This window comes from Streptomonospora mangrovi (assembly GCF_027604915.1).
Lineage (GTDB): Bacteria > Actinomycetota > Actinomycetes > Streptosporangiales > Streptosporangiaceae > Streptomonospora > Streptomonospora mangrovi.
Genome location: NZ_JAJAQC010000003.1, coordinates 115,344 through 170,901 on the forward strand (window position 1 = coordinate 115,344; position 55,558 = coordinate 170,901).

53 protein-coding genes and 2 tRNA genes (2 of these 55 only partly in view) are annotated in these 55,558 nt (G+C 74.7%); 36 read left to right on the forward strand and 19 right to left on the reverse strand.

Annotation, left to right across the window (positions count from 1 at the left end; translation table 11 throughout):
* Nucleotides 1-265 carry the beginning of a SanA/YdcF family protein gene (locus tag LG943_RS02025; RefSeq protein WP_270070402.1) on the reverse strand. The gene continues 410 nt to the left of window position 1, outside the view, so 265 of the gene's 675 nt are visible here — the first part of the coding sequence; the start codon lies at nucleotides 263-265; its stop codon lies beyond the left edge, outside the window.
* A gap of 103 nt (nucleotides 266-368) precedes the next feature.
* Between LG943_RS02025 and LG943_RS02030 the strand changes: the two genes are divergently transcribed.
* Nucleotides 369-1,946, forward strand: coding sequence for a DUF885 family protein (locus LG943_RS02030; RefSeq protein ID WP_270070403.1), 1,578 nt, complete (start codon nucleotides 369-371; stop codon nucleotides 1,944-1,946).
* A gap of 40 nt (nucleotides 1,947-1,986) precedes the next feature.
* Here the strand turns inward: LG943_RS02030 and LG943_RS02035 are convergent, their stop codons facing one another.
* Nucleotides 1,987-3,039 carry a MurR/RpiR family transcriptional regulator gene (locus LG943_RS02035; protein ID WP_270070404.1) on the reverse strand — a complete coding sequence of 351 codons (1,053 nt, stop codon included), beginning with the start codon at nucleotides 3,037-3,039 and terminating at the stop codon, nucleotides 1,987-1,989.
* A 1,406-nt stretch (nucleotides 3,040-4,445) separates the two neighbouring features.
* A complete protein-coding gene (locus tag LG943_RS02040) occupies nucleotides 4,446-5,216 on the reverse strand; it encodes a transposase (protein WP_270070405.1) in 771 nt (256 codons plus the stop codon).
* Nucleotides 5,217-5,267: 51 nt separating this feature from the next.
* Between LG943_RS02040 and LG943_RS02045 the strand changes: the two genes are divergently transcribed.
* From LG943_RS02045 to LG943_RS02140, 20 genes are all read left to right on the forward strand, one after another.
* Nucleotides 5,268-5,831, forward strand: coding sequence for a GNAT family N-acetyltransferase (locus LG943_RS02045; protein ID WP_270070406.1), 564 nt, complete (start codon nucleotides 5,268-5,270; stop codon nucleotides 5,829-5,831).
* Nucleotides 5,832-5,911: 80 nt separating this feature from the next.
* Complete coding sequence (locus LG943_RS02050) at nucleotides 5,912-6,925, forward strand: N-acetylglucosamine kinase (RefSeq protein ID WP_270070407.1); 1,014 nt, start codon at nucleotides 5,912-5,914, stop codon at nucleotides 6,923-6,925.
* A 275-nt stretch (nucleotides 6,926-7,200) separates the two neighbouring features.
* Nucleotides 7,201-7,389 carry a hypothetical protein gene (locus LG943_RS02055; RefSeq protein ID WP_270070408.1) on the forward strand — a complete coding sequence of 63 codons (189 nt, stop codon included), beginning with the start codon at nucleotides 7,201-7,203 and terminating at the stop codon, nucleotides 7,387-7,389.
* Between the two features lie 169 nt (nucleotides 7,390-7,558).
* A tRNA-Lys gene (locus tag LG943_RS02060) sits at nucleotides 7,559-7,631 on the forward strand.
* Nucleotides 7,632-7,710: 79 nt separating this feature from the next.
* Nucleotides 7,711-8,151 (forward strand): VOC family protein, encoded by a 441-nt coding sequence (locus LG943_RS02065; protein WP_270070409.1) that lies wholly within the window; start codon nucleotides 7,711-7,713, stop codon nucleotides 8,149-8,151.
* 160 nt (nucleotides 8,152-8,311) lie between these two features.
* Nucleotides 8,312-8,821: a GbsR/MarR family transcriptional regulator gene (locus tag LG943_RS02070; protein ID WP_270070410.1), complete on the forward strand. Its 510-nt coding sequence runs from the start codon at nucleotides 8,312-8,314 to the stop codon at nucleotides 8,819-8,821.
* A 10-nt stretch (nucleotides 8,822-8,831) separates the two neighbouring features.
* Nucleotides 8,832-9,749 (forward strand): ABC transporter ATP-binding protein, encoded by a 918-nt coding sequence (locus LG943_RS02075; RefSeq protein WP_270070411.1) that lies wholly within the window; start codon nucleotides 8,832-8,834, stop codon nucleotides 9,747-9,749.
* Nucleotides 9,746-10,486 carry a fluoroquinolone export ABC transporter permease subunit gene (locus tag LG943_RS02080; RefSeq protein ID WP_270070412.1) on the forward strand — a complete coding sequence of 247 codons (741 nt, stop codon included), beginning with the start codon at nucleotides 9,746-9,748 and terminating at the stop codon, nucleotides 10,484-10,486. Before LG943_RS02075 ends, LG943_RS02080 begins: the two co-directional genes overlap by 4 nt.
* A gap of 1 nt (nucleotide 10,487) precedes the next feature.
* Entirely contained in the window at nucleotides 10,488-11,222 is a 735-nt protein-coding gene (locus LG943_RS02085; protein ID WP_270070413.1) for a hypothetical protein, read from the forward strand.
* Between the two features lie 430 nt (nucleotides 11,223-11,652).
* The gene (locus LG943_RS02090) at nucleotides 11,653-12,762 is read left to right on the forward strand and encodes a Gfo/Idh/MocA family protein (protein WP_270070414.1); all 1,110 of its coding nucleotides are present in this window, start codon (nucleotides 11,653-11,655) and stop codon (nucleotides 12,760-12,762) included.
* Between the two features lie 136 nt (nucleotides 12,763-12,898).
* Entirely contained in the window at nucleotides 12,899-13,906 is a 1,008-nt protein-coding gene (locus LG943_RS02095; RefSeq protein ID WP_270070415.1) for an ABC transporter permease, read from the forward strand.
* Complete coding sequence (locus tag LG943_RS02100) at nucleotides 13,903-15,084, forward strand: ABC transporter permease (RefSeq protein ID WP_270070416.1); 1,182 nt, start codon at nucleotides 13,903-13,905, stop codon at nucleotides 15,082-15,084. Before LG943_RS02095 ends, LG943_RS02100 begins: the two co-directional genes overlap by 4 nt.
* A 10-nt stretch (nucleotides 15,085-15,094) precedes the next feature.
* Nucleotides 15,095-16,222, forward strand: a complete 1,128-nt coding sequence (locus LG943_RS02105; protein ID WP_270070417.1) for an ABC transporter ATP-binding protein — start codon at nucleotides 15,095-15,097, stop codon at nucleotides 16,220-16,222.
* On the forward strand, nucleotides 16,212-17,348 hold the full coding sequence (locus LG943_RS02110) for an ABC transporter ATP-binding protein (protein WP_270070418.1): 1,137 nt from the start codon (nucleotides 16,212-16,214) through the stop codon (nucleotides 17,346-17,348). The genes LG943_RS02105 and LG943_RS02110 overlap by 11 nt, the downstream gene beginning before the upstream one ends.
* 63 nt (nucleotides 17,349-17,411) lie before the next feature.
* A complete protein-coding gene (locus tag LG943_RS02115) occupies nucleotides 17,412-19,379 on the forward strand; it encodes an ABC transporter substrate-binding protein (RefSeq protein ID WP_270070419.1) in 1,968 nt (655 codons plus the stop codon).
* Between the two features lie 153 nt (nucleotides 19,380-19,532).
* Complete coding sequence (locus LG943_RS02120) at nucleotides 19,533-20,558, forward strand: DUF6807 domain-containing protein (RefSeq protein ID WP_270070420.1); 1,026 nt, start codon at nucleotides 19,533-19,535, stop codon at nucleotides 20,556-20,558.
* 68 nt (nucleotides 20,559-20,626) lie between these two features.
* Entirely contained in the window at nucleotides 20,627-21,391 is a 765-nt protein-coding gene (locus LG943_RS02125) for a cupin domain-containing protein (protein WP_270070546.1), read from the forward strand.
* Between the two features lie 1,113 nt (nucleotides 21,392-22,504).
* Complete coding sequence (locus tag LG943_RS02130; protein ID WP_270070421.1) at nucleotides 22,505-25,732, forward strand: AfsR/SARP family transcriptional regulator; 3,228 nt, start codon at nucleotides 22,505-22,507, stop codon at nucleotides 25,730-25,732.
* A 78-nt stretch (nucleotides 25,733-25,810) separates the two neighbouring features.
* A tRNA-Lys gene (locus tag LG943_RS02135) sits at nucleotides 25,811-25,886 on the forward strand.
* Between the two features lie 724 nt (nucleotides 25,887-26,610).
* Nucleotides 26,611-26,832: a hypothetical protein gene (locus LG943_RS02140; RefSeq protein ID WP_270070422.1), complete on the forward strand. Its 222-nt coding sequence runs from the start codon at nucleotides 26,611-26,613 to the stop codon at nucleotides 26,830-26,832.
* A gap of 109 nt (nucleotides 26,833-26,941) precedes the next feature.
* Here LG943_RS02140 and LG943_RS02145 read toward each other — a convergent pair whose 3' ends face one another.
* Both LG943_RS02145 and LG943_RS02150 read right to left on the reverse strand, forming a co-directional pair.
* Entirely contained in the window at nucleotides 26,942-28,132 is a 1,191-nt protein-coding gene (locus LG943_RS02145; RefSeq protein WP_270070423.1) for a sensor histidine kinase, read from the reverse strand.
* Between the two features lie 82 nt (nucleotides 28,133-28,214).
* Complete coding sequence (locus tag LG943_RS02150; RefSeq protein WP_270070424.1) at nucleotides 28,215-28,868, reverse strand: response regulator transcription factor; 654 nt, start codon at nucleotides 28,866-28,868, stop codon at nucleotides 28,215-28,217.
* Between the two features lie 147 nt (nucleotides 28,869-29,015).
* On the opposite strand from LG943_RS02150, the gene LG943_RS02155 reads away from it, so the two are divergent.
* The 3 genes from LG943_RS02155 to LG943_RS02165 all read left to right on the forward strand — a co-directional run bounded on the left by LG943_RS02155 (nucleotide 29,016) and on the right by LG943_RS02165 (nucleotide 33,033).
* Complete coding sequence (locus LG943_RS02155; RefSeq protein ID WP_270070425.1) at nucleotides 29,016-29,936, forward strand: CPBP family intramembrane glutamic endopeptidase; 921 nt, start codon at nucleotides 29,016-29,018, stop codon at nucleotides 29,934-29,936.
* A 661-nt stretch (nucleotides 29,937-30,597) separates the two neighbouring features.
* Nucleotides 30,598-31,950 (forward strand): WD40 repeat domain-containing protein, encoded by a 1,353-nt coding sequence (locus LG943_RS02160; protein WP_270070426.1) that lies wholly within the window; start codon nucleotides 30,598-30,600, stop codon nucleotides 31,948-31,950.
* An 87-nt stretch (nucleotides 31,951-32,037) separates the two neighbouring features.
* Nucleotides 32,038-33,033, forward strand: a complete 996-nt coding sequence (locus tag LG943_RS02165; RefSeq protein WP_270070427.1) for a LysR family transcriptional regulator — start codon at nucleotides 32,038-32,040, stop codon at nucleotides 33,031-33,033.
* Here LG943_RS02165 and LG943_RS02170 read toward each other — a convergent pair.
* From LG943_RS02170 to LG943_RS02180, 3 genes are all read right to left on the reverse strand, one after another.
* Nucleotides 32,982-33,725 (reverse strand): SDR family oxidoreductase, encoded by a 744-nt coding sequence (locus tag LG943_RS02170; RefSeq protein ID WP_270070428.1) that lies wholly within the window; start codon nucleotides 33,723-33,725, stop codon nucleotides 32,982-32,984. The genes LG943_RS02165 and LG943_RS02170 overlap by 52 nt on opposite strands.
* Before the next feature lie 293 nt (nucleotides 33,726-34,018).
* Nucleotides 34,019-34,309, reverse strand: coding sequence for a helix-turn-helix domain-containing protein (locus tag LG943_RS02175; RefSeq protein WP_270070429.1), 291 nt, complete (start codon nucleotides 34,307-34,309; stop codon nucleotides 34,019-34,021).
* A gap of 60 nt (nucleotides 34,310-34,369) precedes the next feature.
* A complete protein-coding gene (locus LG943_RS02180; protein ID WP_270070430.1) occupies nucleotides 34,370-34,861 on the reverse strand; it encodes a YbaK/EbsC family protein in 492 nt (163 codons plus the stop codon).
* Nucleotides 34,862-35,010: 149 nt separating this feature from the next.
* Here LG943_RS02180 and LG943_RS02185 point away from each other — a divergent pair, with 149 nt between their 5' ends.
* The 8 genes from LG943_RS02185 to LG943_RS02220 all read left to right on the forward strand — a co-directional run bounded on the left by LG943_RS02185 (nucleotide 35,011) and on the right by LG943_RS02220 (nucleotide 42,993).
* Entirely contained in the window at nucleotides 35,011-35,529 is a 519-nt protein-coding gene (locus tag LG943_RS02185) for an XRE family transcriptional regulator (protein WP_270070431.1), read from the forward strand.
* A 315-nt stretch (nucleotides 35,530-35,844) separates the two neighbouring features.
* The gene (locus tag LG943_RS02190) at nucleotides 35,845-36,798 is read left to right on the forward strand and encodes a chlorinating enzyme (RefSeq protein WP_270070432.1); all 954 of its coding nucleotides are present in this window, start codon (nucleotides 35,845-35,847) and stop codon (nucleotides 36,796-36,798) included.
* Nucleotides 36,799-36,817: 19 nt separating this feature from the next.
* On the forward strand, nucleotides 36,818-37,081 hold the full coding sequence (locus LG943_RS02195; protein WP_270070433.1) for a phosphopantetheine-binding protein: 264 nt from the start codon (nucleotides 36,818-36,820) through the stop codon (nucleotides 37,079-37,081).
* A 10-nt stretch (nucleotides 37,082-37,091) separates the two neighbouring features.
* On the forward strand, nucleotides 37,092-37,856 hold the full coding sequence (locus tag LG943_RS02200; protein WP_270070434.1) for a thioesterase II family protein: 765 nt from the start codon (nucleotides 37,092-37,094) through the stop codon (nucleotides 37,854-37,856).
* Complete coding sequence (locus LG943_RS02205) at nucleotides 37,853-39,511, forward strand: amino acid adenylation domain-containing protein (protein ID WP_270070435.1); 1,659 nt, start codon at nucleotides 37,853-37,855, stop codon at nucleotides 39,509-39,511. Before LG943_RS02200 ends, LG943_RS02205 begins: the two co-directional genes overlap by 4 nt.
* A complete protein-coding gene (locus LG943_RS02210) occupies nucleotides 39,508-40,725 on the forward strand; it encodes an acyl-CoA dehydrogenase family protein (protein ID WP_270070436.1) in 1,218 nt (405 codons plus the stop codon). Before LG943_RS02205 ends, LG943_RS02210 begins: the two co-directional genes overlap by 4 nt.
* Nucleotides 40,722-42,260 (forward strand): cation:proton antiporter, encoded by a 1,539-nt coding sequence (locus LG943_RS02215; protein ID WP_270070437.1) that lies wholly within the window; start codon nucleotides 40,722-40,724, stop codon nucleotides 42,258-42,260. Before LG943_RS02210 ends, LG943_RS02215 begins: the two co-directional genes overlap by 4 nt.
* A 229-nt stretch (nucleotides 42,261-42,489) precedes the next feature.
* Nucleotides 42,490-42,993, forward strand: a complete 504-nt coding sequence (locus tag LG943_RS02220; protein ID WP_270070438.1) for a cupin domain-containing protein — start codon at nucleotides 42,490-42,492, stop codon at nucleotides 42,991-42,993.
* Between the two features lie 69 nt (nucleotides 42,994-43,062).
* Here the strand turns inward: LG943_RS02220 and LG943_RS02225 are convergent, their stop codons facing one another.
* Both LG943_RS02225 and LG943_RS02230 read right to left on the reverse strand, forming a co-directional pair.
* Nucleotides 43,063-43,554, reverse strand: coding sequence for a MarR family winged helix-turn-helix transcriptional regulator (locus LG943_RS02225; RefSeq protein ID WP_270070439.1), 492 nt, complete (start codon nucleotides 43,552-43,554; stop codon nucleotides 43,063-43,065).
* An 89-nt stretch (nucleotides 43,555-43,643) separates the two neighbouring features.
* Nucleotides 43,644-44,495, reverse strand: a complete 852-nt coding sequence (locus LG943_RS02230) for an SDR family NAD(P)-dependent oxidoreductase (protein ID WP_270070440.1) — start codon at nucleotides 44,493-44,495, stop codon at nucleotides 43,644-43,646.
* 198 nt (nucleotides 44,496-44,693) lie between these two features.
* On the opposite strand from LG943_RS02230, the gene LG943_RS02235 reads away from it, so the two are divergent.
* Nucleotides 44,694-45,281: a histidine phosphatase family protein gene (locus LG943_RS02235; protein ID WP_270070441.1), complete on the forward strand. Its 588-nt coding sequence runs from the start codon at nucleotides 44,694-44,696 to the stop codon at nucleotides 45,279-45,281.
* 64 nt (nucleotides 45,282-45,345) lie between these two features.
* On the opposite strand, the gene LG943_RS02240 is transcribed toward LG943_RS02235, so the two are convergent.
* From LG943_RS02240 to LG943_RS02255, 4 genes are all read right to left on the reverse strand, one after another.
* Nucleotides 45,346-46,956 carry a pyruvate, phosphate dikinase gene (locus LG943_RS02240; protein WP_270070442.1) on the reverse strand — a complete coding sequence of 537 codons (1,611 nt, stop codon included), beginning with the start codon at nucleotides 46,954-46,956 and terminating at the stop codon, nucleotides 45,346-45,348.
* A complete protein-coding gene (locus tag LG943_RS02245; RefSeq protein ID WP_270070443.1) occupies nucleotides 46,953-47,579 on the reverse strand; it encodes a transcriptional regulator in 627 nt (208 codons plus the stop codon). The genes LG943_RS02240 and LG943_RS02245 overlap by 4 nt, the downstream gene beginning before the upstream one ends.
* Entirely contained in the window at nucleotides 47,576-48,685 is a 1,110-nt protein-coding gene (locus LG943_RS02250) for a TetR/AcrR family transcriptional regulator (protein WP_270070444.1), read from the reverse strand. The genes LG943_RS02245 and LG943_RS02250 overlap by 4 nt, the downstream gene beginning before the upstream one ends.
* A gap of 112 nt (nucleotides 48,686-48,797) precedes the next feature.
* On the reverse strand, nucleotides 48,798-49,442 hold the full coding sequence (locus LG943_RS02255) for a winged helix-turn-helix transcriptional regulator (protein ID WP_270070445.1): 645 nt from the start codon (nucleotides 49,440-49,442) through the stop codon (nucleotides 48,798-48,800).
* 184 nt (nucleotides 49,443-49,626) lie between these two features.
* On the opposite strand from LG943_RS02255, the gene LG943_RS02260 reads away from it, so the two are divergent.
* Entirely contained in the window at nucleotides 49,627-50,295 is a 669-nt protein-coding gene (locus LG943_RS02260; RefSeq protein WP_270070446.1) for a DUF998 domain-containing protein, read from the forward strand.
* Nucleotides 50,296-50,335: 40 nt separating this feature from the next.
* Nucleotides 50,336-50,542 carry a DUF4287 domain-containing protein gene (locus LG943_RS02265; protein ID WP_270070447.1) on the forward strand — a complete coding sequence of 69 codons (207 nt, stop codon included), beginning with the start codon at nucleotides 50,336-50,338 and terminating at the stop codon, nucleotides 50,540-50,542.
* Nucleotides 50,543-50,605: 63 nt separating this feature from the next.
* Here LG943_RS02265 and LG943_RS02270 read toward each other — a convergent pair whose 3' ends face one another.
* The gene (locus LG943_RS02270; protein WP_270070448.1) at nucleotides 50,606-51,616 is read right to left on the reverse strand and encodes a DMT family transporter; all 1,011 of its coding nucleotides are present in this window, start codon (nucleotides 51,614-51,616) and stop codon (nucleotides 50,606-50,608) included.
* 82 nt (nucleotides 51,617-51,698) lie between these two features.
* Here LG943_RS02270 and LG943_RS02275 point away from each other — a divergent pair, with 82 nt between their 5' ends.
* Nucleotides 51,699-52,622 carry a LysR family transcriptional regulator gene (locus LG943_RS02275; protein WP_270070449.1) on the forward strand — a complete coding sequence of 308 codons (924 nt, stop codon included), beginning with the start codon at nucleotides 51,699-51,701 and terminating at the stop codon, nucleotides 52,620-52,622.
* 53 nt (nucleotides 52,623-52,675) lie between these two features.
* Here LG943_RS02275 and LG943_RS02280 read toward each other — a convergent pair whose 3' ends face one another.
* The 4 genes from LG943_RS02280 to LG943_RS02295 all read right to left on the reverse strand — a co-directional run.
* Nucleotides 52,676-53,896 carry a Dyp-type peroxidase gene (locus LG943_RS02280; RefSeq protein ID WP_270070450.1) on the reverse strand — a complete coding sequence of 407 codons (1,221 nt, stop codon included), beginning with the start codon at nucleotides 53,894-53,896 and terminating at the stop codon, nucleotides 52,676-52,678.
* Nucleotides 53,896-54,498: a copper chaperone PCu(A)C gene (locus LG943_RS02285; RefSeq protein WP_270070451.1), complete on the reverse strand. Its 603-nt coding sequence runs from the start codon at nucleotides 54,496-54,498 to the stop codon at nucleotides 53,896-53,898. The genes LG943_RS02280 and LG943_RS02285 overlap by 1 nt, the downstream gene beginning before the upstream one ends.
* Before the next feature lie 62 nt (nucleotides 54,499-54,560).
* Nucleotides 54,561-55,136, reverse strand: a complete 576-nt coding sequence (locus LG943_RS02290) for a copper resistance CopC family protein (RefSeq protein ID WP_270070452.1) — start codon at nucleotides 55,134-55,136, stop codon at nucleotides 54,561-54,563.
* A 284-nt stretch (nucleotides 55,137-55,420) separates the two neighbouring features.
* On the reverse strand, nucleotides 55,421-55,558 hold the 3' portion of the coding sequence (locus tag LG943_RS02295; RefSeq protein WP_270070453.1) for a hypothetical protein. It continues 300 nt past the right edge of the window; 138 of the gene's 438 nt are visible here — the last part of the coding sequence; the start codon falls outside the window, past its right edge; it ends in the stop codon at nucleotides 55,421-55,423.

A 55,558-nucleotide genomic window follows, 5' to 3' on the forward strand; every position in this document is an offset into this window, starting at 1 on the left:
GCACGGCGTCGACCCGTCGGCTGTGGTACAGCTCGGCGGCGATGTCCAGCCGCCGCTGGAGCAGGGTGGTGGGCGTGCCGTCGTCGCGCAGGCCCGCGCCGAGCACGATCGCCACCGGCCGCGTCCGCGCGGAGTCCAGGTCGGTGCGGTGCTCGGCCGTCGACAGGTTCAGCCAGGTGTAGGGCGCCAGCGCGACCAGGGGCGCCAGCACGCACGCCACCAGCCACGCCCACGGGTTCGACCACAGCGACCGGAGTGTCTTCACACCTGAGTGACGCTCGCGCGGCGGCGAGGGTTCCGCCCCTGCCGCACCCCCGCGCCCCAAAGTGCTTGCCCCCGGGGCGGCCCCCGCGAGTAGGGTCCAGGCCATGGACGACTATCCGGCGCGGTTGCGCGCCATCGCCGACCTCAACGTGGCCTCCGCGCGGGAGGAGGGCGGCCGCCACGAGTACGACGGCGTCGTGGGCGACCTGTCGCCGGCGGGCGTGACCGCCGGGCTCGCGCGGCTGGGGGAGGGCGAGCCCTTCCCCGACCCCCACGACGAGGCCCACGCGCGCGCCGCCGAGGAGGCGCTGCGCGTGGAGCTGGGCGAGCTGGAGTTGCACCGCTCCAACCCGCTGCGCCACGTCTTCGAGCTGGACGTCTCCTGCTACGACCGCGACTACGCCCCCGAGGCCGAGCGCCGGGCGGCCCGCGACCGCCATCTGGCGGCCTGGCCCGACGCCGTGGACGCCGCCATCGCCGCCCTCGACCGGGTCAGCGCCCCCACCGCCGCCGCGCTGCTGGACGCCGTGCGCGGCCTGGCCGCCGGCGTGCCCGAGGCCGAGGAGGCCGCGGGCGGCGCGCCCGCCGACGTCCGCGACGCCGCCCTGTCGGCGCACCGCCGCCTGGTCACCCACCTGGAGCGCGCCGAACGAGAAGGCCCCCGCGACGCCGCGCTGGGCGGCGCGGCGCTGGCCCGCTACATGGGCGCCGGCGAGGCGCTGGAGGTCGACCTGGACCGCCTCCGGGAGCAGGCCGGCGCCGAACGCGACCGCCTCATGGCCGGCCTGGCCGAGGCCACCGGGCGCATCGCCCCGGGCCGCCCGCCGCTGGAGGTCGCCCGCGAGCTGCTGGGCGACCACCCCGCGCCCGACGCGGTGCTGGACGCGGCGCGCACCTGGACCCGGCTGTGCCTGGACTTCACCCGCGAACGCGACCTCGTGCCCTACCACGACGGCCGCTGCGAGGTGCGGCTGTCGCCGCCCTCGGGGCGGTGGGCGACGGCCGCGCTGGGCTGGTCGGGGCCGGCCGAGGCCGACGCGCCCTCCAGCTTCTTCGTCACCCCGCCCGACCCCGCGTGGTCGGAGGCCGAGACCGCCGAGTGGATGGAGCTGTTCAGCGCCACCACGCTGCCGGCGATCGGCGTGCACGAGGTCGCCCCTGGCCACTTCTCCCACGGGCGCGCCCTGCGCCGGGCGCCGGGGCAGGTGCGGCGCTCGCTGTTCTCGCTGTCGTTCGTGGAGGGCTGGGCGCACTACACCGAGGAGCTGTGCCTGGAGGAGGGGTTCGGCGCCTACGCCGAGGAGGCGCTGGGCGCCGAGGCCGGCTCGTTCACCGCCGACCACTTCGCGGTGGGCGTGTGGATCGAGGCGCTCATCCGCGTCACCCGGCTGTCCTCGGCGATCGGGGTGCACACCGGCGAGATGACCGTCGAGGACGCCGCCCGCCGCTTCGCCGCCGACACCCCGCACACGGGTCCGGCCGCCCTGTCGGAGGCCCGGCGCGCCCTGTTCGACCCCACCTACGGCCGCTACACCTGGGGCAAGCTGGCGATCCTGGACCTGCGGGAGCAGGCCCGGCGCCGGTGGGGGAGCGGGTTCAGCCTGCGGCGCTTCCACGCCGCGCTGATGGACCTGGGCGCGCCGCCGCTGGGGCTGCTCGGCACCGCCCTGGACCGGGGCTGAACGGGACCGGCCGGCCGGTCAGCGGCCGGCTGTCCGCACGTCACCGCGCGCCGTCGCCGTCGCCGTCGCTCTCGGGCGCCGGTGCGGCGTGGGGGTCGGCGGCGCCCCGGCGGCGCGGCGCCGGCCGGCGCCGGTCCTCGCCCACCCGCAGCCCCCGCACGGCGTCGTAGGTGGTGGCCAGGGCGCTGCGGCTGTCGGCGTAGCGCGACTGGGCCAGCCCCACGAACAGGCAGTCGATCACGGTGAGCTGGGCGAGCCGGCTGGCGGTGGCGCCGGAGCGGAAGGTGGTCTCGCGCGCGGCCGTGGTGAGCACGTGGTCGGCGGCCTCGCTGATGGCGGCGCGCGGGAAGTTGGTGATGGCCACGGTGGTGGCGCCCCGGCGGCGCGCCTCGGCGAGGGCGTCGATGGTGTCGATGGTGGTGCCGGTGTGGGAGACCGCGAGCGCGACGTCGTCCTCGCACAGCAGCGCGGCGCTGGTCAGCATCACGTGGGTGTCGGACCAGGCGAAGGACGTGATGCCGATGCGGTGCAGCTTCTGCTGGAGGTCGGCGGCGACGAACCCGCTGGCGCCCACACCGTAGATGTCGATGCGCCGGGCCACCGCCATGCGCTCCACGACCGCCTGGAGCACCTGGATGTCGAGCTGCACGGCGGTGTCCTCGACCGCGCGGGCGTCGGTGTAGGCGATCTTCTGGACGACGGTCACCAGGGTGTCGTCGGGGTTGATGTCGCCGGCGAACTCCCGGGTGCTGATCCCCGCGCCGCGCGCCTGCCCGGCCTCGGTGGCAAGGGCCAGCCGGAGTTCGCGGTACCCGGTGAAGTCGATGGTGCGGCAGAACCGGATGACCGTGGCCTCGGAGGTGGCGCAGTCCTTGGCGAGCTGGGTGATGGAGGACGCGGCGACCCCTTCGGGGTCGGCGATGATGCGCTGGGCCACGCGCTGCTCGGCCGGCGCCAGGGACGGCAGCAGCGAGCGGATGCGCAGGACAGTGGTCGGCGAGGCGGAGTCGTCCCGTCCGAACGGCCCCGAGGTGCCCTCGCCGACCGCTGCCCCGCTGTCGTGGGAGTTCGGCGGTTTCGCCGTTTTCGCCATGGTGGAAAGTTTCTTTCGAATCGCTCGGCCGAGTCAATGCGCGGCCGGAGTTTGTCCGCCCGTTCCGCCGCGGCGGCGGTCGATGCCGCACACGTTCGGGACCGGCAGCCGGCGCCCTTGGCCGCGTCCGAATCCACGGCAGCCGCAGGGCGCGTGGTGTCACTGGCGGCAACGCTACTCGCCCCTCGGCGGATCGTCCGCCCCCAGGGGCGGCCTACGGCGCTGCGGGTGGCGGCGCAGCCCGGGGCGGGGGGCGCGGCCGGTCCGGAGAGCAGAGCCGCGCGTGCGTTGGGGCGGCCGCGACCGGTAGGGCCGGCCCGAAACCCAAGGACCGGAAAGGCACCGACCCCACGTCGCGATTCACTGCGGCGTGCGCGGGTTGCGGGCGGCGGCGTCCGAGGCGGCCGGCCGGGTCGGGCGCGACTCGGGGCGGCCGCTACCGGCTGGGCCGGGCCGAAGTCCACCGTGCCGGAATGTGCCGAATCCGTGGGGCGAATCTCGGCGGTGGGCGCGGGGAGGGGCGGCGAAGGCAGCGAGCCCGGGTTACGGCCGGAATGTGCTTAACCCGTGTCGCGGACTCCGGCGGCGTGCGCGTGTGGGGGACGGCGCGAAGTACGCGGCCGTGCCAGGGGTGCGCCGCGGGGCCGCACTGGCTGGGGCGGGCCGAAAGCCGCTGTGCCCAAGGGACCGGAAACGGTGCCGCGTGCGCGGGTGGTGGCGGTGAAGGCGGCGCGCGCGTGCCACGACCGGGCCGGGTGCCGGGCGGACATGGCCGGAGGCGGCTCCAACCGGGGGGCGGGGGCGAAGCCCGTCGTGAAGGCGCCGAGCCCGTGGCTCGGACCTCGGTGGCGGGTGGCGAAGCCGGCGCGCCCGCGCCACGCTCGGGCGGTCGGGGCGGGCGTGCCTGGCGAGCGTGGACCTGTGCGGTCGTCTCGCCAGGCACGGGCGGCTCTGCCGAGCCGCCATCCCACGAGCCGGCCGTCCTCCGACTCTTGGGAGCCGAGAGGATCGCCCAACGTTGTCCCGGCCCGCTTCGCGAAGGGGCTTCGGCCGCGGGGAAGTACCGGCCGCAGCCACCTTCTGGCATCAGGCTCGTGCACTGGGCTTTCAGCGCGCTGGCGATTCACTTTCACCTGCGTGCGGGGGCGCCCGGTGTTCCGCGCCACCGGTGCCCCCGACGCGGTGTGACAACGGCCGCCGCCCCCGGCCGCGTTCCCGAAACCGGTGCGCGTCGGGCGCACCTGGCCGCACCTGGCCAACCGGGCGGCCCGGCCCCACCCGGCCACCCGGTCGGGCCGGTTCCCTCCCCCTGCCGGCCTCGCGGCTCCCGCCGCGCCCGCGCGCGCCGCACTAAGGGCTGTCCCGTAAATGATCTATGAAGTGCTGGTTGACCAGTCCGTTCTTCGTTACCCGGCCAGGGCGAGATTGTGCAGGCGGGCGATGCCGAGCATGGCGTGGTGAACACCGTCACCTTTCAGGCGGCAGTCGCGGAGGATCTTCCTGCCCTTCATCCGGGCGAAGACGTGCTCGACGCGGGCGCGGACCTTGCGGTGAGAGGCGTTGTGCTCCTCTTTCCAGGCCGGGAGTTCGGCCTGGCCGCGCTCGCGGCGGTGCGGGATGACCAAGCCGGTGCCCCGGTAGCCGCCGTCCGCGATGACCGTGGTCCTGCCGACAGCCTCCTTCGCGCCGCACAGTTGCCACGCCTTGCAGTCGTTGCGGTTGCCGGGCACCGGCCGGCCGACGGCGACCACGAGCCGGGTGTCGGCATTGATGACGACCTGGTGGTTGGTTGAGTACCGGTGATTCTTCGACTGCTCGGCGACGGTGTGGTCACGGGTGGGCACCAGGGTTCCGTCCACGATCAGCACGGTGTCCTTGGGGAACCGCCTGCGCGGCTGGAGCGCGAGCAAGGGCCCGAGGTGGGCGATGATGCGGTCGGCGGCCGACTTCGAGATGCCGAACAGCGGCGCAAGCTGCCGCAGCGTCAGGTTCGTGCGCCAGTACGCGGCGACCAGCACAACCCGATCCTCCAACGGCAAGCTCCACGGCCGTCCTCTGCGGACCGCATCCGCGCCTTCGCGGCGCAGCGCGGTCATCAGGTTGCTGAACTGACGTGGGCTCAGCCGAGTGAACGGGACCATCCGGGAAGGCTTCGACGCCGTGATCACACCAGCCACCCCAAGATCATCTCTTGTGGTGGGGCTCTGCGCGATGTCCCGCAGAATCCGATGGCGCAACGCAGCTCAGGCGTCAAGAATCGCCGGATGCATGAAGTGAAGCTGTCCGACGGGATCATCAGCCTGTCCCCGCTACGCCTGGACGATACGGAGGCGCACCTCGCGGGGGAGGATGAGCAGCTGGTGCGCTGGCTCAGCGGCGGTCCCGGCACACGCGAGGGCGTCGAAGCCTACATCCGGCACTGCCGGGAACAGTGGGACACAGCCGGCCCACTCCGCGCTTTCGGCATACGGGTAGGCATCGACGGGGCGCTCGCGGGGACGATCGACCTGCGCTTCACAGCAGAGGGCTTGTCTCCCGGCCAGGTGAATGTCGCCTACGGCCTCTACCCGTCCTGGAGAGGGCGCGGCCTGGCCACCCGCGCGGTCGTCTTGGTCTCCCGATATGCGACGAGTGAGGGAGCGAAGCAGGCTGTGATCCGGGTAGAGCCGGAGAACGCCGCGTCTTCCGCAGTCGCCCGCCGGGCGGGCTTTACCCCCGACAAGCACACACGCGGCGCGGACGGGACACGGCTCGACTGGTACATGCGGGATCTGTGCATCGATACCCAGTGACGACCCTGGCGCTCGCAAGCCGGCGCGGGGCTTGGCGACGCATGACCAGCGGTTACGGGAGAGCCCTTAAACTGCCGGGCATGGTGCGGCATGTGGTCATCGGGGTCGACGCGGGCGGCACCACGACGCGGTGCGTGGCGGTCGCCCGGGACGGCCGGGTGCTGGGCTCGGGGCGCGGCGGCGGGGCCAATCCGTTCTCCAGCGCCGATCCCGCCGCCGCCCTGGAAGCCGCCCTGCGCGCGGCCTTGGCCGAGGCCGGGGACGTCGCCGTGGACCACGCCGTGTTCGGCATCGCGGGCTCGGCTGAGGCCGGGCGGCCCGCCGCCGAGGTGGCCATGCTGCGGGCGTGGGCCGCCGTGGGCCTGGGCGGACGGCCGCGCCTCACCGACGACATCGCGGTCGCGTTCGCCGCGGGCTCGGCGGCCGACGCCGGGGCGGTCCTGATCGCCGGCACCGGCGCGGTCGCGGCCTTCGTCCACTCCGGCGCCGTGGCCCACCGCTGCGACGGCTACGGGTGGCTGCTGGGCGACGAGGGGTCGGCGGTCTGGTTGGCCGTGGCGGGGCTGCGGGCCGCGCTGGCGGCCATGGACGGGCGCGGCCCCGGTGGCCCGCTCGGCGCGCGGCTGGCCGCCGCTCTGGACATCCCCGCCGGCGATCCGCAGGCGATCGTCCGCGCCGCCCACGGCCGCCCGCCGGCGGAGCTGGGCGCGCTGGCGCCCGTGGTCGCCGCGACGGCTGACGACGGCGACCCCGTGGCCGCCGGCATCGTCGCCGAGGCCGCCGAACGGCTGCTGGCCACGCTGGGCGCGGTGATGGCCGCCGCCGACCCGGTGGCCGCCCCGCAGGACCCGCCGGGCGGCGCGGTCCCCGGCCCTCCGCCGCGTGCGGGCGCCGGTGTGCCGATCGTGCTGGCCGGCACGCTGCTGGCGCGCGGCCGCCTCGCCGAGGCGGTGCGCGCCGGGGTCACCGCCCGCTACGGCGCCGCGCCCACCCCGGCGGTCGAGGGCGCGCGCGGCGCGGCCGGGCTGGCACTGCGCGACCTCGGCGCCCCCGCCGACGCGCACGCGGCCCTGCTGCGCGCCGGCGCGGATTGACCCGGCCTGCCTCCCGGCCGCGGCCGGCGGCCACCGCCGCCCGCCGGGCGGCGGCGTGGGTATGCGGCGGGTGTGAGGTCGGCCGCGCCGCCCCTGTCCGGCCGGCGGGCGCACCGCACCGCCGGTGCGGCGGTGCCACCGCGACTACCTGGAGCATCGCGCCCGGGCGTCCCGCTTCGCCGCCGCACGCGTGAGACCGGCGAATCGCCCGATACCAACTGATTTCTGCGCGGTGCGGGCTTCACCCGGGGGCGTGAGTCGCTATGGTCGTCTCCATGTCTGACAACAAGGATCAAGAGCAGGTCGACCCCGCGGGTTCGACCATGATGTTCCGCCGCTTCGTGGCGGAGAACCGCGAGCCCGAGACCGCGCCGAAGCCCCCGATCACCCCCTACATCCTCGCCGGTGTGGGCGCGATCGTGGCCATCGGCATCATCGTGGCCGTGGTCATGACGTGGTCCTGACCATGACCGCCGAAGCCCGGCCCTAAGCCCCCACTCCTCGTCCCCCCGCGGAGTGGGGGCGGCGGGCCGTACGCGGGCAATTCGGTTCGCCAGTGCCCTGGGCGGCTGCTATCGTTTACCACGTCGCGAGCCCGGCAGGCCGGAGTTTCCGCCGGTGGGGCCGCACGGAGCGCCATTAGCTCAATTGGCAGAGCAGCTGACTCTTAATCAGCGGGTTCGGGGTTCGAGTCCCTGATGGCGCACTCACCATCACGGTGCCGGCGTGGACGACTCTCGTCCACGCCTTCTTCTTTCCCGCTTCCGCCCCCCTAAGCTCGGGCCATGACGATTCAGCGCATGGACCACGTCAGCGTCGTCGTCGGCGACCTCCCCGCCGCCGTCGCGTTCTTCACCGCCCTCGGCATGGAACTGGAGGGCCAGGCGCCGGCCGAGGGCCCCGAGGTGGACCGCCTCGTCGGGATCGACGGCGTCCGCGCCGACATCGCGATGATGCGCACCCCCGACGGCCACGGCGGGGTCGAGCTGACCCGCTACCACGCGCCGCCGGCCACCGCCCCCGAGCAGGCCGCCGCCCCGGTGACCGCGCCGGGCCTGCGCACGGTCATGTTCGCCGTCGACGACCTCGACGACACCCTGGCCCGGCTGCTCGACCACGGGGTCAGGCCCGTCGGCGATGTGGTGCGCTACGGCGACGCCTACCGGCTGGTCTACGTTCGCGGCCCCGAGAACGTCCTCGTCGCCCTGGCCGAGCCGATCTCCTGAGCCCTCTCTGCCGATGTCCCCGGCGCGGGCGTCCCTCCTCCGGGAAGGGCGCCCGGCGACGCTCCGGACCCCCACTGGTGATAATTTCAAAAACTATTGAAAGTTCATGCCGATCATTTTAGTATCACCCCTGACATAACCGACACAGGGGGGACGCACCATGGCGGACACCGGGATGGAGCGTGAGCGCCAGGTCTTTGCCGAGGAACTCGGCCGGTTCTTCGAGGCACGAGGGCTGCCCCGCATGGAGGGGCGCGTCCTGGGACGACTGATCGTGTGCAGCCCCCCGCACCAGTCGGCCGACGAACTGGCCGAGGCCCTCGACGTGAGTCGGGGGGCGATCAGCATGGCGATCCGGCTGCTGCAGCGCTCCGAGGCGGTGGAGCGGTTCACCGTCCCCGGCTCGCGGCGGCACTACTACCGGCTCCGCCCTGGCTTCTGGCGCGGGGAGATTGACACGCGCGTGCAGGAGGCGGCGGCCGTCCGGACCCTGGCCGAGAATGGGCTCAAGCGCCTGGCGGGCGCACCCGCCGAGGACCTGGACCGGCTCCGCGACCTGCACACCATGTACACGTTCCTGGAACGTGGCTACGCCGCCCTGCGCGACTCCTGGCACGAAGCGGGCGGGCGCCGGATGACGCATCCGGCACATCCACCTGACACACCGTAGGGAAACCACCATGGCCCGAACCCGGGCCGGGGCCGACCGCGCCCCGGCCACCTCCGGCAAGACGCCCCCGGTCATCGAGGTCGCAGACCTCACCTACACCTACCCCAAGGCCTCTGAGCCCGCCGTGCGCGGCATGGCCTTCTCCCTCGCCCCCGGGGAGGTCTTCGGCTTCCTCGGCCCGAGCGGGGCGGGCAAGTCCACCACCCAGAAAATCCTCACCGGACTGCTCACCGGCGCCCAGGGGACCGCCACCGTGTGGGGGCGCCCGCCGGCGGAGTGGGGCAACGAGTACTACCGGCGGATCGGCGTCTCCTTCGAACTGCCCAACCACTACCAAAAGCTCACCGCACTGGAGAACTTGGAGTTCTTCTCCTCGCTGTACGGCGGCGCGGTCGAGGACCCCCTCGCGCTGCTGCGCCGGGTCGGCCTGGCCGACGCCGCGCACACCCGGGTGGGCCGCTTCTCCAAGGGCATGCAGACCCGGCTGACGTTCGTCCGCGCCCTGCTCCACCGGCCCGAACTCGTCTTCCTGGACGAGCCCACCAGCGGGCTGGACCCCGCCAACGCGCGCATCGTCAAGGCGATGATCACCGAACTGCGGGAGCAGGGTCGTACCGTCTTCCTCACCACCCACAGCATGGAGACCGCCGAGGAGCTGTGCGACCGCGTGGCGTTCGTGGTCGACGGGCGCATCGCCGCCCTCGACTCCCCCGAGGAACTGCGGCTCGCGCGCAGCCGGCGGACCGTGCGGGTGGCCTATCGGTCGGCGAACGGCTGCCTGGAGACCGCGGAGTTCCCGCTGGACGGCATGGCCGACGACCCCGCGCTGCTTACCCTGCTGCGCGAGCACCGGATCGAGTCGGTGCACAGCCAGGAGGCAGGACTGGACGACGTGTTCGTCGAGGTCACCGGACGGTCGATCCGATGAGCGCCCTCACCGCCCCGCCGGCCGCCCGGCGCTCCGCCCGGCTGCGCAGCGCCGTCTGGCTGGAGCTGCGGCTACAGAAGCGCTACGGGTTCCTCTACGCCGCCGCCTTCTCCGTCGCGCTGTGGCTGGCGATCCTGCTGCCGCTACCTGTGGACTACCGCGAGGTCGCCGCTCCCCTGGTGCTCTTCGGTGACCTGGTGATCGTCCCGTTCTTCTTCATCGCCGCCTCGCTGTTCTTCGAGAAGGGCGAGCGCACCCTCCTGGCGCTGAACGTTTCGCCGCTGCGGTTCGCTGACTACCTGGTCTCCAAGGTGGCCACCCTGGCGCTGCTGAGCACGGTGCTCGCGGTGGCGATCGTGCTGGCCGCGCACGGCCTGGCGTTCTCACCCCTGCCGCTGCTGGTCGGCGTGGCGACCACGTCCGTGTTCATGCTGATGCTCAGCTTCACCACCGCGCTCCCGTTCTCCTCGGTCACCGACTGGGTGGTGCCCTCGACCTTCTGGCTGACGCTGGTGAACACGCCGCTGCTGCACTACGCGGGCCTGTGGGAGCACCCGGTGCTCTACCTGGTCCCCACCCAGGGCTCGCTCATCCTGCTCGGCGCGGCCTTCGGCCGCACCGATCCCGCCCCCTGGGAGTACGCCTACGCGATCGGCTACCAGTTGCTGTGGGTGCTCCTGCTGGCGCTGCTCGCCCGCCGGCTCTTCCTCCGGTTCGTCGTCGCCGAAGGAGCATGACATGGCACACGCGGTGCGCGCCTTCGGGCGCAACGACCTGATCGGGCTGCGGCGCGACTCCATGCTGCGCTTTCTGGTCGTCGCGCCCTTCTTCTACCTCGCGGTGCTGCGGTTCACCCTGCCGCCGCTGACCGCGATGCTGGACGAGCGCTACGGCTTCGCCCTAACCCCCTACCACCCCCTTATCGTGTCGATGTTCCTGGTGCTGGGGCCGGTGGGGGTCTTGGGCGCGCTGGCCGGGTTGATGCTGCTGGAGGAGAAGGACTCCCGGACCCTCCAGGCGCTGCGGGTCACGCCGGTGGCCATGCCGGTGTTCGCGCTGTACCGGGTGGCCACCCTGGTCGCGGTGACCACGGTGTTCGTCACGGTCGCCGTGGTGCTCAGCGGCTTCATGCCTGCGGCGGGGCTGCCCGGCACCGCGGCGGCGGCGCTGTGCGCGGCGCTCACCGCGGCGGTGGTGGCGGTCCTGATGGCGCTGGCGGGGCGAAACAAGGTGGAGGGGCTCGCGGTGATCCGGGCCGTGGGAACGCTGCTCTTCGCTCTGCCAATCCTGCCGTGGTTCCTCCCGGACGCCTGGGGCCTGGCCTTCGGAGTCCTGCCGTCCTACTGGGCCGCCAAGGTCTTCTGGGTCACCGCGCAGGGCGGTGCCGTCTGGCCCTGGCTGCTCGGCGGGATCGTGGTCAACGGCGCCTACCTGGGTCTGCTGGTCTGGGGCTTCACCCGCCGCAACCGCTGATCGGCCCACGACCCCGCCCTACGGGCGCCCTCCCTCGGGAGGGCGCCCGCCGGTGTTTGGCGCCCGTCCACCACTCCACCGCGATGGGCGATGCAGCGTACTCGAAAGTTTCGAGTCGGTGGCACTGTGGTCGAGATGCGGTCGGGAGAAAGGATTTTCGGTGAGGGCCCATGTGTCCGGCTTCCGTGGTGGACGCCGGTGCGCCGGGAGGCGCGGAGTGATCCGGAAGTTCTTTGGGGCTTGACCATGTGATGTCGCTTACGTAGATTCAGGCGCCAAGCCTTGCGGTCGAAGTTCCGATAATTTCGAGCCCCTTTCTCCGGTCGCACCCCGTGCGCGGGTCCGTGCACCCGACCTGCGAACCCCGTCCCCTCCGCCCGCCGCGGCGGACCCGGGTCCCGCCCGCCGGGATCCCCCAAGGAGGAGAGCCATGCACCCCCCCGACCCGGCGCCCGCACCCGCGGATCCGCTGCGCGTGGCCGTCGTGGGCACGGGCAACATCGCCCGCTACCACGTGGAGGCGTTGCAATCCCTGCCCGACGACGCCGTGGTCGTGGCCGCCGCCGACGTCAACCCCGACGCCCTCGCCGTCTTCACCGACCGCTACGGCATCCCCGAGCGCTTCACCTCCCTCGACCGCCTGCTCGGCGAGGTCCGCCCCGACCTGGTCCACCTGTGCACCCCACCCGGCCTGCACCACGGCCAGGCGCTGGCCTGCCTGCGCGCCGGGGTCAGTGCCCTGGTCGAGAAGCCGCCCGCCCTCAGCCTGGCCGAACTGGAGGACATGGCCGCCGCCGAGGGCGCCCAGGGCCCCTACCTCGCGACCCTGTTCCAGCACCGGTTCGGCTCGGGCGCCCGCCGCGTGCGGGCGCTCGTGGAGTCCGGCGCCCTGGGCCGCCCGCTCGTCGCCGTCTGCCACACCCTCTGGTTCCGCGACCAGTCCTACTTCGACGTCCCCTGGCGCGGGCGCTGGGACACCGAGGGCGGCGGCCCGACCATGGGCCACGGCATCCACCAGATGGACCTGCTCCTGGCGCTGCTGGGCGACTGGACCGAGGTCAGCGCCACCGCCCGCCGCCAGGCGCGGGTGATGGAGACCGAGGACGTGTCGCTGGCGCACGTGTCCTTCGCCAACGGCGCGGTGGCCACCGTCGTCAACAGCGTGCTCTCCCCGCGCGAGGAGAGCTACGTGCGCGTCGACTTCGAGCGCGCCACCGTCGAACTCCGCCACCTCTACGGCTACGGCGACGACGACTGGACGCTCACCCCGGCGCCGGGGTTCGAGGACGCCGCCGCGGCGGCCTGGGCGGCGGGGGAGAGCGGGGTCGCCAGCGGGCACCGCGCCCAGATCGCGCAGGTGCTGGCCGCGCTGCGGGCCACGGAGCCGCCGCCGGTGACCACCGCCGACGCCCTGCGCACCCTGCGGCTCATCGCCGGCCTCTACGCCTCGGCCGCCCAGCGGCGGGTGGTCACCCCCTCGGAACTGCGGCGGGGGTCGCCCTACTACGACCGCATGCACGGAGGCGGGACGCCATGGTAAGCGTTATCCAGCGCTCAGCGGCGCCGCCGCCCCCCGGTATTGCGCCGCCGCCTCCTCCGTATCGGCGCGCCCGTCCGGTAAGCGCTATCCACACCGCTGGGACCGTCCTCTGGTCCCGAGGCAGCCGGGGGGCGCCATGCGCGCACTGGTGATCCGCCGCCTCCTCTACATGGTGCCCACGCTCTTCGCCATCTCCCTGGTGGCGTTCCTGGTCATCCAGCTCCCGCCCGGCAACTACCTGGCCACCTACATCGCCGAGCTGTCGGCGCGCGGCGCCTCGGTCGAGCGCGCCCAGATCCTGGCCCTGGAGGAGCGCTACGGCCTCAACGAGCCCCTGCACGTGCAGTACCTGCGCTGGATCGGCGGCATCCTGCTCAACGGCGACTTCGGGATGTCCTTCGCCTACCAGCGGCCCGTGGCCGACCTCATCTGGGACCGCATCGGCCTGACCGTGGCCCTCGCGCTGGCGACCATGCTGGTCAGCTGGGTGATCGCGTTCCCCATCGGCGTCTACTCGGCGGTGCGCCAGCACTCCGTGGGCGACTACGCCGCCACCTTCGTGGGGTTCCTCGGCCTGGCCACCCCCAACTTCATGCTGGCGCTGGTCTTCGTGTGGGTCTCCTACCGCTTCTTCGGCGAAAGCGCCGGCGGGATCGTCTCACCGGAGTTCGCCGACTCCGCCTGGAACCTGGGCCGGGTGCTGGACGTGGTGTCCAACCTGTGGGCGCCGGTGCTGATCATCGGCGCCGCCGGCACCGCCGTGCTCATCCGGGTGCTGCGCGCCAACCTGCTGGACGAGCTGCGCAAGCCCTACGTCACCGCCGCGCGCGCCAAGGGGCTGCCCGAGTGGCGCGTCATCCTCAAGTACCCGGTGCGCATGGCCATCAGCCCCTTCATCAGCACCATCGGCTGGATCCTGCCCACCCTGGTCGGCGGCGAGGTGATGGTCTCCATCGTCCTCAGCCTCGACACCACCGGCCCGCTGCTGCTGGAGGCCCTGCAAAGCCAGGACATGTACCTGGCCGGGTCCTTCATCCTCGTGCTGGGCGCGCTCACCCTCGTCGGCACGCTGCTGTCCGACCTGCTCCTGGCCTGGTGGGACCCCCGCATCCGGCACGCCCAGACCGAGGAGGCGAGCGCGTGAACCCCCTGGCGCGCATCCGCCGCGACCGCCCCGCCCCCGCCCCCGACCCCGACACGGCCGGCGCCGACACCGCCGGCACCGCCGGGACCGGGCGCACCGCCGCGGCGGCGTCGCAGTGGCGGCTCATCTGGTGGCGGTTCAAGCGGCACCGGCTGGCCATGGCCAGCTCCGCGGTCATCGGCCTGCTCGTGTTCGTGGCGGTGTTCTGCGAGTTCGTGGCCCCCACCACCCCCGGCCACTACAGCGCCGAGCACACCCACGCGCCCCCGCAGGCGCTGCACGTGGTCGACACCCGCGACGGCTTCGACCTGGGCCTCTACGTGCACGGCTACCGCTCCACGCGCGACGAGGAGACGCTGGCGCGGGAGTACACCGTGGACGAGTCGGTGAAGATCCCCGTGGGGTTCTTCGTGGAGGGCCGCCCCTACGAGCTGTGGGGGGTCATCCCCGCCGACACCCACCTCATCGGCCCCACCGACCCCGACCAGCGCGTCTACCTGCTCGGCGCCGACCGCAACGGCCGCGACATGCTCTCCCGCATCGTCTACGGCACCCGGGTGTCGCTGTCCATCGGCCTGGCCGGGGTGGCGGTGTCCTTCGTGCTGGGCGTGGTGCTCGGCGGGATCTCCGGCTACTTCGGCGGCCGGATCGACACCGCCATCCAGCGCGTCATCGAGTTCACGATGTCCATCCCCACCATCCCGCTGTGGATGGGGCTCTCGGCGGCGGTGCCGCGCGAGTGGAGCGCGTTGCAGACCTACTTCGCCATCACCGTCATCCTCTCGCTCATCGGCTGGACCGACCTGGCCCGCGTGGTGCGCGGCCGGTTCCTGTCCCTGCGCGAGGAGGACTTCGTGCTGGCCGCCCGGCTGGACGGCTGCGGGCGCGCCCGCATCATCCGCCGCCACATGCTGCCGTCCTTCACCAGCCACATCGTCGCCTCGCTCACCCTGGCGATCCCGCTGATGATCCTCGCCGAGACGGCGCTGTCGTTCCTGGGCCTGGGCCTCCAGCCGCCCGTCGTGAGCTGGGGCGTGCTGATGCAGGAGGCGCAGAACATCCACTCCATCGCCAACGCGCCCTGGACCCTGCTGCCGGGCGTGGCGGTGACCGTGGCGGTGCTGGCGCTCAACTTCGCCGGCGACGGAATCCGCGACTCCGCCGACCCCTACCAGTAGGAGCCCGCACATGAGCACCCAGCCCGACGACGTGCTCCTGGAGGTGAAGGGGCTGCGCACCCACTTCACCACCGACACCGGTGAGGTCCGCGCCGTCAACGGCGCCGACCTCACCCTGCGCCGGGGCCGCACCCTGTGCGTGGTCGGCGAGAGCGGCTGCGGCAAGAGCGTCACCGCCCGCTCCATCCTGCAACTCGTGGAGCGGCCCGGCCGCGTGGTGGGCGGGCAGGTCCTGCTGCACCGGCGCGGCCCCGGCGGCGCCGCCGAGACCGTCGACCTGGCCGCGCTGGGCCCCCGCGACCGCCGCATCCGCCAGGTGCGGGGCCGCGACATCGCCATGGTCTTCCAGGAGCCGATGGCCTCGCTGTCGCTGGTGCACCGGGTGGGCAACCAGATCGGCGAGGCGATCCGCGTGCACAACCGGGTCAGCCGCGCCGAGGCGCGGCGCAGGAGCGTGGAGCTGCTGGGCCGGGTGGGGATCCCCGCGCCCGAGCGGATCGTGGACGCCTACCCCTTCCAGCTCTCGGGCGGCATGCGCCAGCGCGTCATGATCGCCATGGCGCTGTCGTGCGAGCCCGAGCTGCTGATCGCCGACGAGCCCACCACCGCGCTCGACGTCACCACCCAGGCCCAGATCCTGGACCTTCTGGCCGACCTCCAGGACAGCCGCGGCATGGCCATGCTGTTCATCACCCACGACATGGGAGTGGTCGCCGAGATCGCCGACGACGTCGCGGTGATGTACCTGGGCAGCGTGGTCGAGCAGGGCGCGGTGGACGGCGTGTTCCACGCGCCCCGCCACCCCTACACCCGCGCCCTGCTGGAGTCGGTGCCGCGCATGGGCGCGCCGCGCCGGGAGCGGCTGCCGGCCATCCGCGGCTCGGTGCCCGACCCCGCCCACCAGCCCAGCGGGTGCGTGTTCCGCGACCGCTGCGACCACGCCATGCCCGGCCGCTGCGACACCACCGTCCCCCCGCCGGTGTCCCTGGCCGACGGCCGGCGGGTGCGGTGCCTGCTCTACGGCGGCGACGCCCCCGCCGGCCACGCCGATCCCGCCGACCCAGCCCACCAGTTCCGCCCCGACCCCGCCGGCGCGTCCGCCCGCCGGGCCGATGAGGAGGCCGCCGATGCCGACTGACGCCGCGGACACCGCCGCCGCCCCCGCAAATCCGCTGCTGGAGGTCAGCGACCTGCGCGTGCACTTCCGGCTGCCCCGCGCCGCGCGCCGCCGCGCCCGCCGGGCGCCCGACCTGCCCGAGGAGGCCGCCGGGATCCCCCGCGGCGACACCGTGAAGGCGGTGGACGGGGTGGACCTGCGCATCGCCCACGGCGAGACGCTGGGCCTGGTGGGGGAGTCCGGCTGCGGCAAGACCACCCTGGGCTCGGCCGTGATGGGCGTGCGGCCCGAGGCGCGGGGGCACGTGCGCTACCGCACCGCCCAGGGCCGCGTCATCGACGCCGCCGCGCCGGCGCCCGAGGACGTCGCCGTCTACCGCCGCGAGGTGCGGATGGTCTTCCAGGACCCCTACGCCTCGCTCAACCCGCGCATGACCCTGCTCCAGATCGTCGGCGAGCCGCTGCGGGTGCTGCTCGGGGTCACCGGCTCCGAACTGGAGGACCGCGTCGCCGCGATCCTGGCCCGGGTGGGCCTGCGCCCCGACCACCTGCGCCGCTACCCGCACGCCTTCTCCGGCGGCGAGCGCCAGCGGGTCGGCATCGCCCGCGCGCTGGTGCCCGGCCCGCGCCTGGTCGTGGCCGACGAGGCGGTGAGCGCGCTGGACGTCTCGGTGCGCTCCCAGATCCTCAACCTGCTCCAGGACCTCCAGGCCGAGATGGGGCTGACCTACCTGTTCGTCTCCCACGACCTGTCGGTGGTCGAGCACGTGTGCGACCGGGTCGCCGTGATGTACCTGGGCCGCGTGGTGGAGCTGAGCCCCACCGCCGCCCTCTTCGCCCGCCCCCTGCACCCCTACACCGAGGCGCTGATCTCGGCCGTGCCGGTGCCCGACCCGCGGCTGCGGCGGCGCCGGCCCGTGGGCCCGCCCGAGGCGGCCGGCGCGCGGCGCGACCGGCGCGAGCGCATCCGGCTGCGCGGCGACCTGCCCGACCCCTCGGCGCCGCCGCCCGGCTGCCCCTTCCACACCCGCTGCCGCCACGCCACCGACCGGTGCGCCGCCGAGGTGCCGCCGCTGCGCGAGATCGCGCCCGGCCGCCTGGCCGCCTGCCACTACGCCGAGGAGCTGTCGCTGGCGGGCGCCCCCTGAGCGGGCGGCCCGCACCGCGCGCCCGGCGTCGGCCATCCCCCACACAGAAACGGAGAACAGCACATGCACGCACCCACACCCGGGCGGCGTCCGCCCGGCCGCGCGTGGCGGGCGCCGTGCGCGGCGGCCCTGGTCCTCGCGCTCACCCTGACCGGCTGCGACTTCTTCTCCCTGGACCCCGAGGAGGAGGCCGGCTCGGGTGGCGAGGCCAACGGGCAGGCACCGGCGCTGGCCGAGCGGGTGGAGGCCGGCGACCTGCCGCCGCTGGAGGAGCGCCTGCCGGACAACCCGCTGGTGGTCGAGCCCGTCGAGGAGGTCGGGGTCTACGGCGGCACCTGGCGCAGCGCCGTCCTGGGCATCGGCGACTGGCCGTGGCTGGGCCGCACCGTGGGCTATGAGAACCTCACCCGCTGGAACACCGAGTGGACCGAGGTGGTGCCCAACCTCGCCGAGGAGTTCGAGTACAACGAGGACGCCACCGAGCTGACCTTCCGCCTGCGCGAGGGGCTGCGGTGGTCCGACGGCGAGCCGTTCACCGCCGACGACATCGTGTTCGCCGTCAACGACGTCTTCAACAACGAGGACCTCACCCCGGTGGCCGCGCAGAACCCGCCCACGGCCGAGAAGGTCGACGACACCACGGTCGTGCTCACCTTCCCCGAGCCCGACGCGCTGTGGGCCGGCCACGACCTCCTCCAGTACCAACTGGTCAACAAGCCGCGGCACTACCTGGAGGAGTTCCACATCGACCACAACCCCGACGCCGACCAACTGGCCGAGGAGCAGGGCTACGCCGACTGGGTGGAGCTGTTCGAGGTCAAGGCCGGGGTCACCGACTCCGCGCTGACCTGGCAGAACCCCGACATCCCCACCATGAACGCCTGGCAGGTCACCGAGCCGCTGGCCGACTCCGGCCGGGTGGTGCTGGAGCGCAACCCCTACTACTGGAAGGTCGACACCGAGGGCAACCAGTTGCCCTACATCGACCGCGTGGTGTTCGACATCATGCAGGACGACGAGGTGATGCTGACCCGCGCGCTCAACGGCGACATCAACTTCCACACCCGCCACTTCAACACGCTGGAGAACCGGCCGGTGCTCGCCGAGAACCGCGAGTCCGGCGGCTACCGGTTCGTGGACCTCCAGCCCGGCGAGATGAACACCGGCGTCATCTCCTTCAACCTCACCCACCAGGACGCGGAGCTGCGCGAGGTGTTCCGCGACCGCGACTTCCGGGTGGCGATGTCGCTGGGGATCGACCGGCAGTCGATCATCGACGTCGTCTACCAGGGCCAAGGCGAGCCCTGGCAGGCCGCGCCGCGCCGCGACACCCCGTTCTTCAACGAGGAGCTGGCCAAGCAGTACACCGAGTACGACGTCGAGCGCGCCAACGCGCTGCTGGACGAGGCCGGCTACGACGAGCGCAACGGCGACGGCGTGCGCGTGGCCCCCGGCGGGCGCGCGCTCAGCTTCACGCTGTCGGTGCCCGGCGACTTCCGGCCCGACATCGTGGACTCCATGGAGATGGTCGTCGGCTTCTGGGAGGAGCTGGACGTCGACGTGGAGATGGAGATCGAGGAGCGGTCGCTGTGGCAGGACCGCCGCGAGAACAACGAGCACGACGCCAACGTGTGGTCGGGCGACAGCGGCCTGCTCGACGCCATGTACGACCCGCGCTGGTACGCACCCGTCCACAGCGGCGAGTCCAACTTCGCCATCCCGTGGGCGCAGTGGTACGTCTCCGACGGCAACGACCCGCGCGCCCAGGAGCCGCCGCGGGAGGTGCGCGAGCACCTGGAGATCTACGACGAACTGCTGGCCGAGCCCGACCCCCAGGCGCGCGAGGAGAAGATGCGCGAACTGCTGGAGGTCTCCCAGGAGCGGTTCTACGCCATCGGCATCAACCTGACCCCGCCCGGCTACGGGATCGTCGCCGAGGACTTCCGCAACGTGCCCGAGACCATGCCCGAGGCCGCCGTCTACAACACCCCCGGCCCCACCAACCCCGAGCAGTACTTCATCCGGCAGTGATCCCCCGGTGAGCCGGCCCTGGCCCGGCAGGCCGGGCCGGTCCGGCAGTACCAGGACCGCCGCGTCCCGCCGCCCCTCCCTCCCCTGGGCGGCGGGACGCGGCCCGCGCGCGCCGCACCGCGCGGCGCGGCCCGAGCGCACAGGAGGCCGCCCATGAGACCCGACGACCACGACCGCCCGGCCCCCGACGGGGCCGAACCGCCCGCCCGCGGACTGGGCCTGGTGCACGAGCACGACCGCGCCCTGCGGATCACCCACGACGGCGCGGAGTTGACCCGCTACGTCTACCGGCCCTGGGACGCCCAACTGGAGTCGCCGCGCCCCTACTTCCACCCCGTCCGCACCCTGGGCGGCGACACCGTCAGCCTGTACCGGCCGCACGACCACGTCTGGCACAAGGGCATCGCGTGGTCGCTGCCCAACGTCGGCCCGGCCAACCTGTGGGGCGGCCCGACCTACCTGCGCGGCCGCGGGTACGTGCAACTGCCCAACGACGGCGCGATGGCGCACCGAGCGTTCGACCGCCTGGCCGCCGCGCCCGACGCGGTGTCGGTCGCCGAGCGGCTGGACTGGGTCACCGAGCAGGGGGAGACCTGGTTCGAGGAGCGGCGCGGCTTCCGCGTCACCGCCGACCCCGCGCGCGGCGCCTGGACGCTGGTGTTCGAGACCGCGTTCACCAACCGCACCGGCGCCGCCGTGCGGATCGGCAGCCCCACCACCGAGGGGCGCGAGAACGCCGGGTACGGCGGCCTGTTCTGGCGGGGGCCGCGCTCCTTCAGCGGCGGCCGGGTCTACAGCCCCGAGGCCGAGGGCGGCGACGAGATGATGGGCGTGCGCGCGCCGTGGCTGGCCTTCGCCGGGCGGCACGACGGCCACGACCGCGCCGCCACCCTGGTGTTCGTGGACGCGCCCGCCAACCCCGGGCACCCGGTCCAGTGGTTCGTGCGCACCGGGATCTTCGCGTGCGTGTGCCCCGCGCCGTTCTTCAGCGCCGAGGTGCCGGCCGAGCCGGGGGAGGCGCTGCGCTACCGCTACGCGGTGGTCATCGCCGACGGCGACCGGCGGCGGGCCGGCAGCGCCGAACTCGCCGAGGCGGGCCTGGCCGAACTGGAGCGGGCGGCGGCCGACGCGGCGCCGGGCGGCGGGTCCGGCACCCAGGGGCGGGTGGCGGTGCCGTGAGCGGCCAAGGAGCCACGGGAGGAGCGGCGGGAGCGGAGGGGGCGGCGGAGGCGGGCCGCGCGGGCGGCGTGCCCGGGTTCCCCGGCGGCACGGCAGTCTCCCACCTGCTGGTCTACGCCTGGCCGGCCGCCGACGGGCGGGCGGGCGGCTCGCCGCACCTGCACACCGCCTCGGCCGAGGGCTACGTGGTGGTGCGCGGCGAGGGCGAACTGGAGACGCTGAGCGGCGCCGGGTACGCCCGCACGCCGCTGGCGCCGGGGAGGCTGCTGTGGTTCACGCCGGGCACGGTGCACCGGCTGGTCAACGGCAGCGGCGACCTGGAACTGCTGGTGGTGATGCAGAACGCCGGCCTGCCCGAGTCCGGCGACGCGGTGCTGACCTACCCGCCCGAGGTGCTGGCCGACCCCGACGCCTACGCCCGCGCCACGGAGATCCCGGCGTGGTCGGACTTCGCCGACGCCGACGCGGCGCAGGCGGCGATGTCCCGCGCCGCGCGCGAGCGGCGCGACCTCGCCGTCGAGGGCTACCTGCGGCTGCGCGAGCGCGTGCGGGCCGAGGGTCCCGGCGCGCTCACCGGGCTGCATGAGGCGGCGGTGCGGCTGGTGCGCGACAAGGCGGCCGGCTGGCACCACCACTGGGAGCGCGGCCCGCACGCCCAGGCCGAGGCCACCCGGGGCCACGTCGCCGACCTGGCGGCCGGCACCGGGGGCCACCTGCGCGACGCGGCGGTGTACACGGCCGACTCCCCGCCCGGCCCGCGCCGCAACGGCATGTGCGGCACCCTGCGGGTGTGGGACCTCGACGGCGCCCGCCCGGTGGAGGGGGAGCGGTAGCGGCCGGTGGCCGACCGGAGACGGCTGGACGGCCCGGGAGCGGCCCCGGACCCCCGCGCGGCGGCGGTCCGGGGCCGCGCCGTGTCCGGCGGGGCGCCGCTCCAGGGAGGCGCGGCACCCAGGGACAAAAGAGCAGAAGAGGAGAGGGGGGAGGAGGGGGAAAGGGGAGATCGGAGGAACCGGCGGGCAGTCAGCGGACAGCCGGCGCCACGCATAAAGGCGCGTCCCATTCCGTCCGGGGTGCGGCCGAAGGCGGCCGCCGCGCCACCGCCATTGAGCGGGCGGAATGGCGGTCTGTGGACAACGAATTACCAATCGGGTGCCAAGACGCTAGGGTGGCAACCGATCGAGGAATTGTGGATCAGCGGGCACGGACCGGCCGTGGCCGCCGTCCTCCGCCCGCACGGGCGGCGGTTCGGCGCGCGGACCCGGTCCCCGACCCCCGCTCGCGGCCGTCCTCGCCCGTGGCCCTGCCCTCGGATCTAGGAGGTCAGCACAATGCGACCCTGATCCCGCCGATTTTCTTTACCGCGCGCCGTTTTCCGGACGGGCCGCCCCTGTCCACCCGTTCCGGAGAAATAAGGCGGACCGCCTCATGATCGTGTCTGTCACGCCCCGGTGATCATGAGACGGCCGCCCGTTCCGACACCTGGGTCCTCCCAGCCGGGCCGCAACCCGGCTGCCGTCCTGGAGGACCGACGGTCTCTTCCTCCCGCGAAGCCCGCTTGTGGTGCCTGCGGATGTCTCCGTAGCGACGTCTGCGTAGGCGCTGTCGAGCGGGAGACCACCGTGCGGTTCCCGTGGGTTCCGCTCCGGCTCTTCCGATCCTCGCCGAGGCCGGCTGAAATCCGGTTGGAAGCCGGTTGGGATACCAACGGTGGGGCCGGGAGTGGCCGAACCAGGGCGGAACGCGGGCGCGCGGGGGATGGTCTCACCCCAAGACCGTCCGGCCACGGACCGGCTGACTCCAGCCGGGCCGACCGCGGTTCCGGACGGGCGCGGCGGCACCGCCGTCCGCCCGGAGCGGGCGGCGGGGCGTGCGACGACCGCTGGGCGCCGGGCCGGCGCCGGGCGGCCGGGGTCCCTCCCCGCACCGGCCCATGAGGAGTTGACATGGAGTTCGAGGTTCTCGGACCACTGCAAGTGAGCAGCCGCGGCGCGTCCGTACGCCTCTCGCCCAAGCTCGCCGCCCTACTCGCGGCGCTCCTGTGCAAACCCGATGTCGTCATCCCCGAAGAGCAGTTGATCGACGTCCTGTGGGGCGAGGAACCCCCGCGCTCGGCCACCAAGAGCCTCCAGGTCTACGTCCACCACCTCCGCCAGGCCCTGGGCGAGGACGGCCGGATCGACCGCGCGGCGTTCGGCTACCGGCTCGCGGTGCCGCGCGCCGCCGTCGACGCCCGCCGCTTCGAGGACCTCGCCGAACGCGGCGAGCAGGCGCTGGAGTCCGGCGCCGTCGCCGAGGGCAGCGCCCTGCTCAGCGCGGGCCTGAACCTGTGGCGGGGCACCGCATTCGCCGGGCAGGACACCCTGCCCCTCGTGCGCGAGGAGGCCGCCCGGCTGAACGAGAAGCGCCAGCGCGTGGCCGAGTCCTGGGTCGACGCCGAGCTGAGCCTGGGCCGGCACAGCGCGGTGGTGGCCGAACTCCGGGCGCTCGTCGCCGAACACCCCTTCCGCGAGCGCCTGCGGGGCCAGCTCATGATCGCCTACCACCGCATGGGCCGCTCCACCGAGGCGCTGGAGGTCTTCCGCGAGGGCCGCGACCTGCTCATCGACGAACTCGGCATGGAGCCCGGCCGCGAACTCGCCGCGCTGGAGCAGGCGGTGCTGCGCAACGACCCCTCCCTGCACGCCCCCGCTCCCGCCGCGGACCCCGCGCCGGAGCCGGACCCGGCCGATCCCGGCGGCGGCCCGGCCGACACCGCCGACCCCTCGGCCGACGCCCCCCTCCCACCGCCCTCGGCGCCGCCGCGCCCCGCGCCGGCCCAGTTGCCGCCCGACATCGCCGACTTCACCGGCCGCGAGGAGCAGGTCGCCCTGCTCCACACCCGCCTGGGCGTCCGCCCGCCGGACCCGGCCCCCGCCCCGGTGCCCGGCCCCCGCCGGGGTTCGTCATCCGACACCCCCACCGGGGGAGCGGGCGGGGGCTCCGCCTCCGGCGGCCCCGGACCCTCGGCATCCCCGGGCGGGGCGCGCCCGGTCGTGGTGTCGGCCGTCGCCGGCATGGGCGGGGTCGGCAAGACCGCCCTCGCCCTGCACGCCGCCCACACCAGCGCCGCCGCCTTCCCCGACGGCCAGCTCTACGCCAACCTGCGTGGCGCCCAGGAGACCCCGGCCGACCCCGCGCAGGTGCTCTCGCAGTTCCTGCACGCCCTGGGCATCGAGGGCGCGGCCGTGCCCGAACCCCTCGAATCCAGAGCGGCGCTGTTCCGGTCGCTGCTGGCCGACCGCCGCATGCTGGTCGTGCTCGACGACGCCGGCTCCGAGCAGCAGGTCCGCCCGCTGATCCCCGGCGCGCCGGGCTGCGCGGTGCTGATCACCAGCCGCGCCCGGCTGACCGGCCTGGAGGGCGCCCACCTCATCGACCTCGACGTCTTCGAGCCCGAGCGCGCGGTCGAGCTGCTGGCGCGCATCATCGGCCACGACCGCGTCGCCGCCGAACCCGACCAGGCCGCCGAGATCGTCCGGCTGTGCGGGTACGCGCCGCTGGCGGTGCGCATCGCCGGCGCGCGGCTGAACGCGCGGCGGCAGTGGCCGCTGTCCCGGCTGGCGCGGCTGCTGGGCGACGAACAGCGCCGCCTGGACGAACTCCGCACCGGCGACCTCGGGGTGCGGGCCACCTTCGCGCTGAGCTACGCCGCCCTGAGCGAGCGCGGCCGCTCGGCGTTCCGGCTGCTGGGGATGCTGGAGGCCGGCGACTTCACCGAGTGGGTGGCCGCCGCGCTGCTGGACGTCCCCCTGGCCGAGGCCGAGACCGTGGTCGAGGACCTGGTCGACGCCCAACTGCTGTCCATCTCGGGCACCGACGGCACCGGCCGGCTGCGCTACCGCATGCACGACCTCATGCGGCTCTACGCCCGCGAGCGCTGCGCCGAGGAGGTCCCCCAGGCCGAGCGCGAGGCCGCGCTGCGGCGCGCGTTCGGCGCGTGGCTGTGGCTGGCCGAGCAGGCCACCGAGTACATCCCCGGCCCCTGCTACGCCACCATGCACGGGTCGGCGCTGCGCTGGCCGCTGCCCTCGCCCGAGGCCGCCGACCTCCTCAACGAGCCCATGTCGTGGTACGACGCCGAGGCCGGCGCCATGGCGGCGGCCGTGGCGCAGGCGTGCGCGCTGGGCTGGGACGAGGTCGCCTGGGACCTCGCCGGATGCCTGGAGAAGTACTTCGACGTGCGCGGCCGCTTCGACGACTGGCGGCGCACCCACGAGGCCGCCATCGCGGCCTGCCAGGCGGCGGGCAACGTCCGCGGCGAGGCGGTGCTGCGGCGCGGCCTGGCCGACCTCGTCACCTGGACCACCCAGAACACCACGGGCGGCGCCGACGGCGCCATGGGCACCCTGCTGGACCAGTCCCGGCTGGTGTGGGAGATGTTCCAGGAGATCGGCGACCGGCGCGGCATGTCCGACGCCCTGGTCATGCGCACCTGGGCGCTGGTGTCGCGGGGGGAGTCCGCCAAGGCGCGGGAGTCCGCCGAGGCCGCCCTCGACCTCGCCGAGGGCGCCGACTACCTCGGCGGCCGGGCGCGCGCCTACCACGTGCTGGCGGTGGCGGCCCACGGCGAGGGCCGCGACGACATCGCGGTCAGCCACCTCACCCGCTCGCTGGAGCTGGCGCGGCTGCTGGGCAACTCCCGGTTCGAGGCCACCGCCATGCAGTTCCTGGGCGCCGCGCAGTGCCAGATCGGCCGCATCGACGAGGGCCGCGCCAACCTCACCCGCTCACTGGCCATGTCGCGCGCGCTGGGCGACCACTACGCCGAGGTGTTCTCGCTGCTCTACCTGGCCCGCCTCCACCGCGCCACCGGCGATCCCGGCGCCCTGCCCACGGCCCGCACCGCCGCCGAACTCAGCCGCCGCCACAGCATGAACCACCACCTGGCCGACGCCCTGACCCTGATGGGCGACACCCTCCTCGACCAGGGCCGCACCGTCGAGGCCGTCTCCGCTCTGGAGGAGTCGGTGGCCCTGTGGCGAACCCGAGGCTGGCCCGCCTTCCTGGCCGACGCCCTGACGTCTTTGGCCCGCGCCTACACCGCCCTGGGCGACCATTCAGCCGCCGCCACCGCCACCCAAGAGGCCGCCACCCTCCGCACCGGCTCCCCCGACACCACCCCCGCCGAGTAGCCCCCGCCGCATGTGGCGCACACAGCACCGCTCCCGCCCAACGCCACCCCCAACATCCGGTAAACTCAAGGAGGTCACGCGCCATTAGCTCAATTGGCAGAGCAGCTGACTCTTAATCAGCGGGTTCGGGGTTCGAGTCCCTGATGGCGCACCAGCAAAACCGCAGGTCAGTGCCCTATGGGCTGCTCTTTCTCCATTCCGCCGGGATTCCGGGCGCGTTCGGCGTGCCTTTGTGGGCATCGGCTGCTGCATTCGTGGCTCCGGGTGGTCGACATTCGGGGGCCGGTGTTCTCTTGCTCGGTCGGCTGTGGCCGGGGCGGCGCTGGCTTCTGGTGGGCGTGGCCCGATGCGGCCCGGTGTGTACATCGAACCGCTGCGGTGGGTAACCGCCACCCGTCATAATGCCCCGCGCTGCTGTGCGCTTCCGTGCCGGTGGTCGTCATCGGCCGGGCGACCGCAGCGGCTCCTCTCCCGGTCGGCCGGCAGGTGCGCCTGTTCTCGACGGGTCGCCCCTGCTCAGCGGTGGCGACGGCCGGCCCGGGGGAGGGCGGGCGGTTCCGGCCCCGCCGCCGGGGGTGGCGCGTGGCCGCCCACGCCGACCGCGGGCTGTCCGCCGGTGTCCTGGTCACCCGCGCCGCGTCAGCGCAGACGGGGGCCGCCGGCGCGATCCTTGCCGACTCCGGGGCGCGGTGTTTCGATGCCCCCGCGCGCACTCAGCGCTGTCGCGCGATCCTCTCTCGGTAACCCGGTAGCACGAGGAGTCCATATGGCGGAGACCTGGGTCAAGTTCATCACACTGCACTGCGACACCACCGAGGACAACACCGGTCCCGACAACGCCTATTCGAAGTGGGACGGCACTACCTTCTGGGGTTGTCGTGGAGATCAACGACGGTGAGGAGAGGAGCGCCGACCGCATGGTGAAGCTCGACGGAGGCTCGGGCAAGGCCGAACTCCGGGACGAGGACAGGCCCGACCCCGACGACTTCCTCGGCAGCGAGAACATCCAGGCCGAAGAGGTCGGCAAGGGCGAGAAGAAGATCACCTTCGGCGGCGACAACGCCAGCCACTGGCTGACCTACAAGGTCGTGGAGATCTAGCCGGTTCACCCGCAGCCGCCGCCGACGCAGCGAACACGGGCGCTCCCTGCCCCCGTCCCCCGGTGTTTCGGGGCACGGGGCGCCCACCCGCTCACCGGCCTCGTGCGCATCAGGCCCGCTGCCGATAACGGCGCGGCGTCGACGGCGGAGGGATGGGTGCGGCAGCAGAGCCGCCTTCTCCGGCAGCCGGGGGCGGGAAGGACACGCGGACGTCCAGGCCCCCTTCGGCGCGGGGCGTGGCGGACAGGGCGGCGCCGTGGGCCTCGGCGATGGCGGAGACGATGGACAGGCCCAGGCCTAGGCCGCCGTCTCCCGCCGTGCGCGGCGGTCCCGGGCGGCGGAAGGGCTCGAAGAGCAGGCCGGCCTCCTCGGGGACGATCACCCGGCCCGTGTTGGTGACGCGGAGGACCGCCCGGCCCTCGCACACGCCTGTGCGGACGGTGGCCTCGCCACCGGGGACGTTGTGCCGCAGGGCGTTGTCGACCAGATTGGTGACCAGCCGCTCGACCAGGCGGGGATCGCCCGCCGCCGGCGCCGTGGCGAGGTCGGCCGCGACGCGCACGTCATGGGTGCCGTCGGCGGTGTCGAGACACGCGTCGGCGAGCACCGCGAGATCCAGCGGGCGGCGGTGCGCCACCCCCTGCTGGCCGCGCGCCAGGTCGAGCAGGGCGTCGATGAGCCGTTCCTGCCGCCGGTTCGCCACCAGGACCTGCTCGCAGGCGGCGCGCAGGTCACCGGTGCCGGCCCCGGGATCGGCCAGGGCGACCTCCAGCACGCTGCGCTCGAAGGTGATCGGGGTGCGCAGTTCGTGCGACGCGTTGGCGACGAACCGCCGCTGCGCCTTGAAGGACGCCTCCAGCCTGGCGAGTAGTCCGTCGAACGTGTCGGCGAGGTCCTTGACCTCGTCGCCGGGTCCGCGGACGTCGAGTCGCTGGTGCAGGTCGCGCGCCGACATGTCGCGCGTGGTGGCCGCCATCTCGCGCAGCGGGTGCAGCATACGACCCGCCATCACCCAGCCCAGCCCCAGGGCGACCACCGCCATGACAGCCAGCGCGATCCCCGACGCGATCGGCAGCAGCCGCAGGCCGTCGGCCGACTGCTGTTCCGGGGACGGGGGGGCGTTCGGCGCGTCGAGCGGCGGCGCGGCGCCTTGCAGCGGAGCCGGCGCGGGCGATGCCGGGGAGCCGGGGGGTTCCACGCCCGCGAGCGGCAGCACATGGGCCGTCAGTAGGTAGGTGAGGGCGAGCAGGAGCGCGCCCGTGGCGACGAACAGCGCTCCGTAGAGCACGGTGAGGCGCATCCGGATGGTCCACCGGCGACCCCCTGTGGGGCGCGGAGGCTCCGGTGCGGCGGCAGGGCGGGGGTCCACGGCTTCCACGGCGTCAGATCCGGTACCCGGCCTGCGGGACGGTCTCGATCACGGCGGGGGCGCCCAGGCGCCGCCGCAGTCTGCTGACCGTGACCTTGACGGTTCCGCTGAACGGGTCGGCGGCCTCGTCCCAGGCCCGCTCCAGCAACTCCTCGGCGGAGACGGCCCGCCCCTGGGCGGCGAGCAGCAGTTCCAGCACCGCGAACTCCTTGGGGCTGAGGTCCAGGCGCCGCCCGCCCCGGGTGGCGACCCGCCGCGCGGAGTCCAGCCGCAGGTCCCCGCGGACCAGGACGGGCGGCACGGCCGGCTGCGAGCGCCGCATCAGCGCCCGCACGCGGGCCACCAACTCGGCGAAGGCGAACGGCTTGGGCAGGTAGTCATCGGCGCCGCGGCCCAGGCCGTCGACGCGGTCCTCCACCGTCGCCGATGCGGTCAGCATCAGCACCCGCGCCGGGTCGCCGCGTGCGACCAGGGCCGCGCACACGTCGTCGCCGTGGACACCCGGCAGGTCGCGGTCGAGCACCACCACGTCGTAGCGGTTCACCGCCGTCTGTTCCAGGGCGTGCCCGCCGTCCCAGACGACGTCCACCGCCATGCCCTCGCGGCGCAGCCCCGTGGCCACCGTCTGGGCGAGTTCGCGATGGTCCTCCACCACGAGAACCCGCATAAGCCGCCCCCTCGTCGTCGTCGCACGGTCGCATCAGCATCCCGCATCGGCGGTTACAGCGGCGTAACGCGAGCTGTCCCCTCTGTGTAACCGCCCCGGCGGTTGACTTCCGGCGACCCCGGCACTGCTGAGAACGGAGATTTCGACATGATCCCGGCCATCATCCAATGGGTTGAGCGGCCCGCGCAGCGGGCCCGCAGGCACCCGCTGCTCGGTTACTTCGTGTTGGCCTTCGGCGTCACCTGGGCCTGGCACACCGTCTTCCTGGGGGTGCTGGAGTTGCCCTTCGAGAGCCCGGTGATGGGGATCGGCGCGTTCGCTGGACCGACCCTGGCCGCATTCGTCATGGCGGGGCTCGCCGACGGCCGGCCCGGGGTGCGGGGCCTGCTGCGGGCCTATGTCGCGTGGCGGGCCTCCCCGTGGTGGTACCTGGTGGCCATCGCCGGGCTGCCCGTCCTGTTCCTGCTGGTCATGCTCGCCTTGCAGCCCGCGGCGATCGGCTCGTTCCGGCCGCCGACGACCGCGTTTTTGATCAGCGCCCTGGGGCTCTACCCGCACATCCTCCTGCTCGGCGGCCCGCTCGCGGAGGAGCCCGGATGGCGCGGGTTCGCGCTGCCGCGCCTGGAGCGGCGGTTCGGTCCGCTGCCGGGGACGCTGCTCCTCGGCGCGCTGCACGCCGCCTGGCACCTGCCCCTGTACCTGTACGTCCCCGGTTACAACATGGCGCCGCCGGAACCGGTGGGGACGGCGGTGTCCTTCGCCGTGTTCTCGGTGGGCATCGCCGGGCTGACGGTGATCTTCACCTGGATGTACAACAGCACGGGCGGAGGGCTGCCGCTGATGATCCTGCTGCACGCGTCGGTTAACACCGCAGGGCTGCTGCCGACGTTGTTCCCGGACCTGGCGCCCGAGGGGAGCGACGTGGTGCGCACTGTCGCCCTCGTGGGCGTGGCCGTGCTCCTCGCCGTCGTGACCCGGGGGCGGCTCGCCTGGCCGCGGGCGGAGCGGCACCGGCCTGGAGTGCCCGACCGGGCACAGCCCAGGCGGACCGCACGGTCCGACAGGTAACGGCGCCCGACCGCACGCGAAGAGGCCGATGCCTTGCGCGTCACCGGTCCGGCCACCACGTCAAGGGTCCCGCAGGATGTATCTGCGGGGCCCTTGCGTCGTTCCTGTTCAGCGGCCTGCCAGAGCCCGTCGACCTCGGCCAGCGGGGCCACCCACTCGGCACCGGGGAACGCCAGGTGGCCAAGGGTGGAGCTGGAAGACCTGCCAGGACGGCACTTCGTGTCGTCACCGACCGGGTTTCGGGCAGCCGAGGGCGCATAGCGAGGGCGCGCCCGCGTCGTGGTAAGAACCTCTATGCGACCGATGCACCGGTAGTTCCCGCGATCGTTCCCGCCTGACCCCGGTCGAACACCCCCACCGGGAACTGCTCGACGCGGCCCGCGCCCACCACGGTTTGCCCGCCACCTGCGTGGGGGTGAGCGCCGCTGGATCCCCCTGCCGCGTGCGGCGGGGCCGGCGGAGGCCGGGGTGGAGTTCGGGGTGAAGCTGTCGGCCCAGGGCCAGGGTGGTCGTCAGCACGGGCGGGGCCACGGCGCGTCGGGAGATGCGGGTGCTGTGGGCGGCCGTGGCGGGCGCGGACGACAAGGACTGAGGAGCGGCCGATGGCAGCCGGCGACACCCACCCCGCGCGGACCCCCGCGCCTACCAGCGCGTCGAAGCGATGACCGGGCGCCTGGCGGCCTGGCGCGACAGCGCCGCCCCGAACCCGCCGCCCGCGCGCCGGCCGGTGGCCCGGCGCCTCAACACCGTCCTGGCCGGCCTGCTGTCCCTGGCACTGGTGGCCGCCGGCCTGGCCGCGTGGCAGTGGCGGAGCGCGCTTGAGGCACAGCGTGCGGCGCAGTCCCGGCAGTTGGCGGCCCAGTCCGAGGCGCTGGCGGAATCCGACCCCGACCTGGCGTCCCTGCTGGCGGTGCGGGCCTACCGCCTGTCCCCGACCCCGGAGGCCCGCGCGAGCCTGCTCAGCGCGGCCGACCGTCGCCTCACCCGACCTCTCACTGGCCACGAGGGTGGGGACAGGGTGTTGGGGGTGTTCACCGGAGACGGCGGCCCGGAGCACGGCGTGGCGTTTAGCTGGGATGGCGAGCGGCTGGCCGGTGCGGGTGACGATGGGGCGGTGCGGGTGTGGGATGCCGGCACCGGCCGGGAGCTTGAGACCTTCGCCGGCCACGAGGGCGCGGTGTACGGGGTGGCGTTCAGCCGGGACGGGGAGCGGCTGGCCAGTTCGAGTGTGGATGGGGTGGTGCGCTTGTGGGATACCGGCACCGGCCAGGAGGTTCACACGCTCAACGGTCACAAGCACTGGGTAACCGGGGTGGCGTTCAGCCGGGACGGTGGGCGGCTGGCGAGTGTGAGTGTGGACGGGGCGGTGCGGGTGTGGGATGCCGGCACCGGACGGGAGCTTGAGTCCTTCACCGGCCACGAGGGCCCGGCGTTCGGGGTGGCGTTCAGTCCGGACGGGCAGACCCTGGCCAGCGCGGGCGACGATGGACGGGTGCGGTTGTGGGATACCGACACCTACCAGCGGCGTCTCACCGTCACCGGCCCCGGGGGCGCGGTGGGCGGGGTGGCGTTCAGTCCGGACGGGCAGACCCTCGCCGGCGGGCGCGAGAATGGCACGGTGCAACTGTGGGACGCCGGCACCGGTCAGAAGCTCCACACCCTCAAGGGCCACGAGGACTGGGTGTACGGGGTGGCGTTCAGTCCGGACGGGCAGACCCTGGCCAGCGCGAGCGGCGATGGGGCCGTGCGGTTGTGGGATGTCGGCACCGGCCTGCCACGCCTCACCCTCACCGGCCACGCGGGGGACCCGGTGTTCGGAGTGGCGTTCAGTCCGGACGGGCAGACCCTGGCCAGCGCGGGCGAGGACGGGACGATACGGCTGTGGAACGCGGAGCTTCCCGATGCGAACGAAGCCGTGGAGCAGATCTGCCAAGCACTCGACCGCGACTTCACCCCGGGTGAACGCGCACGGTATCTGAGCGGAATTCCGCGCGACCCGGTGTGCCCGGCATAGCTGTGGCGCTCGGGCCGTTGGGGCTTCGGGGGATGCCGTGGACGACCGCGCCGCGTGCGGTGGTCGCGGTCGTGGCATGGTTCGGTCGTGTTCGGCGGAGAGGGCGTGGAACGGGTGAGTCTTCGGCAGTTCGAGTACGCGCTGGCCGTGGCTGAGGCGGGGTCGGTGACGGCGGCGGCCGAGGTGTTGCGTGTGGCGCAGCCGTCGGTGTCCCAGCAGATCCGCGGGCTGGAGCGGGAACTCGGCGTGGCGCTGTTCTCCCGCACGCCGACCGGGCTGGTGCCCACGGCGGCAGGGCGGGCGTTTCTGCGGGAGGCGGAGGTCGCGGTGAGCGCGGCGCGGCGGGCGAAGGCGACCGCTCGGGCCGGGGCCGAGGAGCTGGAGGGCGAGCTGGTGGTGGCGGCGCAGATGGGGCTGGGCACGCGGCAGCTACCGGGCGCGCTGAGCGCGTTGCGCCGCCGGTTCCCGCGACTGGAGATCACCGTCTTCGAAGAGGCGAACCTCGCCGAACTGGAGCGGCTCTCCCGCCGGGGAGTGGTGGACCTGGCGCTGATGGCCGGGCCGTGCGAGGACGGCCTGTACGCGGGGCACCACCTGGGCGACGAGGAGTTCGTGGTGGTGACGACCCCCGAGCGCGCGCAGGTCGCCGCCGACCGGGTCGAGCTGCGCGCGCTCGAGCGGGAGCCGTGGATCAGGTTCGATCAGGACAGCGCGCTCGACGGCGTGCTGCGTGAGGTGCTGCGCGACAACGGCCTGGCTCCGACCACGGTGGCCCGCGTGTCGCAGACGGCGACGGCGGTGCGCTGGGCCGCGCACGGGCTGGGCGTCACCCTCGTCCCGACCTCCGCGGTGCCGCCCGGCTACGAGGGCCTCACCCGTCCCGTTTCCCCCGCCGTCTCCATCCCCACCGTCGTCGCGGTCCGCCCCGGCGCGGGACCGGCGGAGGCGGCCCTGCTGGAGTTCCTGCGGCAGGAGGTGTGGCACCGCGCCGGCGACGTCGGCGCCGGGCCGGGGGCAGGGTCAGAGCCCGCTCACAACTGGGTGGCGCCTCCGTCGACCGCCAACTCGGCACCCGTGGTGTAAGTGGCGTCGAAGGCGAGGAACACCACCGCCCTGGCGACTTCCTCCGTTTCGCCCAGGCGCCGCATGGGGTTTTCCGCGGCACGCGCCGCCTTGAATTCCGCGGCGGCCTCCGCGGTCATCGTGCTCTCCAAAATTCCGGTGTCGATGGGCCCGGGGCTGATCGCGTTGACGCGGATCCCGCGCGGCAGCAGTTCGCGGGAAAGACTGCGGGCCATCGAGCGCAGGGCCGCCTTGCCGGCCGCGTAGACGCCGGTCCCCGCCATTCCCTTGACGTTCACGGCCGAGGTGGTGATGACCACGCCGGCGCCCGTGCTCAGCAGCGGGGCGAGTTTCTGCACGGTGAAGAAGGCGCCCTTGACGTTGACCGCGAACGACTCGTCGTACATCTCCTCGGTGGTCGCCGCGAAGGGCATGGTGCGGGTGATGCCCGCGTTGACGAAGAGGGCGTCCACCGTGCCGAGACCGTCGTGCACCCGGGCGGCCAGCGCGTCGAGGTCGGGCAGCGCGGACACGTCGCCGCGCACCGCCGTGGCGTTCGGGCCGAGGCTGCGGCGGGCCGTGTCGAGGGTGGCCTGGGAGCGGCCGGTGATCACTACGCGTGCTCCGCAGTCCACCAGCAGCTTCGCCGTGGCGAAGCCGATCCCGCTGCCGCCGCCCGTGATAACCGCGTTCTTGCCGCTGTAGTCGTTCATATCGGGAATCCACTTTCCGAATGTCCTTGGCCGTCGGAACTACCGGCGGGTCTGGCGTTTCCGTGCCCGAATGAGGATGCGCACCTGATCCTGGCTGCGCGTTTTCCTTGGGCGGTATCACCGTAGATTGCGGAAAGAATGCGAGGCAAAGACGGAAAGTGGGGAGGGGGGTATAAGGGTTTCCTATACCCCCTGGGTGCGATGGTTTCTTTTCCGTTGGCTCTGTGGGTGTGATCCCCGGCATGGCGGCCGTGAGGCGCGACGGCGACGGCGGACCGAGGCGGAGCGGGGCGTCAGCCGAACCGCTTGGCGCCGGTCATGGGGGCCGCGCCGAACTCGCGTTTGTAGTCGCGGCTTTCGTGGGACGGGCTGGCGTAGCCGGCGGACGCGGCGATCCGGGAGAGGGTGTCCGCAGCCCACCGCCACCCGTCGGCGGGCCTCGTCAGGCGGAGGCGCTTGTGGTAGACGCCCGAGGTGGTGCCGGTCGCCGCCTTGAAACCCCGGTGGAAGGACGTGGCGCTCATCCCCGCCCGGCCCGCGAGGTGCGCGACGCTTAGGGGGTGTCGAGGTGGCGGTGCATCCACGCGGTGGCCTGCGCGTCCGGCGGCTCCGGCGCCTGGCCGGTGCCGCCGCCGGTCGGCGCCTCAGGCGGTGACCGGCAGCAGGACCCCGCCCGTCAGGCGGAGGAGTTCGTCGGCGGTGGTGGGAAAGACCGTGTGCGGGGTGCCGGCGGCCGCCCACACCTGGGGGTAGTCGGCCAGGGCGGAGTCGACCACGGCGGGCAGCCGGCTGGGGTGGCCCACCGGGGCCACGCCGCCGATGGCCTGGCCGGTGGCCGCGCGGACCTGGTCGGGGGTGGCGCGGCGCAGCTTGCCGCGCCCCCAGCGGGCGGCGAGGGCGGCGGTGTCGACCTTGTGCCGGCCGCTGGTCATGACCAGCACGGGTTCGTCGTCGGACACGAACACCAGGCTGTTGGCGATGGCGCCGACCTCGCAGCCCAGCGCGGCGGCGGCCTCGGCGGCGGTGCGGGTGGAGTCGGAGAGCTGGCGCACCGTGCCGGTGGCGCCTTCGGCGGCGAGGATGCGGGCGACCTGCGCGCTGCGTTCGGGCAGCGGCCGACTCGTCGTCGATTCCATGGGACCCCCTGTGCCGCTGCGCCGCCGGAGGGACACCGGCGGGCACAGCCGCCCGTTCTGTAAACGGAACGATGTGACCCATGGAACGATAGACCCGACGGTAGCTGTGATCAACCCGCCGCGGACAGTCCGGGCGACGAGGGGGCGGCATGGGCATGGCGGCGCGGGTCGGGCTGCGGCTGCGCGAGCTGCGGATCTCCCGCGGACTGTCCCTCTCGGAGCTGGCCCGCCGCTCGGGCGTGGGTAAGGCCACCCTGTCGGAGTTGGAAGGCGGCCGCCGCAACCCCACTCTGGAGACCGTCTACGCGCTCACCACGGAGCTGGGGGTGCCGCTGAGCAGCGCGCTGACGGTCCCGGCGGCCCCGGTCGGCATCTCCGGCGAGGCGGTGGACGCCGTGCTCGCCGACCGGTTCGAGGACTCCGCCGCGGTCACCGAGACCTACCGGGTGCGGGTCCGGGCGGCGGCGGTGCAGCACTCGGCCGGGCACACCCGGGGCACCACCGAGCACATCGTGGTCCTGTCCGGCGCGGTGCTGGTGGGCGAGGCCGCCGCGCCGGTGCGGGTGGCCGCGGGCGGGCACACCGCGTGGGCCGCCGACGTGCCCCACGTGTACCAGGCGCCCGACGGCGACGCCGAGGCGGTCCTGGTGGTGCGCTACCCGCGCTGAGCGCGGCGCCGCGCGGGCGCCCCCGGCGTTTCGGACCCGGGAACTGGTCTTTTCGGCCGCGTCCTTAGGGCCGCCACCGGCCCCGGAGCGGCGGTTCGGTAAATGATCAATGCCCCTACCGGGGACTTCTCCCGGGACTGTTGACGCGGCTGAAGACTAGTGATGAAATCCGTTCACCGGGTGAGCCGAATGACCCGTGGATAACTGTGGCCGCCGTTCAGGACGTCCCTTCGTCACGATCCGACATCTTCCACTCCGAACGTTTCTGTTGTGTTTCCGCGCCTGCCCTTCGGCGCGCCTACAGAAAGTTGAGTAATGGGACACCCCACCGACGAGAAAACGTTCTACCTCAGCCCCGAGGAAATCGACCAGTTTCACCGTGACGGCTACATCGGCCCGTTCGACCTCTACGAGAAGGAGGAGATGGAGGCCAACCTCCAGGCCCTCCGCCCCAAGCTGCTGAACACCAAGAAGGCCATCTACGGCGGCGGCAAGACGGTCTCGGGCACCACCAACCTGGCCAACTACGACCGCCACCTGGACATCGACTTCCTGGCCGACCACATCACCCGGCCCGAGATCGTCGACCGCGTGTCCAGTCTGCTGGGTCCCAACACCCTGTGCTGGCGCACCGAATTCTTCCCCAAGTACCCCGGGGACGAAGGCACCGACTGGCACCAGGCCGACAACTTCTCCAACGTCGCCGGGTCCAAGCACCCGCAGATCGTGTGGCCCGAGGACGCGGAGTTCGGCGGCACCATCACGGTGTGGACGGCTTTCACCGAGGCGACCGTCGAAAACGGCTGCCTCCAGTTCATCCCGGGCTCGCACAAGTCGATGAACTACGACGAGTCCAAGGTCATGGAATACAATTCCGAGGCCATTAACAAAACCGAGAAGAACGGCGTCCGCCGCGGATTCTTCGGCTACGACTACCGGCAGCTCCAGAAGGACCCCAACTGGAGCCCCGACGAGTCCAAGGCGGTCTCCCAGGTGATGCGCCAGGGCCAGTTCATCGTGTTCTGGTCGACGCTGATGCACGCCTCCCACCCGCACAGCGGCCTGACCGACCAGATGCGGCTGGGGTTCGCCGCCCGCTACCTGCCGACCCAGGTGCGCGTCTACCCCTACTCCACCGAGCTGGAGGAGTTCGGCGGCGAGGCGAGCCTGACCAAGTTCGGCAACGTGCTGACCTCCGGCGAGGACACCTTCGGCCACAACCGGTTCGTCGACCGCACCGTGACCGGGCACCCCTTCCGCACGCGCTGACCTGGAAAGGACCGCAACCGTGTCGAACCGCACGCCGGCCGCTCCGCTCACCCAGGAGGGCCTGGAGGAGTGGGTGGTCTCCGCCTGCACCGGCCTCGGGCTGACCACCACGGACGCCGACTCCGACTTCTTCGAGGCCGGGGGCAACTCGCTGACCGCGATCCGGCTCATCTCCCAGGCCGAGGAGGCGTTCGGCGAGGACGTCCTCCCGCCGGAGGACCTGTTCGCCGAGAGCACCGTGCGCCAGATCGCCGCGACGATCCTGCGCAACGCACGCGGCTGAGAGCGCGGCCGTGCGGCTCGACAGCGACACCTGGCTGCCCCTGATCCGGCCCGCCTCGGAGCCCCGCCGCCTGCGTCTGGTGTGCTTCCCCTACGCCGGCGGCAGCCCCGACCTGTTCCGCACCTGGGCCGCGCCCCTCGACCCCGGTACGGAACTGCTCGCTGTCCGGCTGCCCGGCCGCGGCCCGCGGCTGCGGGAGCCGCTCTACGACGACTGGGGGCCCCTGGTCGCTGACACCTGCGGGGCGCTCGCGGCCGCGGGCGTGCTCGCCGAACCCCACGCCTTCTTCGGGCACAGCTTCGGCGCCCGGCTGGCCTACGAGGTCGCCCGGCGGGCGGCCGCGGACCACCCCGGCATGACCCGCCGGGTGTTCGTGTCGGGCTGCCGCAGCCCCGACCACCCCCAGCACCTGCCCTACCTGCACACCCTTCCCCACGACACCTACCTGGACTCGGTCCGCGCCATGGGCGGCCTGCCCGCCGAGCTGCTGGCGAACCGGGCCATGCTGCGCCTGTTCGTGCCCACCATGCGCGGCGACATGCGGCTCGCCGAGCTGTGGGGCGACATGCACGGCGGATCGCCCTCGACCGTGCCGATCACCGCCATGTACGGCCGGGACGACCCGGTCGACGGGCGCGCGGCCACCCTCGGCTGGCCGCGCTACGGAGGGCCGGGCTCGGAGCTGCTGGAGATGCCCGGCGGCCACTTCTTTCTGGACACCCACCGGGAGCTTGTCGTGAAGACCGTGAACGCGAGGCTGGTGAACGACGGATGACCGGCGCGGGGGACCACCCGGGCGCTATCGGCGCCACCGAGGCCGCCCTCGCGGCGCACCGCGCGCTCAACGGCGCGGCCGAGGACCCCTATCCCGAGCGCGGCGTGGCCGACCTGTTCGAGGAGCGGGCCGCCCGCAGGCCGGACGCCACCGCGCTCGTCCACCGCGGGCGGCCGATGACGTACGCGCAGTTGAACGAGCGCGCCGACGCGCTGGCCGCGGCGCTGGGGGCTGCCGGCGTCGCGCCGGGCGACGTCGTCACCGTCGTGCTGCCCCGCTGCCCCGACCTGGTCGTGGCGCTGCTGGCCGTCCTCAAGTGCGGCGCGGTCTACCTGCCGGTGGACACCGCCTGGCCCGACGAGCGCCTGCGCACCCTGCTGGACACCGCCGCCTCGCGGCTGGCCGTGGCCCGGGAGGCCGATGCGCCCGCGCTGGCCGCGCGGCTGCCCGGGCGGCGGGTGCTGCCGGTGGAGTCGGCGCCGCCCCCCGGCGCGCCGGCGCCGGCCTACCGCGCCGGCCCCGACGACCTCGCCTACATCAACTTCACCTCCGGCTCCACGGGCCGGCCCAAGGGCGTGCCCGTGCGCCACCGCGGCATCGTGCGGCTGGTGCACCGCGCCCGCTACGCCCGCCTGGACACCGACACCGTGCTGGTGCAGATGGCGCCGGTGACCTTCGACGCCGCGACCTTCGAGATCTGGGGCGCGCTGCTCAACGGCGGCACGGTGGTGCTCTACCCCTCGCCGTTCGTCCGCCTGCGCGAGCTGCGCCAGGTGCTGGCCGACCACGGGGTGACCGTGCTGTTCCTGACCACCGCGCTGTTCAACACCGTGGTCGACGAGGCCCCCGACACCCTGGCCGGGCTGCGCACCGTGCTCACCGGCGGCGAGGCGCACTCGCTGCCGCACATGGCGCAGGCGCTGCGGCACTACGGCACCGACCGGATCGTCAGCGTGTACGGCCCCACGGAGTGCACCACCTTCGCCACCTACCACCCGGTGCGCGAACTGCACCCCGAGGAGCCCAGCCTGCCGATCGGCCGGCCCATCCAGCACACCCGCGCCTACCTGGTGGAGGACGGGCGGCTGTGCGAGCCCGGGGAGTCCGGCGAGGTGCTGCTGGCCGGGCCCGGGCTGTCGCCCGGCTACCTCGGACTGCCCGACGTCAACGCCCGCCAGTTCGCCGACCTGGAGATCGGCGGGGTCCGCGAGCGGGTGTACCGCACCGGCGACCGGGCGCTGCTGTCGCCGCGCGGGCACCTGGTGTTCCAGGGCCGCACCGACGACCAGGTGAAGGTCAACGGCTTCCGCATCGAACTCGGCGAGATCGCCCACCACCTCCAGACCCAGCCCGAGGTGCGGCGCTGCTACGTCACCACCCGGCCCACCGGCCAGGGCGGCCTGGAACTGGTGGGGTTCGTGGTCCCCGCCGCCGCCGGCTGCGACCCGGCGGCGGTGCGGGAGCGGCTGCGCGCGGTGCTGCCGGCCTACATGGTCCCGGCGGTGATCGGGGTCCGCGCCGAGCTGCCGCTGACCACCACCGGCAAGGTCGACCGGGCTGCGCTGCTGGCCTCGCTGGAGGAGCGGGCCGCGCCGGACGCGCGGGCACCGCGCGCGGCGGCCTCGCAGGGGCCGGCCTCGGGGGCGGCCACGTGAGGGCGGCCGTTGCGGGCGCGACCCTGCCCGACCACCAGCCCTCCTGGGAGTTCCCCTTCTACGACAGCGGCCACGACGAGTTCCGCGCCCGGGTGCGGGCGCGGCTGGCCGACGCGGTGCTGCCCGGCGCCGACGACTGGGAGCGGCAGGGCTTCATCGGCGCGGCGGGCTGGCGCGCGCTGGGCGCGGCCGGGCTGCTGGGCGAGCCCCACGACGGCCCGGGGTTCCTGCGCAGCGCGGTGCTGCTGGAGGAACTGGGGGCCACCGGCTACGCCGGGGTCCGCTCCGCGGTGGGCGTGCACGCCTACATGGCGGCGTCCTACCTGCTGCTGTTCGGGTCCGAGGCCCAGCGGGCCGCCTGGCTGCCCGCCGCCCGGCGCGGCGAGCGCGTGACCGCGCTGGCCATCACCGAGCACCAGGCCGGCTCCGACCTGAGCGACCTGCGCACCGTGGCCGTGCCGCGCCCGGAGGGCGGCTTCCGGCTGGACGGGCACAAGTGCTACATCGCCAACGGCACCCGGGCCGGCCTGCTGGTCGTGCTGGCCCGCACGGGCGCCCCGCGCGAGGCGCCCGACCCCCCGCGCCGGGCGCCGGGCGGCGGCAACGGGCTGGCGGGGGCGAGCCTGCTGCTGGTCGACGCCGACGCCCCGGGGGTGGTGCGCCGTCCCCAGCCCATGTCGGGGTACCGCTCCGCCGACGTCGCCGAGATCGTCTTCGATGGGGTGGACCTGCCGGCCGACGCGCTGCTGGGCCGCCCCGGGCGGGCGCTGCTGCAACTCATGCGCGCGCTGGACTTCGAGCGGCTGGTGGCCGGGCTGCTGGCCGTCGGCGGCGTCCGCCACACGCTGGAGCTGCTGGGCGCCCACCTGGCCGCCCGCCGGATGCGCGGCGGCCCGCTGGGCGCGCGGCAGGCCGTCCGCCACCAGGTCGCCGACCTGCTGGCGGAGTACGACACCGTGCGCCGCTACGCCCACCACGCGGCGTGGCTGCACTCCCAGGGGCGGCTGGACACCCGGACCGCCTCGGTGGTCAAGCTGCGCGCCACCGAACTGGCGGTGGGCGCGGCCCAGACCTGCGCGCGGCTCCACGGCGCCCAGGGCTACCTGGAGGACTCGGCGGTGGCGCGGGTGCACCGCGACGCGCTCGCCGGGACGATCGCCGCCGGCGCCAGCGAGCTGCTGCGCGACCTCATCGCCGAGGCGCCCGCCACATGACCGCCACGAGTCCACCCGAACAGCCCGAGTCGACGTCGGGACCGCACCGGCAGCCGGTGCCGGCGGCGCCCGTACCCCCGCCCGGCCGGCCGGACGACCCGTCGGCCGGGCGGCGGCCGGTCCGCCGCTGGGTACTGGCCGCCGGCCTGACCGGGACCGTGCCGCTGGTCGCGATCGTCGCGGCCGCGGTGGTGGCCGCCAGCCTGCCCTCGGGGGCGGCCCAGGGGCCCACCGAGGGCGGCGGGTTCCTGGAACTGGGCGCCACCGGGCACTTCTTCCTGGCCGCGGCGGCGGTGCTGGCGGCCGCCCGGCTCGGGGGAGCGGTGGCCCAGCGGATCGGCCAGCCGCGCGTGGTCGGCGAGATCTGCGCGGGCCTGGCGCTGGGGCCCTCGTTGCTGGGCCGGGTGGCGCCGGACGCCATGGCTTGGCTCTTCCCGCCCGCCGTGCTGGCGCCCATCGACGGGCTGGCGCAGTTCGGCCTGGTGCTGTTCATGTTCGGGGTGGGCCGCGAACTCGCGGGGATGCGGCTGCGCGGTGCGACGGGCCGGGCGCTGCTGGTCAGCCAGGCGTCGATGGCGGTGCCCTTCGCGCTGGGCGCGCTGGCGGCCGTCCCCATGGCCGCCGGGTTCGCCGGCCCCAACGGCGGCGGTACGGCGTTCGTGCTGTTCATGGGCTGCGCGCTGAGCATCACCGCGTTCCCGGTGCTGGCGCGGATGCTGTCGGACCTGCGGCTGACCCGCACCGAGGTCGGCGGTCTGAGCCTGTTCGCGGCCGCCGTGGGCGACGGCGCGAGCTGGCTGGTGCTGGCGGCGGTGCTGGCCGCGGCCGCCGGGTCGGCGCCCACCGTGGTCATGGTCAACGCCCTGGCCACGGTGCTGGTGGTGGCGCTGTTCCTGGGTCCGGTCAAGCGGCTGCTGAGCCGCTGGGCGGCGCGTGCCGGGGGCGGCGGCGCGGGCGAGCCGCTGGTGCTGGTGGTGGGGGTGGCCGCGGCGGCGGCGCTGACCGCCGCGCTGGGCGTGCACCAGTTGATCGGCGCGATGCTGGTGGGCCTGGCCTGGCCCGGCGGCACCGCCCAGAGCGGGTCGGGCGCGGTGGGCCGGTTCATCCGGGTCGCCGACCAGTTGACCGGCACCGCGCGCAACGTGCTGCTGCCGTTCTTCTTCTTCGGGTTCGGGCTCACCGCCGACCTGGGCGCGCTGGACTGGTCGGGGCCGGCGCTGCCGGCGTTCCTGGCGCTGCTGGCCCTGGCCGTGGCCGGCAAGGTCGTCGGCCCGGGTGTCTGCGCCTGGCTGCTGGGCATGGCGCCGCGCTCGGCGCTGATCCTGGGCGCGCTGCTCAACGCGCGCGGCCTGACCGAGCTGATCGTGATCCAGATCGGCTACGACGCCGGGATCATCGACGCCGGGATGGCCGCCGTGCTCACCCTGGTCGCCCTGTGCACCACGATGATGACCGGTCCGCTGCTGCGGCTGCTGCGCGCCGAGCCCGAGAAGCCGGCCGCCCCCGACCGGGAGCCCGCCGAAGCCGGCCGCTGACACCGGCGGGCCGGGCCGGCGGGCACCGCCGGTCCGGCCCGCCGCGCCCGCTTCGCGGCTGTTGCGAGCCTGCCCCGGGGTCGCCCCGTGGCCGCCGCGAGCCGTTCCGGGGCCGCTTTCGCGCGTGCGGTGCGGCCACCTGCGCGTTCCGAAATCCCTTGCCACAGGCGGCTTCCGGACATAATATCTGCCTGCGCAGACAAATTTATTATCCCGTGGAGGGATCCGCATGCAGACCGACGAGACCGTGGACAGCCCGTTCGGCGTGCCCATCGTGGTACGGCCCGACGAGGTGGAGCGCCACGACTACTACGCCACCGGGTTCGACGTCATCCTCCGGGCCGAGGCCACCGGCGGGCGGTACTTCATGATCCGCGAGCGCGACATGAAGCCCGAGGACGCGCCGCCCTTCCACCTGCACACCCGCGAGGACGAGGTCTGGATCGTCAACAGCGGGCGGTTCCGCTTCTGGATCGGCGGGGACTCCCTGGCGACGGCGGCCGTCCACGACGTCGGCCCGGGGGCCGTGGTCTACGGCCCGCGCGACGTCGCCCACTCCTTCCAGCCCCTCGACGGAACCGGCGACGTCACCATCCTGCTGAGCCCGGCCGACAGCCAGGGCTACTTCCTGGGGGTCGGCGCGGCCGAGGAGCGCGAGGACTTCGCGAACCTGGACCGCCTGGCGGCCGTCGGCGTGCGGGTGCTCGACCGCGCGCCGGTCAACGGCGCGTGAGGCCCGCGCGGCCCGCCCCCGCCACCGGGGCGGGCCGCGCGCGCCCTCGGCCCCGGCGGGGCGGTGCCGCTAGGAGGCGGAGGCCGCCCCGCTGCCGTGCGCGGGAGCGGGGGCGGAGTCGTCCTCGGGGGCCAGCAGCGCCCACACCTCGGCGAGGCCGCGCAGGTGGCGGTCCTCCAGTCGGCTGAAGAAGAGTTCGCGCAGGTCGGCGTGGTGCTGCCGGCGGGCGCGGCGGATCAGCGCCCGCCCCTCGCGGGTCAGCGTGACCTCGAACCCGCGCCCGTCGGCGGCCGAGCGCCGCCGCTCGATCAGCCCCCGGTTCTGGAGGCGGTCGGCCAGCCGGGTGAACCCGCCGCTGGACATCAGGTGCCGCTCGGCCAGGACGGACATGCGCATGCCGCCGGGGCCGGCCTCGTGCAGCAGGGTCAGCACGCTGTACTCGGCCATGCTCACGTTCAGCGGGGCCAGCCCCTCGGCCAGCGCGCGCCAGAGCCGGTCGTGGGTCACCAGGAACCCCGCCCACGCCGCCTGCTCCAGGTCTGTCAGGCCCTCGCTCGCCATGGCGGCACGGTATCCCCCCGGCCGCCCGGCGGCCAACTCGCGCCCGCCGCCCGCGCGGACCGGCCGGGGGCCGGGAGTCGGGGGCTGCGTCAGCCGTCCTCGCGGCCGGAGCCGCCGTGCGCCGCCAGCGCGAGGCCGCTCCCCTCCTCCCAGGTCTTCAGCCGGTCGGCGTAGACACGCTGGATCAGGGGATGGAAGCCCTGGCCGAAGAGCACCCGCAGCGGCGGGTTGGGGGAGTCCACGATGGTGAGGAGGGTCTGGGCGGCGGCGGCCGGGTCGCCGGCGGGCTTGCCGCCCGTGGCCTGGGCCAGGCGCTCGCGCAGGCCGTCGTAGGCGGGGGCGGTCCGGGCGAGGTGGCCGTTGGCGAGCGGATCGGGGTTGGCGCCGTCGCGGGTGGCGAACCCGGCGGGCTCGACGATGGTCACCTTGACGCCGAAGCCGGCGACCTCGCCGGCGAGGGCCTCGTTCAGGCCCTCCAGCGCCCACTTGGAGGCGTGGTAGGCGCCGCCGAGCGGCATCGCGACCAGCCCGGCGACCGAGGACAGTTGGACGATGTGGCCGGAGCCCTGCGCCCGCAGGCGGGGCAGCGCGGCCTGGACGACCCACAGCGCGCCGAACACGTTGGTCTCGAACTGGTCGCGCACTTCGCGCTCGGACAACTCCTCCACCGCGCCGATCTGGGCGTAGCCGGCGTTGTTCACGACCACGTCGATGCGGCCGAAGTGCTCGGCCGCCCGCTCCACGGCCGCGAAGGCGGCGGAGCGGTCGGTGACGTCCAGCGCGAGGGGCAGCACCGCGTCGCCGTGGACCTCGGCCAGGCCGGCGAGGGCCGCCGTGTCGCGGGCGGTCGCCGCCACCCGGTCGCCGCGCTCCAGCGCGGCCGCCGCGAAGGCGCGGCCCAGGCCGCGCGACGAACCGGTGACGAACCAGACCTTGCTCATGTGCTCTTCCGTTCTCCCGTTGACGGCTTCGGCCACAAGACCCCGCGCCATGCCCGCCTGTGACAGGCGGCGGGTGTGACCCGCGCCATGGCGGGCAGCACGGTCAACGGCCCCGGCCCCGCCCTCGACCGGCGCGCTCCGCTCCATTTAAGATGGTGAAATCATTCGGATTTTCTGGGCATCTCAGTGGAGGCGGCAGTGGCGGCTCGGCATCTGTACCTCGTGCGGCACGGCGCCGCCGACCCGTTCGGCGAGCTGACCGCCGTGGGGGAGCGGCAGTCGGAACTCCTGGCGGACCGGCTCGCGCGGCTGCCGGTGGACGCGGTGTGGCACTCGCCCCTGCCCCGCGCGCGGCGCTCGGCGCGCATCATCGGCGCGCGCCTGCCGGGCGTCCCGGTCCGCGCGGCCGACGAACTGGTCGACAACGTGCCCCACGTGCCCCAGGACCCGCCGCCCGCGTGGGCCGGGTTCTTCGACGGCTACGACCCCGCCGAGGCCGCCGCCGGCCGGCGCCGCGCCGACGCCCTGGTGGAGCGGTTCGCGCGGCCGGCCGCCACCGAGACCCACGAGGTCCTGGTCACCCACGCCTATCCGGTGGCGTGGCTGGTGCGCCACGCGCTCGACGCGCCCCCGGCGCGGTGGCTGGAGCTGGCCTGCGGCAACACCGCGCTGACCGTGATCGCGTACCACGACGGCGCGGCCCCGGCGCTGCGGGTGTACAACGACATGGGCCACCTGCCCGACGACCTGCGCTGGACGGGGTTCGGCCCCGGGGTGCGCCCCTGAGGAACGGCCGAGGAACGGGTGCGGGGCGGCGCGCGGCGCCGCCCCGCACGGTGTTCCGGTGCCGTCAGCCCTCGCGCCGCAGCACCGCGTGCGCGGCGGCCAGGCGCGCGGCGTCGTCGCCCCCGGGGGAATCGCTCGCCGCGTCGGCTCCGGCCACCGCGTCCGCCCAGGTCAGCAGGCGGCCCAGGTGGGCGTCGGCGGCCCCGGCCACCACCGGCGGGCGGCCGAGCACGATCTCGCCGCCGGTCCCGTCGACCGCCACCAGGGTGCCCTCGGGTACCGTGCGCCCGCCCGCGCGGATTCCGCCGCCCTCGGCCCCGACCACCAGGCCCGCCGCGCCCACGACGGCGGGTGTGCCCAGGGTGCGCGCCACCACGGCGGCGTGGCTGGCCGGCCCGCCGCGCGCGGTCGCGATCCCCGCCGCCGCGGCCAGGCCGCGCATGTCGTGGGGCGAGGTCTCGGGGCGCACCAGGACGACCGGGCCGTCGGCGGCCATGCGCACCGCCGCCTCCGCAGTGGTCGCGATCCGGCCGACCGCCACCCCGGGGCAGGCGCCCACGCCCCGCGCCAGGGGCGCGGCCCGCGCGGATGCGGCGATGCGCGGGGTGCGGGCGCGGCGGACGTCCTCGGGCGAGACCCGCAGCAGCGCCTCATCGCGGGTGATGGCGCCCTCGTCGGCGAGGTCGGCCGCGACGCGGATCGCGGCGGCGCCGGTGAAGCGCCCGGGTCGGACCTGGAGCAGCCACAGCGCGCCGGACTCGAAGGTGAACTCGGTGTAGCACGCGTCGCGGTAGTGGTCCTCGATCCGGGCCAGGGCGCCGGTCAGGGCGGCCCACACGCCCGGCTCCCGCGCGCGCAGCTCGCGCAGCGGCGGGGTGGGCTCGCGGCCGGAGACGACGTCCTCGCCCTGGCGGCCCAACAGCACGTCGCCGAAGGGGGTGCGCTCGCCGGTGGTGGGGTCACGGCTGAACGCGATCCCGGTGCCGCTGCGGTCGTCGCGGTTGCCGAACACCATCGCCTGCACGACCACGGCGGTGCCCAGGTCGTGGGGGATGCCGTGGAGGTCGCGGTAGGTGCGGGCGCGGGGGGTGTCCCAGGAGGAGAAGACGGCCTCGACGGCGGCCGCCAACTGGTCGAGCGGGTCGTGGGGGACCGGGCGTCCGCACCGCCGCGCCACGGCCGCCTCGACCGCGGCGACCGCGTCCTCGGCCGGCCCATGGAGGGGGTCGCGGGGGAACTCCGCGCCGGTGAGCGCGGCGCCGAAGGTCGTGAGGAAGCGCAGCCGTGAGTCCAGCGCGAAGCCGGGGTCGCCGGTCTCGGCGGCCAGGCCCGCGGCGGCCTCGGCCGTGAGCCCCAGGTTGAGGACGGTGCTCATCATGCCGGGCATGGACACCCCCGCACCGGAGCGCACCGACACCGCCAACGGGCGGTCGGGGCCGCCGAACCGCCGCCCGGTGGCGGCGGCCAGGTCGCCGACGGCGGCCGCCAGCTCCTGCCGCAGGCCGCCGGGCAGGCGCCCCTCGCGCAGGAACGCCCGGCAGGCGCCGGTGGTCACCACGAACCCGGGGGGCACCGGCAGCCCCAGGCGATGCAGCGCCACCAGGCCGTGCGCCTTGGCGCCCAGCACGGCGGCGGGCTCGGCCAGCCGCGCCGACAGCGGGCGCACCCACCTCATCGAGGGAGTCCCAGGGTGGCCAGCAGGTCCTCGTGGAGTTCGGCCCACACGGTGTGGTAGGAGGCGAGGTCGTCGGCCACGTACGCGGTCTCGCCCGCGCGGGCGCGGTCGAGGGCGGCGGCCAGCCGGGTGCGGTAGCGGCCGAACCGGGACAGCGCCGCCGCGAGGTCGGCGATGACGGGTTCGGCGCGCTCGTGCAGGCGGGCGAACCCCGCCAGCACCCGGGCGTCGTAATCGGGGTCGCGGTGGTCGTTGACGGCCGGCGCGCCGCCGACCGGTTTCAACTGCCAGGCGGTGCACAGGTCGAGCAGTTCGGGATTGAGCACCAGGAACCGGTCGTAGGCCGCGCGCACGGCGCCGCGCGCGCCGGCGGAGTCCAGTTCGCCGGCGATGCGCCGGGCGTGGGCGGCGCGCCCGGCCTCGGTCAGGCCCCACGCGGCGAACGGGCCGGAGGCGCGGGTGACGAGACCGTCGACCCCCAGGTCGATGAGTTCGGACTCCACCGCCGACTCCGTCAGCCCGGTGGCCGCCGCCAGGCGCGCCGGGGCGGCGTGCCCGCCGCAACGCAGGGCGTGCAGGACCAGCAGGTCGTCGGTGGTGCGCGGGGGATGGGGCGCGGTCATGGGGTGGCCTTCCTTGATCGGGGGGCGGGGTCGGGCGCGGCGGTGGCGGCCGCGTGGGCGGCGCCGCGCCCCTGGGCGCGGGCCACGAGTGCGCCGGCGTGGACGCGCACGGCCGCCTCGGTGTCGTCGCCGGCGGCGGGCAGGCCGAGGGCGGCGGCGACGGGGGCGGCGTCGGCCACGGCCAGCCGCAGCGGCCGCCACGTCTCCGGGGGGAACACCCGGCGCAGGCACGCGGCCAGGTCGGTGATCCGCAGCCGTACGAGGGCGCCGGTCTCGGCCGGGTCGTCGGTGACCACGACGACGGCGGCCTGCTCGCCCGGCCGCGCCGACCGCAGCGCCTCCTCGGCGGCGCCCAGGCGCCGGGCGCCCAGCACCGCCACCACGCCGTCGGCGCCGAGGTCGATCGGTTCGCCGGTGATCTGGTCCACCAGGCCCGCCGGCGGTTCCCAGGGGTCGCGGCAGGGCGCGGCGGGGCGGACGTAGGGCAGGTGGGCGGGCGCCCAGGTGTCGGCGAGGTCCAGCCCGGCCAGGTGGGCGCAGGCGCGGGCGCGGTCGAAGGGGTCGCCGAACCCCGGCGCGGTCTCGGCCAGGAACCCCGATCCGCCCAGGAGCGTGAGGGCGAGTTCGGCCAGCCGCACGCGGCGCGCCGCCGCGCCGCCGGGGCCGCACGCCTCCAGGCCGACGGCCAGCAGCAGCGCCTCCAGGTGCGCGAGCTGGGCGAGCACGGCCCGGCCGGGGTCGTCCTCGACCACGCCCACCAGGGAGCGCAGGTGCAGGCGGCCGCCGGCGGCGGTGTCCTCGACCAGCGGCAACCGCTCCAGCCAGGCGCGGGCGAACGCGCCGAGCGCCTCGCCCGCCGAGGCCGGCGGGTGCGGCGGTTCGGCGACCGGCCCGGCGCTCTCGACCAGGTCCAGCAGCACCGACAGGTACAGCGCCCGCTTGCTGGGGAAGTTGGAGTACACCGCGCCGCGCGTCAGTTCGGCCCGCTCGGCGATCCGGTCGACCTTGGCCGGTGTGTAGCCGTACTCCACGAACTCCTGCCGGGCCGCCGCCACCACGGCGGCCCGCGTACGCGCCTGCTGCTGCGCGCGGGTCAGTCGGACCATCGCCCCTCCTCGGCTCCTCGACGCCACTACGATACTCGCAGAATCCCGATGATATGAACATTTGAATTTCGCGGACATGGAAACGGCGAAGGCGGCCGGCGCGGGCCGGCCGTCAGAGGCGGAACAGTTCCACGAACCGGTGCAGCAGCGCCGGATCGCCCGTCACGCGCACCCCGCCCTCGGCGAGAGCTTGGTCGGGGGTGGTGGCGCCGGTCAGCAGTCGGCGGAGCGCGTCCTCGGCGCGCCTCTCCACGACGAGGTCGGGGGCGGGGTGGGGGCCGGTGCCGACTGTCAGCGCCCCCTCGCTGACCTGCACCCGAAGGGTGAAGCCCATGCGGACCTCGTAGCCGGCGGTGAACCCCCGGGCCGCCTCCGGGCGGAAGGACGTGCGGAACGCCATGGCGACCGATTCGGGGGTGACGACCTCGCCGGGGCGCGGTTCGCCCATCGTCCGCGCACCCCAGCGGCCCAGGGCGATCAGGGTCGGCTCCAGGTCGCGGCCGTGCTCGGTGAGTTCGTAAACGACGGCGCGCTCGGGGCGCGGCAGGGCGCGGCGGACCACCAGGCCGGTGTCCTCCAGGGTCTTCAGGCGCGCGGACAGGATGTTGGTGGGGATGGCGGGCAGCCCGGTGCGCAGGTCGGTGTAGCGCTGGGGTCCGCTGAGGAGGTTGCGGACGATCAGCAGGGTCCACCGTTCGCCGACCGTCTCCAGCGCGCGGGCCAGGCCGCAGAACTGTCCGTATTCACGAGCTGCCATGCTCCAGATCCTACTGGAAGCTTCGGTTGACAAAGTGTGCTTGCAAAAGACAAGCTTGCTGCGCGACAGGATGTGGCGGCGGATGACCCCGCTCCGCTCCGTGTCCCGTCCCGTTCAGCCCGCCGTCCCCACCGCCGGCCCCGCGCGGCGGCCGCCGGCGCCCACACGACCGAGGAGCACATCCGTGACCGCGACGACCACCACCGCACCCGCTTCCGCCCCCGCCGCCGTCCGCGCCCGGCCCGGGGCGCGGCCCCTGCTGGCGGCGGGGATCGCGGCCGGACCGATCTTCCTGGCCTCGGGCCTGGCACAAGGGGTCACCCGCGACGGCTTCGACTTCACCCGCAACGCCCTCAGCCAGCTCAGCCTCGGCGGGGCGGGCTGGATCCAGGTCGCGACCTTCCTGCTCACCGGCGTGCTGCTGATCGCGGGCGCGGTCGGGATGCACCGCGTGCTCGACGGCGCGCCCGGCGGGCGCTGGGCGCCTCGGCTGGTGGCGGTCTTCGGTGCGTCGTTCCTGCTCGCGGCGGTGTTTCCGGCCGACCCGGGAGCCGGGTTCCCCGAAGGCGCGCCCGCCGGCCAGGCCGCGGCGCTCAGCGCGTCCGGCGCGCTCCACATGCTCAGCGGCATGGTCGGCTACCTCGCGCTGAGCGCGGCGTTCCCGGTCCTCGCCCGGCACTTCGCCGCCCGGGGCCGGCGCGGGTGGGCGCTGGCGTCGCGGCTGGCCCCGGTGATCGTGGTGGCGGGCTTCGCCGCCTCGTCGGTCTCGGTGCTCGCCTTCACCGCCGGCGCGGGGCTCGGGCTGCTCTGGCTCACCGCCCTCACCGCCAAGGTGCTGCTCGACACGCCCTAGCCATCCGCCCCCGCCGACACCACCCGAGGAGGAGACCGCCATGAACGCGCCCGCGAACGGTCCGGCAAGCTACTTTCCCGCGATCGAGAAGAAGTACGGCCGACCGGTCCAGGAGTGGATCGACCTCGTCCGCTCCGCGCCCCTGACCCGGCACGGCGAGCTGGTCGCCTGGCTCAAGGCCGAGTACGGGCTGGGCCACGGCCACGCCACGGCGCTGGTGGCCCACACCCGCTCCCACAGCCGCTGAACCCCCGCCGACGCGCGGCCGACGGGGAGCCCGGCCCGGCGGACGGACGGGCCGGGCCGGTCCTCAGCGGCGTGTGGCCAGGACCACGCCGGCCAGGCACAGGGCGCCGCCGGCCAGCGCCAGGGCGGTGGGGACCTCGCCCAGCAGGACCCAGGACAGCGCCACGGTGACCGGCGGCGACAGGTAGGTCACCGCGACGGTGCGGCCCGCCGTCCAGTGGGACAGCACATAGCCCCAGGTCAAAAAGCCCACCGCCGTGGGGAACACGCCCAGGTAGAGCACCGCCGCCACCGACTCCGGCGGCGCGGCGGCGAGTTCGGCCAGCAGCGCGGGCAGGAACGGCAGCAGCGCCGCCGTGCCCGCCAGCGCGCCCAGCCACGTCATCGTCACCGCGTCCATCCGCGCCAGGAGGCGCTTTTGCAGCAGGACGGCCGAGGCGTACAGCACGGCGGCCAGCACCGCCAGCCCCACGCCGGCGGGGTCGGCGTGCCCGGTGAACCCGGTGACGGCGATCAGCGCCACCCCGGCGAACGCGATGGCGACCCCGGCCCCGAGCCGCCCGGTCAGGCGCTCGCCCAGCACCAGGACGGCGGCCAGCGCCACCAGGATGGGCGCCGTGGACACCAGCAGCGCGGCGGTGCCGGCGTCCACCAGCCGCTCGGCGGCGTTGAGCGCCACGTTGTACCCGCCGAACCACACCACGCCCCAGAACGCGACCATTCCCAGCAGGCCGCCCCGGGGCAGGCCGCGCGCGGGCGCCGGCGCGGCGGCGGTCCGGGCGGCGGCCCGGCGCCGGGCCGCCGCTGCCGCCGTGAACAGGGTCAGCGCCAGGGCGGCCGCCGCCATGCGGCCCAGCGCCATCGCGCCGGGGGAGAAGTCGTGCCCGGCGGAGCGGATCCCCACGAAGGCCGAGGCCCACAGCAGCACGGTGGTCCCCGCCGCGGCCGCGATCGTCCAGGCCGGCGGCCGGGCGGTGACCGGGGCGGCGGGCGGGGCTGCGGGCGGTGGGGGCGGGGCGGCGCCGCTCTCCGGGCCGCCGGGTGCGGGGATCTCAAGGCTGCGCGGATGACTCATGCCAGCGATTCTCACGCGGCCGACGCTTCAGTACCAGCGACTCTTTCTTCACGACCGTTCAGTGCCGCTGTAGAGTCGGGCCATGCTCGACGTCCACCGGCTCCAGGTCTTCCGCTCCGTCGTGGCCTCCGGTTCGGTCCAGGCGGCCGCCGCCAACCTCGGCTACACCCCCTCCGCCGTCAGCCAGCACCTCACCGCCCTCCAGCGCGAGACCGGCCTGACCCTCTTCGCGCGGGTGGGGCGCGGCCTGCGCCCCACGGCCGCCGCCCACGCGCTGGCAGCCGAGGCCGACCGCGTCCTCGCGCGGCTGGGCGAGGCGGAGTCGCTGGTGGCCGACCTCCGCTCGGGCCGCACCGGCTCGCTGTCCATCGCCTACTTCGCCTCGGTGGGATCGGCGTGGATGCCGCACGTGGTCCGGCGGCTGGACACCGACCTGCCGGGCGTGCGGCTCCACCTCGAACTGCGCGAGCACATCCCCGACTCCGCCGAGGAGCGCGCCGACGTCCAGGTGGTCGTGGCGCGGGCCGGCTTCGCGCCGGGTCCGGGGTTCACCGCCCACCACCTCCTCGACGACCCCTACGTGGCGGCGCTGCCCGAGGGGCACCGGTTCACCGGCCGCGACGAGGTCGAACTCGCCGAACTGGCCGACGACCGCTGGATCGACAACGACTTCGCCCGCGGCTGGTGCCGCGCCAACCTGCTGGAGTCCTGCACCGCCGCCGGCTTCAGCCCGGCCTTCCACGTGGAGGCGCACGACTACCCCACCGCGCTGGCGTTCGTGCGGGCGGGTATCGGGATCACCGTCCTGCCCGCCCTGGGCGCGGCGCGCCTGCCCGAGGGCGTGGCGCGTGTGCGCCTGGTGCGCCCGACCCCGATGCGGTCGATCTACGCGGTGGTGCACGACTCCGTCGAGCACACCCCGGCCGCCCGCACGGCGGTGGAGGTCCTGCGCGAGGTCGCGGCCGGCGCGCGCGGCGCCCGGCCCGCGCGCCGGCCGGCCGCCTGAGGCGCGCGGCACGGCCGCCCGCACCGGCCGGCGGACCCCCGCCGGCCGGCCGCTCAGGCGAACAGGGTCTCGCCGACGAACCCGTCCGGGCCGCAGCCCGGCGGCACGGCGAACACCGCCGAGCCGATCGCGGTGACCCACTCGTTGAGCAGGTCCAGTTCATCCAGCCGGCGCTGGATGGGCACGAACTGGCGGGTGACGTCGGCCTGGAACGCGGCGAACACCAGGCCCGCGCCCTCGGTGTCCTCGTAGTTGTAGGCGCGGCGGAAGATCCGCTCGGCGGGGTCGGCCGAGCGCGCCCGGCGGATGTGGGCGTACTCGGGGATCACGGGGAACCCCAGGGCGCCCACCGCCTCGAAGTCGGGCTCGTCGTGCTCGCCGCCGCCGGTCAGCGGCGCGCCGTCGGACAGCCGCCGCCCGACCGCCTCCTCGCGGCCCGGCCGGTCGAGGCGGTCCCACTCGTCCAGGTCCATGGCGATGCGACGGACCACCAGCGCGCTGCCGTGCCGCAGCCAGGCCGCGCCCGCGCCGCCCCCGCCCCGGTGCCACACCAGGTCGGCGAAGTCGGGGGTGCCGGGCGCCGGGTTGGTGGTGCCGTCGACCTGGCCCATGAGGTTGCGCATGGTCGCGCCCGCGGGCTGGGCGCCGCGCGCCCGGCGGAACCCCTCCTGGACCCAGCGGACGCGGGCGAACGCGCGGCTGTCCTTGGTCAGCATGCGGGCGGCGTGGGACACGCTGACCGGGTCGTCGGCGCAGACCTGGAGCAGCAGGTCGCCGCCGCACCACCGCTCGCTCAGCCGGTCGCGGCCGAACTCGGGCAGCGGTCCGAGCCACTCGGGCACGGCGGCGGGGTCCACACGCTCCACCAGGCCGCGCCCGAACCCGAAGGTGACCGTGAGGCCGGCGGGGTCGTGCGCCAGTTCGGGTTCGGTGTCGGCCAGCGCCGCCTCGCCGGCGGTGAGGCGCGCGGCGTCGTCGGACAGCAGGCGGAGCAGGCGGCGGACGGCTCCCCGGTCGGTGCCCCCCTCGAGGTCGAGGGCGATGAATCGGGCGTGGGCCTGGGGCGGCGTGGCGATCCCGGCCTGGTGGCGGCCGTGGAAGGCGACGGTGCGCCCGCCGAAGGGCGGCTCCGGGGCGGCGGCGGGCTCCCCGCCGCCCGCCGCGCGCAGAAGGGCGTCCCCCCCGACCAGGGCGGCCGCCCCCGCTCCGGCGGCGGCCCCGCCCAGCAGCAGGTTCCGGCGCGAGGGGCCTGAAGAGTCGGCGCGGGCGGGCATCAGCCGTGGTCCTCCGCGCCGTCCGCGCCCTCCGCGCCGCCGTGGTCGTGGCCGCCGCCGTGGGAGCCGCCGCCCTCGTAGCTCTCCTCGCCGCCGGCGAAGTCCTTCACCGGCGCGGTGACCTCGGTGGTGGAGCCGTCGGCGAACTCCAGTTCCACCTCGACCTCCTGGCCGGGTTCGAGGTCCTCGCCCAGCTCCATGAGCATGATGTGGTCGGCGCCCGGCTCCAGGGCGTGCCGGCCGTTCGCGCCGATCACGAACCCGTCCTCCTTGGGGCGCATGACCGGGTTGCCGTCGTCGCCGGTGACGACCTCGTGCAGCTCCACCGTGCCGGCCACCCCGGTGGCGGCGGCGACCAGGCGGGCCTCCTGCCCGGAGTCGTTGACCAGCACGCCGAACAGGGCGGTCATGCCGTCCTCGGCGGGCACGGCCTTGACCCAGGCGTCCTCGACGGTGATCGCGGCGGCCTGGGCCGACGGGCTCGCCTCGGGCGCGGCGCCGCCGCCGGAGCCGGCCGCCGCGCCGGCGCCGCAGCCGGTGAGGGCGGCGCCGGCCGCCAGGAAGGCGGCCGCGAGCGGGAGTGCGGGGTGCGGACGGGCCATGGTGGTGCCTTTCGTGGGTGGTGAGAGGTGGTGGGGGAGCGGGCGCGGTGCGGGGGAGGGGGTCACTGCGGCCGCCGGCGCAGTCGGAGCAGCGCGAAGGCGGCCAGGCCGACGAGCGCGCCGACGGCGGCGAGGCCGGCGACGCGCAGCGCGGACGCGGGCGCGCCCGCCCGCTCGGTGGCGGCCTGGCCGGGGGCGGGGGAGGACGCGCCGGCGGAGGCGCCGGCGGACGCGTCGGCGCCCGCGCCGGCCTGCGGGTCGGGCGGGGGTGGACCGCCCCGGCCCACGGTGAAGGTGAACGACCCGCTGATGGGGTGGCCGTCGCCGGAGACGACCTTCCAGCGCACGGCGTGGCCGCCGGTCTCCAGGTCGGCGGACAGGGGCAGCACCGCCTCATTGCCCTCGACGGAGACCGCGCCGGCGGGCACCCGCTCGCCGTCGGGGGCCAGGACGAGGACGGCGGCGCCGAGGTCCATGATGTCGCCGCTGAAGGTCAGCCGGACCTCCTCGGGCGACTCGCGCGGCCGCGCGCCGTCGTCGGGCGACGACGTGATCAGCGTCTCGTGGGCGTGGGCGGGGCTCGCGCCGACCGCCACCAGTACCGCCGCGGCGGCCGCCGCGGCCGTGAGCCTTCGCATGGTTCCTCCCTCGACCGGTCCGTGGGACCGCGCCGCGCCGAACGGCCGGCGGGCAGCGGTCCCGTCCACGCCACAGGTCGCGCCGAGGGGCGGGGGAGTTCCCGCGGATTCAGACTTTCGTGTCACGGCGTGCGCGCACCGGCGGAGCGGCGGCGGGGCGGGCACCGGCGATCCGGCCGGGGAGGGGGAGGCGGCCGGGGAGAGTGCCGGACATGAGGAGGTCCCGGGCGGAATCCGCCCGGGACCTCCTCATGTGGTGGCGGCGCGCGCGGCGCCCGCCGGGATCAGCCGCCGACCGCGCCGGGGTCGGGCTCCTCGCCGGTCAGGGTGAAGCTGTCGATGTAGCCGCCCCACTCCGGACCCTCCCAACTGATGATCAGGTGGTCGCCGTCGAGTTCGACCCGGCCGCGCTCGCGGCCCTC

Bases quoted from the DNA above. Each gene is read 5' to 3' on its own strand.
- LG943_RS02030 (WP_270070403.1), top strand. From the start codon at position 369: ATGGACGACTATCCGGCGCGGTTGCGCGCCATCGCCGACCTCAACGTG.
- LG943_RS02035 (WP_270070404.1), bottom strand. From the start codon at position 3,039: ATGGCGAAAACGGCGAAACCGCCGAACTCCCACGACAGCGGGGCAGCG.
- LG943_RS02045 (WP_270070406.1), top strand. From the start codon at position 5,268: ATGGCGCAACGCAGCTCAGGCGTCAAGAATCGCCGGATGCATGAAGTG.
- LG943_RS02050 (WP_270070407.1), top strand. From the start codon at position 5,912: ATGGTGCGGCATGTGGTCATCGGGGTCGACGCGGGCGGCACCACGACG.
- LG943_RS02055 (WP_270070408.1), top strand. From the start codon at position 7,201: ATGTCTGACAACAAGGATCAAGAGCAGGTCGACCCCGCGGGTTCGACC.
- LG943_RS02065 (WP_270070409.1), top strand. From the start codon at position 7,711: ATGACGATTCAGCGCATGGACCACGTCAGCGTCGTCGTCGGCGACCTC.
- LG943_RS02070 (WP_270070410.1), top strand. From the start codon at position 8,312: ATGGCGGACACCGGGATGGAGCGTGAGCGCCAGGTCTTTGCCGAGGAA.
- LG943_RS02075 (WP_270070411.1), top strand. From the start codon at position 8,832: ATGGCCCGAACCCGGGCCGGGGCCGACCGCGCCCCGGCCACCTCCGGC.
- LG943_RS02080 (WP_270070412.1), top strand. From the start codon at position 9,746: ATGAGCGCCCTCACCGCCCCGCCGGCCGCCCGGCGCTCCGCCCGGCTG.
- LG943_RS02085 (WP_270070413.1), top strand. From the start codon at position 10,488: ATGGCACACGCGGTGCGCGCCTTCGGGCGCAACGACCTGATCGGGCTG.
- LG943_RS02090 (WP_270070414.1), top strand. From the start codon at position 11,653: ATGCACCCCCCCGACCCGGCGCCCGCACCCGCGGATCCGCTGCGCGTG.
- LG943_RS02095 (WP_270070415.1), top strand. From the start codon at position 12,899: ATGCGCGCACTGGTGATCCGCCGCCTCCTCTACATGGTGCCCACGCTC.
- LG943_RS02105 (WP_270070417.1), top strand. From the start codon at position 15,095: ATGAGCACCCAGCCCGACGACGTGCTCCTGGAGGTGAAGGGGCTGCGC.
- LG943_RS02110 (WP_270070418.1), top strand. From the start codon at position 16,212: ATGCCGACTGACGCCGCGGACACCGCCGCCGCCCCCGCAAATCCGCTG.
- LG943_RS02115 (WP_270070419.1), top strand. From the start codon at position 17,412: ATGCACGCACCCACACCCGGGCGGCGTCCGCCCGGCCGCGCGTGGCGG.
- LG943_RS02120 (WP_270070420.1), top strand. From the start codon at position 19,533: ATGAGACCCGACGACCACGACCGCCCGGCCCCCGACGGGGCCGAACCG.
- LG943_RS02130 (WP_270070421.1), top strand. From the start codon at position 22,505: ATGGAGTTCGAGGTTCTCGGACCACTGCAAGTGAGCAGCCGCGGCGCG.
- LG943_RS02145 (WP_270070423.1), bottom strand. From the start codon at position 28,132: ATGCGCCTCACCGTGCTCTACGGAGCGCTGTTCGTCGCCACGGGCGCG.
- LG943_RS02150 (WP_270070424.1), bottom strand. From the start codon at position 28,868: ATGCGGGTTCTCGTGGTGGAGGACCATCGCGAACTCGCCCAGACGGTG.
- LG943_RS02155 (WP_270070425.1), top strand. From the start codon at position 29,016: ATGATCCCGGCCATCATCCAATGGGTTGAGCGGCCCGCGCAGCGGGCC.
- LG943_RS02160 (WP_270070426.1), top strand. From the start codon at position 30,598: ATGACCGGGCGCCTGGCGGCCTGGCGCGACAGCGCCGCCCCGAACCCG.
- LG943_RS02170 (WP_270070428.1), bottom strand. From the start codon at position 33,725: ATGAACGACTACAGCGGCAAGAACGCGGTTATCACGGGCGGCGGCAGC.
- LG943_RS02180 (WP_270070430.1), bottom strand. From the start codon at position 34,861: ATGGAATCGACGACGAGTCGGCCGCTGCCCGAACGCAGCGCGCAGGTC.
- LG943_RS02185 (WP_270070431.1), top strand. From the start codon at position 35,011: ATGGGCATGGCGGCGCGGGTCGGGCTGCGGCTGCGCGAGCTGCGGATC.
- LG943_RS02190 (WP_270070432.1), top strand. From the start codon at position 35,845: ATGGGACACCCCACCGACGAGAAAACGTTCTACCTCAGCCCCGAGGAA.
- LG943_RS02205 (WP_270070435.1), top strand. From the start codon at position 37,853: ATGACCGGCGCGGGGGACCACCCGGGCGCTATCGGCGCCACCGAGGCC.
- LG943_RS02215 (WP_270070437.1), top strand. From the start codon at position 40,722: ATGACCGCCACGAGTCCACCCGAACAGCCCGAGTCGACGTCGGGACCG.
- LG943_RS02220 (WP_270070438.1), top strand. From the start codon at position 42,490: ATGCAGACCGACGAGACCGTGGACAGCCCGTTCGGCGTGCCCATCGTG.
- LG943_RS02225 (WP_270070439.1), bottom strand. From the start codon at position 43,554: ATGGCGAGCGAGGGCCTGACAGACCTGGAGCAGGCGGCGTGGGCGGGG.
- LG943_RS02230 (WP_270070440.1), bottom strand. From the start codon at position 44,495: ATGAGCAAGGTCTGGTTCGTCACCGGTTCGTCGCGCGGCCTGGGCCGC.
- LG943_RS02240 (WP_270070442.1), bottom strand. From the start codon at position 46,956: ATGAGGTGGGTGCGCCCGCTGTCGGCGCGGCTGGCCGAGCCCGCCGCC.
- LG943_RS02245 (WP_270070443.1), bottom strand. From the start codon at position 47,579: ATGACCGCGCCCCATCCCCCGCGCACCACCGACGACCTGCTGGTCCTG.
- LG943_RS02250 (WP_270070444.1), bottom strand. From the start codon at position 48,685: ATGGTCCGACTGACCCGCGCGCAGCAGCAGGCGCGTACGCGGGCCGCC.
- LG943_RS02255 (WP_270070445.1), bottom strand. From the start codon at position 49,442: ATGGCAGCTCGTGAATACGGACAGTTCTGCGGCCTGGCCCGCGCGCTG.
- LG943_RS02265 (WP_270070447.1), top strand. From the start codon at position 50,336: ATGAACGCGCCCGCGAACGGTCCGGCAAGCTACTTTCCCGCGATCGAG.
- LG943_RS02270 (WP_270070448.1), bottom strand. From the start codon at position 51,616: ATGAGTCATCCGCGCAGCCTTGAGATCCCCGCACCCGGCGGCCCGGAG.
- LG943_RS02275 (WP_270070449.1), top strand. From the start codon at position 51,699: ATGCTCGACGTCCACCGGCTCCAGGTCTTCCGCTCCGTCGTGGCCTCC.
- LG943_RS02280 (WP_270070450.1), bottom strand. From the start codon at position 53,896: ATGCCCGCCCGCGCCGACTCTTCAGGCCCCTCGCGCCGGAACCTGCTG.
- LG943_RS02285 (WP_270070451.1), bottom strand. From the start codon at position 54,498: ATGGCCCGTCCGCACCCCGCACTCCCGCTCGCGGCCGCCTTCCTGGCG.
- LG943_RS02290 (WP_270070452.1), bottom strand. From the start codon at position 55,136: ATGCGAAGGCTCACGGCCGCGGCGGCCGCCGCGGCGGTACTGGTGGCG.